At 69.3% G+C, this 56,520-nt stretch carries 54 protein-coding genes and 1 pseudogene (2 of these 55 cut by a window edge); 25 read left to right on the forward strand and 30 right to left on the reverse strand.

Annotated elements, in window-relative coordinates; all coding sequences use genetic code 11:
* From ACPCUW_RS16675 to ACPCUW_RS16685, 3 genes are all read left to right on the forward strand, one after another.
* Positions 1 to 622, forward strand: partial view of an enoyl-CoA hydratase gene (locus tag ACPCUW_RS16675; RefSeq protein WP_063011763.1) — the 3' portion only. It extends 167 nt beyond the left edge of the window; 622 of the gene's 789 nt are visible here — the last part of the coding sequence; the start codon falls outside the window, past its left edge; it ends in the stop codon at positions 620 to 622.
* 11 nt (positions 623 to 633) lie between these two features.
* Positions 634 to 1,152, forward strand: coding sequence for a hypothetical protein (locus ACPCUW_RS16680; protein WP_063011765.1), 519 nt, complete (start codon positions 634 to 636; stop codon positions 1,150 to 1,152).
* A 187-nt stretch (positions 1,153 to 1,339) separates the two neighbouring features.
* A complete protein-coding gene (locus ACPCUW_RS16685) occupies positions 1,340 to 2,059 on the forward strand; it encodes a 3'(2'),5'-bisphosphate nucleotidase CysQ (protein ID WP_030516349.1) in 720 nt (239 codons plus the stop codon).
* A 64-nt stretch (positions 2,060 to 2,123) separates the two neighbouring features.
* Here ACPCUW_RS16685 and ACPCUW_RS16690 read toward each other — a convergent pair whose 3' ends face one another.
* The 11 genes from ACPCUW_RS16690 to ACPCUW_RS16740 all read right to left on the reverse strand — a co-directional run bounded on the left by ACPCUW_RS16690 (position 2,124) and on the right by ACPCUW_RS16740 (position 12,867).
* Complete coding sequence (locus tag ACPCUW_RS16690; RefSeq protein WP_423425797.1) at positions 2,124 to 3,581, reverse strand: DUF4153 domain-containing protein; 1,458 nt, start codon at positions 3,579 to 3,581, stop codon at positions 2,124 to 2,126.
* Positions 3,582 to 4,011: 430 nt separating this feature from the next.
* Positions 4,012 to 5,034 (reverse strand): HAMP domain-containing sensor histidine kinase, encoded by a 1,023-nt coding sequence (locus ACPCUW_RS16695; RefSeq protein WP_219823557.1) that lies wholly within the window; start codon positions 5,032 to 5,034, stop codon positions 4,012 to 4,014.
* Positions 5,035 to 5,090: 56 nt separating this feature from the next.
* Positions 5,091 to 5,792, reverse strand: coding sequence for a response regulator transcription factor (locus ACPCUW_RS16700; RefSeq protein ID WP_218400826.1), 702 nt, complete (start codon positions 5,790 to 5,792; stop codon positions 5,091 to 5,093).
* A gap of 82 nt (positions 5,793 to 5,874) precedes the next feature.
* Complete coding sequence (locus ACPCUW_RS16705; RefSeq protein WP_423425799.1) at positions 5,875 to 6,678, reverse strand: inositol monophosphatase family protein; 804 nt, start codon at positions 6,676 to 6,678, stop codon at positions 5,875 to 5,877.
* A 176-nt stretch (positions 6,679 to 6,854) separates the two neighbouring features.
* Positions 6,855 to 7,832 carry an acyl-CoA dehydrogenase family protein gene (locus ACPCUW_RS16710; protein ID WP_423425801.1) on the reverse strand — a complete coding sequence of 326 codons (978 nt, stop codon included), beginning with the start codon at positions 7,830 to 7,832 and terminating at the stop codon, positions 6,855 to 6,857.
* Between the two features lie 135 nt (positions 7,833 to 7,967).
* Positions 7,968 to 9,065: an acyl-CoA dehydrogenase family protein gene (locus tag ACPCUW_RS16715; protein ID WP_064910578.1), complete on the reverse strand. Its 1,098-nt coding sequence runs from the start codon at positions 9,063 to 9,065 to the stop codon at positions 7,968 to 7,970.
* A gap of 54 nt (positions 9,066 to 9,119) precedes the next feature.
* Complete coding sequence (locus tag ACPCUW_RS16720; protein ID WP_305780375.1) at positions 9,120 to 9,536, reverse strand: nuclear transport factor 2 family protein; 417 nt, start codon at positions 9,534 to 9,536, stop codon at positions 9,120 to 9,122.
* Positions 9,523 to 10,734 (reverse strand): metal-dependent hydrolase family protein, encoded by a 1,212-nt coding sequence (locus ACPCUW_RS16725; RefSeq protein WP_423425804.1) that lies wholly within the window; start codon positions 10,732 to 10,734, stop codon positions 9,523 to 9,525. The genes ACPCUW_RS16720 and ACPCUW_RS16725 overlap by 14 nt, the downstream gene beginning before the upstream one ends.
* A gap of 4 nt (positions 10,735 to 10,738) precedes the next feature.
* Positions 10,739 to 11,080 (reverse strand): hypothetical protein, encoded by a 342-nt coding sequence (locus ACPCUW_RS16730; RefSeq protein ID WP_063011771.1) that lies wholly within the window; start codon positions 11,078 to 11,080, stop codon positions 10,739 to 10,741.
* Positions 11,067 to 12,332: an aromatic ring-hydroxylating oxygenase subunit alpha gene (locus tag ACPCUW_RS16735; RefSeq protein ID WP_030516359.1), complete on the reverse strand. Its 1,266-nt coding sequence runs from the start codon at positions 12,330 to 12,332 to the stop codon at positions 11,067 to 11,069. The genes ACPCUW_RS16730 and ACPCUW_RS16735 overlap by 14 nt, the downstream gene beginning before the upstream one ends.
* A gap of 4 nt (positions 12,333 to 12,336) precedes the next feature.
* Complete coding sequence (locus ACPCUW_RS16740) at positions 12,337 to 12,867, reverse strand: carboxymuconolactone decarboxylase family protein (protein WP_063011773.1); 531 nt, start codon at positions 12,865 to 12,867, stop codon at positions 12,337 to 12,339.
* 294 nt (positions 12,868 to 13,161) lie between these two features.
* On the opposite strand from ACPCUW_RS16740, the gene ACPCUW_RS16745 reads away from it, so the two are divergent.
* The 7 genes from ACPCUW_RS16745 to ACPCUW_RS16775 all read left to right on the forward strand — a co-directional run bounded on the left by ACPCUW_RS16745 (position 13,162) and on the right by ACPCUW_RS16775 (position 19,935).
* Positions 13,162 to 13,467, forward strand: a complete 306-nt coding sequence (locus ACPCUW_RS16745; RefSeq protein ID WP_423425808.1) for a hypothetical protein — start codon at positions 13,162 to 13,164, stop codon at positions 13,465 to 13,467.
* A 31-nt stretch (positions 13,468 to 13,498) separates the two neighbouring features.
* Entirely contained in the window at positions 13,499 to 14,677 is a 1,179-nt protein-coding gene (locus ACPCUW_RS16750) for an acyl-CoA dehydrogenase family protein (RefSeq protein ID WP_423425810.1), read from the forward strand.
* Positions 14,677 to 15,441: an SDR family NAD(P)-dependent oxidoreductase gene (locus ACPCUW_RS16755; protein ID WP_064905384.1), complete on the forward strand. Its 765-nt coding sequence runs from the start codon at positions 14,677 to 14,679 to the stop codon at positions 15,439 to 15,441. Before ACPCUW_RS16750 ends, ACPCUW_RS16755 begins: the two co-directional genes overlap by 1 nt.
* Positions 15,441 to 16,685 (forward strand): CaiB/BaiF CoA transferase family protein, encoded by a 1,245-nt coding sequence (locus tag ACPCUW_RS16760; protein WP_423425812.1) that lies wholly within the window; start codon positions 15,441 to 15,443, stop codon positions 16,683 to 16,685. The genes ACPCUW_RS16755 and ACPCUW_RS16760 overlap by 1 nt, the downstream gene beginning before the upstream one ends.
* Before the next feature lie 107 nt (positions 16,686 to 16,792).
* Positions 16,793 to 17,635: an enoyl-CoA hydratase/isomerase family protein gene (locus tag ACPCUW_RS16765; RefSeq protein WP_245922196.1), complete on the forward strand. Its 843-nt coding sequence runs from the start codon at positions 16,793 to 16,795 to the stop codon at positions 17,633 to 17,635.
* Entirely contained in the window at positions 17,628 to 18,773 is a 1,146-nt protein-coding gene (locus ACPCUW_RS16770) for a thiolase family protein (protein ID WP_423425815.1), read from the forward strand. The genes ACPCUW_RS16765 and ACPCUW_RS16770 overlap by 8 nt, the downstream gene beginning before the upstream one ends.
* Before the next feature lie 13 nt (positions 18,774 to 18,786).
* Entirely contained in the window at positions 18,787 to 19,935 is a 1,149-nt protein-coding gene (locus ACPCUW_RS16775) for an acyl-CoA dehydrogenase family protein (protein WP_305780383.1), read from the forward strand.
* 60 nt (positions 19,936 to 19,995) lie between these two features.
* On the opposite strand, the gene bfr is transcribed toward ACPCUW_RS16775, so the two are convergent.
* From bfr to ACPCUW_RS16790, 3 genes are all read right to left on the reverse strand, one after another.
* Positions 19,996 to 20,478: a bacterioferritin gene (gene bfr, locus ACPCUW_RS16780; protein ID WP_423425817.1), complete on the reverse strand. Its 483-nt coding sequence runs from the start codon at positions 20,476 to 20,478 to the stop codon at positions 19,996 to 19,998.
* 57 nt (positions 20,479 to 20,535) lie between these two features.
* Positions 20,536 to 20,727, reverse strand: a complete 192-nt coding sequence (locus ACPCUW_RS16785; RefSeq protein ID WP_063011840.1) for a (2Fe-2S)-binding protein — start codon at positions 20,725 to 20,727, stop codon at positions 20,536 to 20,538.
* Between the two features lie 156 nt (positions 20,728 to 20,883).
* Positions 20,884 to 21,879 (reverse strand): GlxA family transcriptional regulator, encoded by a 996-nt coding sequence (locus ACPCUW_RS16790; protein WP_064905375.1) that lies wholly within the window; start codon positions 21,877 to 21,879, stop codon positions 20,884 to 20,886.
* A 98-nt stretch (positions 21,880 to 21,977) separates the two neighbouring features.
* Here ACPCUW_RS16790 and ACPCUW_RS16795 point away from each other — a divergent pair, with 98 nt between their 5' ends.
* The 3 genes from ACPCUW_RS16795 to ACPCUW_RS16805 all read left to right on the forward strand — a co-directional run bounded on the left by ACPCUW_RS16795 (position 21,978) and on the right by ACPCUW_RS16805 (position 26,004).
* Positions 21,978 to 23,300: an MFS transporter gene (locus tag ACPCUW_RS16795; RefSeq protein ID WP_423425820.1), complete on the forward strand. Its 1,323-nt coding sequence runs from the start codon at positions 21,978 to 21,980 to the stop codon at positions 23,298 to 23,300.
* 45 nt (positions 23,301 to 23,345) lie between these two features.
* Positions 23,346 to 24,728: a serine hydrolase domain-containing protein gene (locus ACPCUW_RS16800; protein WP_423425822.1), complete on the forward strand. Its 1,383-nt coding sequence runs from the start codon at positions 23,346 to 23,348 to the stop codon at positions 24,726 to 24,728.
* Positions 24,729 to 24,897: 169 nt separating this feature from the next.
* Entirely contained in the window at positions 24,898 to 26,004 is a 1,107-nt protein-coding gene (locus ACPCUW_RS16805) for a hypothetical protein (protein WP_305780386.1), read from the forward strand.
* Positions 26,005 to 26,113: 109 nt separating this feature from the next.
* On the opposite strand, the gene ACPCUW_RS16810 is transcribed toward ACPCUW_RS16805, so the two are convergent.
* Positions 26,114 to 26,995, reverse strand: coding sequence for a GyrI-like domain-containing protein (locus ACPCUW_RS16810; protein ID WP_423425825.1), 882 nt, complete (start codon positions 26,993 to 26,995; stop codon positions 26,114 to 26,116).
* Positions 26,996 to 27,205: 210 nt separating this feature from the next.
* Between ACPCUW_RS16810 and ACPCUW_RS16815 the strand changes: the two genes are divergently transcribed.
* Positions 27,206 to 28,090 carry a universal stress protein gene (locus tag ACPCUW_RS16815; protein ID WP_423425827.1) on the forward strand — a complete coding sequence of 295 codons (885 nt, stop codon included), beginning with the start codon at positions 27,206 to 27,208 and terminating at the stop codon, positions 28,088 to 28,090.
* Positions 28,091 to 28,122: 32 nt separating this feature from the next.
* Here ACPCUW_RS16815 and mgtA read toward each other — a convergent pair whose 3' ends face one another.
* Entirely contained in the window at positions 28,123 to 30,855 is a 2,733-nt protein-coding gene (gene mgtA, locus ACPCUW_RS16820; protein ID WP_423425829.1) for a magnesium-translocating P-type ATPase, read from the reverse strand.
* Positions 30,856 to 31,020: 165 nt separating this feature from the next.
* Here mgtA and otsB point away from each other — a divergent pair, with 165 nt between their 5' ends.
* Positions 31,021 to 34,992: a trehalose-phosphatase gene (gene otsB, locus ACPCUW_RS16825; protein ID WP_423425831.1), complete on the forward strand. Its 3,972-nt coding sequence runs from the start codon at positions 31,021 to 31,023 to the stop codon at positions 34,990 to 34,992.
* A gap of 99 nt (positions 34,993 to 35,091) precedes the next feature.
* On the opposite strand, the gene ACPCUW_RS16830 is transcribed toward otsB, so the two are convergent.
* The 4 genes from ACPCUW_RS16830 to ACPCUW_RS16845 are packed head-to-tail and all read right to left on the reverse strand — an operon-like array spanning position 35,092 to position 37,741.
* A complete protein-coding gene (locus ACPCUW_RS16830) occupies positions 35,092 to 35,667 on the reverse strand; it encodes a hypothetical protein (protein ID WP_305780390.1) in 576 nt (191 codons plus the stop codon).
* A complete protein-coding gene (locus ACPCUW_RS16835) occupies positions 35,664 to 36,347 on the reverse strand; it encodes an SRPBCC family protein (RefSeq protein ID WP_305780391.1) in 684 nt (227 codons plus the stop codon). Before ACPCUW_RS16835 ends, ACPCUW_RS16830 begins: the two co-directional genes overlap by 4 nt.
* Complete coding sequence (locus ACPCUW_RS16840) at positions 36,334 to 37,284, reverse strand: universal stress protein (RefSeq protein WP_030516380.1); 951 nt, start codon at positions 37,282 to 37,284, stop codon at positions 36,334 to 36,336. Before ACPCUW_RS16840 ends, ACPCUW_RS16835 begins: the two co-directional genes overlap by 14 nt.
* A gap of 46 nt (positions 37,285 to 37,330) precedes the next feature.
* Positions 37,331 to 37,741 carry a hypothetical protein gene (locus ACPCUW_RS16845; protein WP_305780392.1) on the reverse strand — a complete coding sequence of 137 codons (411 nt, stop codon included), beginning with the start codon at positions 37,739 to 37,741 and terminating at the stop codon, positions 37,331 to 37,333.
* A gap of 256 nt (positions 37,742 to 37,997) precedes the next feature.
* Here ACPCUW_RS16845 and ACPCUW_RS16850 point away from each other — a divergent pair, with 256 nt between their 5' ends.
* The 4 genes from ACPCUW_RS16850 to ACPCUW_RS16865 are packed head-to-tail and all read left to right on the forward strand — an operon-like array spanning position 37,998 to position 41,292.
* Entirely contained in the window at positions 37,998 to 38,756 is a 759-nt protein-coding gene (locus ACPCUW_RS16850; RefSeq protein WP_064905365.1) for an SDR family NAD(P)-dependent oxidoreductase, read from the forward strand.
* 2 nt (positions 38,757 to 38,758) lie between these two features.
* Positions 38,759 to 39,724: an Acg family FMN-binding oxidoreductase gene (locus ACPCUW_RS16855; RefSeq protein WP_064905363.1), complete on the forward strand. Its 966-nt coding sequence runs from the start codon at positions 38,759 to 38,761 to the stop codon at positions 39,722 to 39,724.
* Positions 39,725 to 39,728: 4 nt separating this feature from the next.
* On the forward strand, positions 39,729 to 40,331 hold the full coding sequence (locus ACPCUW_RS16860; protein WP_064905361.1) for an Rv1733c family protein: 603 nt from the start codon (positions 39,729 to 39,731) through the stop codon (positions 40,329 to 40,331).
* 40 nt (positions 40,332 to 40,371) lie between these two features.
* Entirely contained in the window at positions 40,372 to 41,292 is a 921-nt protein-coding gene (locus tag ACPCUW_RS16865; protein WP_305780393.1) for a universal stress protein, read from the forward strand.
* Positions 41,293 to 41,322: 30 nt separating this feature from the next.
* Here ACPCUW_RS16865 and ACPCUW_RS16870 read toward each other — a convergent pair whose 3' ends face one another.
* Complete coding sequence (locus ACPCUW_RS16870; protein ID WP_423425836.1) at positions 41,323 to 43,044, reverse strand: GAF domain-containing sensor histidine kinase; 1,722 nt, start codon at positions 43,042 to 43,044, stop codon at positions 41,323 to 41,325.
* Between the two features lie 230 nt (positions 43,045 to 43,274).
* Here ACPCUW_RS16870 and ACPCUW_RS16875 point away from each other — a divergent pair, with 230 nt between their 5' ends.
* Entirely contained in the window at positions 43,275 to 45,782 is a 2,508-nt protein-coding gene (locus ACPCUW_RS16875; RefSeq protein ID WP_305780394.1) for a cation-translocating P-type ATPase, read from the forward strand.
* 2 nt (positions 45,783 to 45,784) lie between these two features.
* Here ACPCUW_RS16875 and ACPCUW_RS16880 read toward each other — a convergent pair whose 3' ends face one another.
* From ACPCUW_RS16880 to ACPCUW_RS16905, 6 genes are all read right to left on the reverse strand, one after another.
* Complete coding sequence (locus tag ACPCUW_RS16880) at positions 45,785 to 46,789, reverse strand: Acg family FMN-binding oxidoreductase (protein ID WP_305780395.1); 1,005 nt, start codon at positions 46,787 to 46,789, stop codon at positions 45,785 to 45,787.
* Between the two features lie 84 nt (positions 46,790 to 46,873).
* On the reverse strand, positions 46,874 to 47,518 hold the full coding sequence (locus tag ACPCUW_RS16885) for a response regulator (protein ID WP_030516389.1): 645 nt from the start codon (positions 47,516 to 47,518) through the stop codon (positions 46,874 to 46,876).
* 134 nt (positions 47,519 to 47,652) lie between these two features.
* Complete coding sequence (locus ACPCUW_RS16890; RefSeq protein ID WP_064905351.1) at positions 47,653 to 48,114, reverse strand: DUF2267 domain-containing protein; 462 nt, start codon at positions 48,112 to 48,114, stop codon at positions 47,653 to 47,655.
* Positions 48,098 to 48,607, reverse strand: a complete 510-nt coding sequence (locus tag ACPCUW_RS16895; RefSeq protein ID WP_064905349.1) for a pyridoxamine 5'-phosphate oxidase family protein — start codon at positions 48,605 to 48,607, stop codon at positions 48,098 to 48,100. The genes ACPCUW_RS16890 and ACPCUW_RS16895 overlap by 17 nt, the downstream gene beginning before the upstream one ends.
* 103 nt (positions 48,608 to 48,710) lie before the next feature.
* Positions 48,711 to 49,532 carry a sigma 54 modulation/S30EA ribosomal C-terminal domain-containing protein gene (locus tag ACPCUW_RS16900; RefSeq protein ID WP_305780396.1) on the reverse strand — a complete coding sequence of 274 codons (822 nt, stop codon included), beginning with the start codon at positions 49,530 to 49,532 and terminating at the stop codon, positions 48,711 to 48,713.
* Between the two features lie 92 nt (positions 49,533 to 49,624).
* Positions 49,625 to 50,242, reverse strand: coding sequence for a DsbA family protein (locus tag ACPCUW_RS16905; protein ID WP_305780397.1), 618 nt, complete (start codon positions 50,240 to 50,242; stop codon positions 49,625 to 49,627).
* 130 nt (positions 50,243 to 50,372) lie between these two features.
* Here ACPCUW_RS16905 and ACPCUW_RS16910 point away from each other — a divergent pair, with 130 nt between their 5' ends.
* The 4 genes from ACPCUW_RS16910 (at position 50,373) to ACPCUW_RS16925 (ending at position 53,587) form a co-directional block, all read left to right on the forward strand.
* Positions 50,373 to 52,526, forward strand: coding sequence for an MMPL family transporter (locus ACPCUW_RS16910; RefSeq protein ID WP_305780398.1), 2,154 nt, complete (start codon positions 50,373 to 50,375; stop codon positions 52,524 to 52,526).
* A gap of 67 nt (positions 52,527 to 52,593) precedes the next feature.
* Entirely contained in the window at positions 52,594 to 52,863 is a 270-nt protein-coding gene (locus tag ACPCUW_RS16915; protein ID WP_030516394.1) for a metal-sensitive transcriptional regulator, read from the forward strand.
* A gap of 36 nt (positions 52,864 to 52,899) precedes the next feature.
* Positions 52,900 to 53,142 (forward strand): YgaP family membrane protein, encoded by a 243-nt coding sequence (locus ACPCUW_RS16920; protein ID WP_030516395.1) that lies wholly within the window; start codon positions 52,900 to 52,902, stop codon positions 53,140 to 53,142.
* A gap of 40 nt (positions 53,143 to 53,182) precedes the next feature.
* Positions 53,183 to 53,587, forward strand: a complete 405-nt coding sequence (locus ACPCUW_RS16925; RefSeq protein WP_064905344.1) for a DUF302 domain-containing protein — start codon at positions 53,183 to 53,185, stop codon at positions 53,585 to 53,587.
* Positions 53,588 to 53,629: 42 nt separating this feature from the next.
* On the opposite strand, the gene ACPCUW_RS16930 is transcribed toward ACPCUW_RS16925, so the two are convergent.
* Together ACPCUW_RS16930 and ACPCUW_RS16935 are read right to left on the reverse strand one after the other, a co-directional pair.
* Positions 53,630 to 54,364: a GAF domain-containing protein gene (locus tag ACPCUW_RS16930; RefSeq protein WP_181068449.1), complete on the reverse strand. Its 735-nt coding sequence runs from the start codon at positions 54,362 to 54,364 to the stop codon at positions 53,630 to 53,632.
* Between the two features lie 44 nt (positions 54,365 to 54,408).
* On the reverse strand, positions 54,409 to 55,110 hold the full coding sequence (locus ACPCUW_RS16935) for a GAF and ANTAR domain-containing protein (protein ID WP_423425840.1): 702 nt from the start codon (positions 55,108 to 55,110) through the stop codon (positions 54,409 to 54,411).
* A 227-nt stretch (positions 55,111 to 55,337) separates the two neighbouring features.
* On the opposite strand from ACPCUW_RS16935, the pseudogene ACPCUW_RS16940 reads away from it, so the two are divergent.
* Positions 55,338 to 55,806 (forward strand): annotated as a pseudogene (locus ACPCUW_RS16940) (APC family permease); the annotation flags it as partial.
* A gap of 43 nt (positions 55,807 to 55,849) precedes the next feature.
* Here the strand turns inward: ACPCUW_RS16940 and ACPCUW_RS16945 are convergent.
* Positions 55,850 to 56,520 carry the 3' portion of an Acg family FMN-binding oxidoreductase gene (locus ACPCUW_RS16945; protein WP_064905340.1) on the reverse strand. It continues 319 nt past the right edge of the window, so the window shows 671 of its 990 coding nt (coding positions 320-990); the start codon falls outside the window, past its right edge; it ends in the stop codon at positions 55,850 to 55,852.

Consider the following 56,520-nt stretch of genomic DNA (forward strand, 5'->3'; position numbering starts at 1 on the left):
GAAACACTTCTCCGCCGGACACGATCTCAAGGACCGCTCGTGGCCGGACCCGTCGACGATCACCCTCGAACGCATCTACGCCATCGAATCGAGGAAGTACCTCGAATTCTCGCTGCGCTGGCGCAACATCCCGAAGCCGTCCATCGCCGCGGTGCAGGGCCGCTGCATCGCGGGTGGGCTGCTGCTGTGCTGGCCGTGCGATCTGATCGTCGCCGCCGAGGACGCACAGTTCTCCGATCCGGTGGTGATGATGGGCATCGGCGGCGTCGAATACCACGGGCACACGTGGGAATTGGGCCCGCGCAAGGCCAAGGAGATCCTGTTCACCGGGCGGGCGGTCACCGCGCGGGAGGCCGAACAGATCGGCATGGTCAACAGTGTCGTGCCGCGTGCCGACCTCGACGCCCGCACCCGGGCACTGGCCGAACGCATCGCCGCGATGCCGCCGTTCGGTCTGCGCCAGGCCAAGCGCGCGGTCAACCAGACCCTCGATGTGCAGGGCTTCTACGCGGCCATCCAGTCGGTGTTCGACGTGCACCAGACCGGGCACGGTAATGCGCTGAGCGTCAACGGTTATCCGATTCTGGTCAACCTGGACGAGATGAAACAGAAGATCGAGTGAAGGGCATATCCATGCGCAACAAGATGATTCGCGGCGCGGCGAGTCTGTGCGGCATCGCGGTGATCGCAGCGGCGACCGTCACCGGCTGTAGCGACGACAAGTCCGACAACAGCGCCTCGACCACCACGGCCGCGGCGGCGACCACCTCGGCGGCGGCGCCCGCCGCCGGATCGTCGGCGGCCGACCCAGCGACCACCAAGGCCGTCACCGACGCCTACGTGCTGTTCTTCGACGCCAAACAGCCCGCCGACAAACGCGCGGCCGCGGTGGAGAAGGGCGACGTGTTCGCGCCGGTGCTGGCCGCCCAGGCGAACAACCCGCAGGCGCAGGGCACCTCCGCCACCGTCTCGAAGGTCGTCACGGTCGACGCCGGCCATGCCGATGTCACCTACACGCTGCTCATGGGCGGCAATCCGGTGCTGCCGGATCAGTCCGGGCAGGCCGTGCAGGAGAACGGGCAGTGGAAGGTCGCCGCCTCCACCTTCTGCGCTCTGCTGAAGTTGCAGGGCGGCACCGCACCCGCCTGCTGAGCGGCTGCTCCGGCCCCCTGATCGACTCCGAGCGACAGGGGGCACGCCACCGCGGCCGCACCGGCTGGCACACTGCAAGGGTCCCGCCGATCACCGCGGGGCGATGCGAGCGCCGGCCGAACGCCGGCGCGCCAGGTGCGCCCGGTCGGCGCCGGTTCGCCGTCCGGCGGGAGAGTGAGAACCGAATATGGACGACCACGCGGTGGCCGCCGAGCTCGCCCGGGAAGCCGGTGAGCTCCTGCTCGAGATTCGTGACCAGGGTGGTGCGGTCGGGGACCGGCGTTCCGACGAACTGCTGCTGAAGCGGCTCGCGGAGCTGCGCCCCGACGACGCGGTCCTGTCGGAGGAGAGCACCGACGATCCGATTCGCCTGTCCCGCAGCCGGGTGTGGATCGTCGACCCGCTCGACGGCACCCGCGAATACGGACAGCCCCCGCGAGCGGATTGGGCCGTGCACGTGGCGCTGGCGGTGGACGGTCGCGCCGAGATCGGCGCCGTCGCGCTTCCGGTGCCCGGGCTGGTGCTGGAAACCGGTGCGCCGCCGGTACTCCCGCCCGCCCACGACGGCCCACCGCGCATCGTCGTCTCCCGCAGCCGCCCACCCGCCTGCGTGCACCATCTCACCGCCGCGCTCGGCGCCGACACCATTCCGATGGGTTCGGCCGGTGCCAAAGCCATGGCGGTCGTGCGCGGCGAAGCCGACATCTACGCCCACTCCGGCGGGCAGTACGAATGGGACTCCTGCGCCCCCGTCGCGGTGGCCGCCGCCGCGGGTCTGCACACCTCGCGCCTGGACGGCTCGCCGCTCATCTACAACCAGCCCGACCCCTACCTCCCGGATCTGCTCATCTGCCGTCCGGAACTGGCGGACGAAGTCCTGGAAGCCTTGCGGGACTTCGGGATCTGAGTGGTGGCGGCCCGGCGCCACATGCCGTCCGGCCGGGGCCGCCGGCACTGCGTGATGTTCGCGGTCATTCACCCGCGCGCATCCGGGCCAGGTTCCAGCTGTTCCAAGTCTCGTCGTCTTCTCGGTGCGTGAGCCGCTGCCTCAGGTCGAGGCGAATCGGTCCCGGGAGGCGGTCGAGGACGGGGACGATATCGGCCGACAGCCCGGACAGATAGTCCGCGTCGAGGTCTGCACCGCGCTGCCAGCGATCGATGTTCTCCGAAGCGACCAGCGCCTCGGGATTCGCGACGGCGAGCATCAGGAGCGCGGTCACCGCGGTCGCGAGGGTGGTGCGCGGCAGCCACGCCGTTTCCAGACGCAGGACCGCGACGACCACCAGCAGGTACACGACGCCGAGCCAGAGTTCGCAGGTTCCGACCAGCAGACGCAGCACGGTGAATCCGTATGCCTGCTGATAGGTCCACATGCGACCGAACGCGGAGGCGATGATCACCAGGGTGAGCCCGCTGATCGTGCAGAGCAGGCCGCGCAACCAGAGGCGGTCGGTCGCCGAATCCCTGGCGGCCCGGTGCAGGACGGGCAGGATGACGGCGAGTGTGAGCAGGGTGACCGCGGCCAGTTGCCAGAATCCACTGCGCGCGTAGTCGGCGTAGGTCAGCCCGGCGGTGCGCTGCACATAGTCGTCGCCACCGAACAGGGCCACCAGCTGCGCGCCGAGGAACGATGCGAACAACACGGTCAGCGCCCCGACCGGCAGCGCCCATTCCGGTCGTGCCAGCGTGCGTTTCGCGCGTGTGCTCCCCGCGTCGGCAGGAGCCGGGGGCCCGGCGAGCACGTACAGCGCGCCGAGAGTTGTCGTACCGGTGAGCAGGAACAGCACGATCCATCGAGTGGTGGTGGGGGCGTCCATGCGCGGCACCAGCCCCGTGACGATGGCGGCGAACGTGGCGTCGGCACCGGCGAGCAGCGGCACGAACACCGCCAGCAACGCCACCGTCGCGGCCACGGACGCACCGAGTCGCCAGTGCCGGGCTCCGGTGCTGCCGCGCAACCTTCCCTGCGCCGCGTACACCCAGGCGAGGGCGCCGGCCGATGCCAGCGGGACCGCGATCGCATCGTGGAACACGCCGCGCGCCGAGGGCCGGCCGACCACAGCGAGCGATCCGCAGACGGCCGCCGCGATCAGGCAGAGGACGAACAACCACCCCGCGGCCCGAAAGGTGCCCACCGCGAGCAGTGCGAGTGCGGCGGCCGCCCACCAGCGGCTCGGGCGGTGCCGGCGCTCGGTGGGTATTTCCGCGCGGTCCGCGGCGCGACGATGGACGGTACCGATCGCGACGGCGATGGCGAAACCCGCTAGCAGCCAGCCGATTCCGGGCCGATCCACCGGCACAGTGGCTGCCGCGACCAGACCTGCGACTCCCGCGGCGGGGAGCACGCCCGCCGGGTAGGCGACCCATCGCGCACGGGGCGCGACGGGAGGTGCGGACGGGGAGCCCCAGCGAGGCGGGTCGGCGACCACCGCTGTGGCGGTACCGGCATTCCGCGACCACACCGGCGCCTCGGTGTGCCCAGCTGGTGCCGAGCCGCCGGCGGTGGAGATATCGTGCGACGCGGCGCCCGGAGTTTCGCCGGAGCCGTTCGGGACCGAAGCGTCCGCGGCTGAACTCGTCTCCGGGGCAGCCTGTTTCGCTGAGGCCGGAGGAGATGCCGGTGCCGGTTTCAGCTGACGATCCGGCCCCGTGGTGTCGTCTCGGTCCGGTGGAATGTCCGGTCGATTCGGTTCCGAATGGGCGTCGGCGCACAGCGGACGATCGTGACCGGCGGAGTCGGCCGGTTCCGGTGATCGCGTGCGGCCGGGGGTGGATTCTTCGGGCACGGCCGGTCCTCCTGAGGGTGTGGGGTATCGGCCCGGGACCGAATCGGTCTGCCGGGCTGTGAGTTTCGGGCTGTCAGTGGTGGTGCGGCGCGGTGGCCGGGAGTATCACGCGGATCCGTGAGCCGGGTTCGGCGACCGCGATGGAGCCGTGGTGCAGGTCGACCACCCAGCGGGCGATGGCGAGACCGAGTCCGGTGCCGCCGCCGTCGGTGCTGCCGCCGCGGGTGAAGCGGTCGAAGATGCGCTCGCGTTGCGCGGGAGGAATGCCGGGCCCGTCGTCCTCGACATCGATGACCAGGTGCTCGCCCGCGATGTGGGCGAGCAGGCGGACTTCGCCGCCGGCGGGGCCGTGCCGGGCGGCGTTGTCCAGCAGGTTCAGCAACACCTGGTGCAGGCGGGCGCGGTCGGCGTACACGGTGGCAGTGGCGGGACCGATCGTGCTGCGGAAGTGGATACCGCGGCCCAGCGCCGCGGTCATGACCTCCGCCTCGGCGGTCACCGTCGCGAAAGTCGGTGCGATATCGAATTGTTCGCGATCGAGCGGGATCGCTCCGGCCTCGATGCTGGACAGATCGAGGAGCTCGGAGACGAGGCGCCCGAGCCGTTCGGTCTGTGCCAGTGCGGTTTCCAGTGTTTTCGGATCGGGCTCGGATACGCCGTCCACGAGGTTCTCCAGGACCGCGTGCAAGGCGGTGATCGGGGTGCGCAACTCGTGCGAGACATTGGCGATCAGTTCGCGGCGCTGCCGGTCGGCGGCGGCGAGGTCGGTCGCCATCCGATTGAACGCGTCGGCCAGTTGTCCCACCTCGTCGCGGGAGGACGCGCGCACCCGGCTGGTGTAGTCGCCGTGCGCCATGCGTTGCGCGGCGGCGGTCATCTCCCGGAGCGGCGTGGTGATGCCGTGCGCCAGGAATTGGGACGACACCAGGGCGATGAGCATCGCGGTCAGTGTGGTCATCGGCGGCAGCCAGCCGATCCGTTGACTGAACCAGGCGAAGGCGAGCCCACCCGAGAAGGTCATCAGGACGGCCAGTTTGAGTTTGATGGATCGGATTCGATCCAGCGGCCGCGGTAGCCGATCCGACAGCTGCGTCACCAGGCTCGCGGCCCGGAGATCGGCACGCTCGCCGGCGTCGAGGTCGGCGCGCGCGCTCATCGGGTCTCCAGGGCATAGCCGACGCCGTGGACGGTGCGGATCAGGTCGGCGCCGAGTTTGCGTCGCAACGCCTTGATGTGACTGTCGACGGCCCGGGTACCGGCCGCATCCGCCCAGTCCCAGACCTCTTCGAGGAGCCGCTCCCGGGCGAGCACCGCGCGGGGACGCCGGGCGAGACGGGCCAGCAGATCGAATTCCAGCGGAGTGAGCTGGGCTTCGACCCCGCCGCGCCAGACCCTGCGCTGATCGCTGTCGATGCGCAGATCGCCGACCACGGTGACCGCCCCGCGCTGATCACCGGCGCGTTCGACCCGCCGCAGCAGAGCATGCACGCGGGCGGTGAGCACCCGCAGCGAGAACGGTTTGGTCAGATAGTCGTCCGCGCCCACCCCGAGTCCGATCAGCTGGTCGGTTTCGTCCGTCCGCGCGGTGAGCATCAGCACCGGTATCGAGCGCTCGGCCTGGATCCGCCGGCACACCTCCAGCCCGTCGTAGCCGGGCAACATCACGTCGAGGACGACCAGGTCCGGCTCGAACGTCTCGGCGGCCGCCACCGCCGCGGGACCGTCCGGAGCCGTGGTGACCGTGAACCCTTCGGCCCGCAGCCGAGCCGCCACCGAGTCCGCGATCGTGGACTCGTCGTCCACGACCAGGATCCGCCGCGCTGTCGTGGCCTCCACCGGTGGGTTCTGCTCCATGCTCGGGAAGCCTAGCGAGCTCGTGTGGAGAGAACCGGTATCAGTTGTGGAGATTCTGTGTGGTCGGCGATGTCGAGGGGCGTCAGTCGCGCCGGCTTACGTACTTCAGTAACTCGTTGTGCAGCAATCCGTTCGAGGCCGCCGCATTCCCGCTGAGCGGGTTCGGGTTGCCGTCGAAGCCGGTGAAGGTGCCGCCGGCCTCGGTGACGATGATCGCGTTGGCGGCCATATCGCCCGGCGACAGGCGGGGATCGGCGCAGATGTCGATCGCGCCCTCGGCGAGCATCATGTACGACCAGAATTCGCCGTAGGCCCGGGTGCGCCACGCGTCGCGGGACAGGGTGAGGAAGCTGTCCAGGCGGCCGTCGTCCGCCCAGGCGGTGACGGTGGAGTAGGCGAACGAGGCGTCGGTCAGGTTCGAAACGCCGGAAACTCGCAGCCGCGACGCCGAGGTCAGGCTGCGCCCGGTGAAGGCGCCGTGGTCCTTCGCGGCCCACCAGCGGCGGGCGAGTGCGGGCGCGGAGACGACGCCGACGATGGGGCGATATCCGCCTTCGGCAACCTCCAGCAGGGAGATCTGCGTGGCCCACACCGGCACACCGCGCACATAGTTCTCGAGTCCGGTGATGGCGTCGACCACCCAGCAGCGCGGACCGCCGCCCTCCAGTCCGTCACCCGCGCCCAGGACCGCGTCGCGCGGGCGGGATCGGCGCAGCTGGCCCCGGACGAGTTTCTCCACGGCGTTCTCGGCGTCGCTCACCGTGGCCATATCCGGTCTCTCCCGGACCGCGAGGTCGAGGCCCTTGAACCGGTCCATATTCACCGCGTCGGCGGAATCGGCGAGGACATGGGCGAACCGGAGATCGTCGTCGAGGTGGTCGTGCACCACTGCAAGCTATCCGCAGCCGATGAACACTGCCACCGCCTCGGGTCGGCTCAGGCCGAACCAGGCGTGCAAACCTCGGGGCATTGCGCGGTTTTCCGCATTATTCGTCGAGGTTTGCACGATCTGTTCGGCCCCGGGCACCGCAAGCGCTGGCGAACGGCGCCGGCCGAAGACACTCACAGCTGCGCGAGCCGCGGAGCGGTGCCGCGCGTGCGCACCCAGACGCCCGCTTCGCGCGTCAGTTCCGCTGCGCTGCCGAGCAATCCGTCGAGGACCAACGCCCGGCGGACGTGCCGGTGAAAGTCGTGTTCGGCGGTGAACCCGATACCGCCCAGGACCTGCTGGCAGTGGCGGGCGGCGATCCGCGCGGCATGGCCGGCGGCGGCCTTGGCCAGCAGCGCGCCGAGATCGGTGTCGGCGGTGGCGAGGGTGGCCTCGGCGCCCTCGATGGCTACCAGGGTTTCGGCCAGGCGGTGCCGGACGGCCTGGTGGGCGGCCAGTGGGCGGCCGAACTGGACCCGGTCGAGGGCGTGGCGGCGCGCGAGATTCAGCATCGCGCGGCTCGTTCCCGCCAGCCACCAGGAGAGCGCGCGGCGGCCCTCGGCCAGCGGAAGCGTCTCGCCGGCGGAAACTCGGCGCAGCGGTAGCTCGGGGTCGAGCACCGGCGGTGCGGAAAAGTGTTGTGCAGCAATCGAATCAGGACCACTGCGCACGGCGCCGGAGTCGCGGTCGGCACCCGTGGCCGACCGGCCTGTCGGGTCCATCGCATCGGGCCGGGAACCGCCCGGCGTGCCGCCGACGATCGGATCGGCCCCGGGATCGACCGCGGTCCCGCTGGGCGCAGCCGGAGCGGATAGAGCTACGCCGGTTCGCTCCCACATGATCCAGCGCCCACCGGTAAAGGGAAGCGCGACCCGGGCAGGCAGGTCGCGGCCGGCGGCGTGCGCGATGACGTCGTTGAGAACGGGAGCATGGGCGCCGGTCTCACCGAGCAGCCGGAATACCAGAGGTATCGCCACTTTCGGAGTTTCGATCAGCAGGTCGACCCATCCGAAGTCGAGGAGCGCGTGATCCAGCGCGTCACCCGTGCTGCCGGTCATGGTGGCGCGCAGGCTGTCGGTCAGCAATGCGATCTCATCGGCGTCCATGGTCATCCGTTCGAAACTCGGTGCGGTGCGGTGCGACCGGGGCCGCTGTTCTGTGGCGGCAGGACCGGGACATGCCTTCGCGGCTTATAGGGAGTTGGGTCCGCACGCGGCAACAACGCGCGGCAGATGAACACCCGCGTCTCATTCCCGCCCCAAATCGAGCAGGCGGCGCGCGATGATATTGCGCTGGATCTCGGCGGTCCCGCCGTAGATCGTGGCCGCCCGAGAATACAGATATTCGGTACGCCATTCCTCGTCGTCGAATTCGACTGCGCCCGGGAGCATGTCGCGCGCGGTGTCGAACAGCTGCTGTTCTGCGGTGGCCAGCAGCACCTTGTCGATCGAGGTCTCCGGACCGAGCCGCTGTCCGTCCGCCAGCCGCCGCTGCGTGGCGTACGAGCGGCAGCGCACGGTGTGCAGCGCGAGATAGGCAGCGCCCAGGGCGGCGTCGTCGCGCAGGTCCGTGTCCGCGATCAGCGCGTCCAATCGCGTGAACAGGTAGGCGATCCGGTGCCAGAAGCAGGTGGACCGCTCGTGCGGCAGCAGATCCATCGCCACCCGCCAGCCGTCCCCGGGCTTGCCCAGCATGCGATCGCCGGGCACGACGACGTCGTCGAAATACACTTCGGCGAATTCGTCGACGCCGTGCATGGTCCGCAGTGGGCGCACGGTGATCCCGGGGGAGTCCATGTCGACGAAGAACGCGGTGATGCCCTCGTGGCCCGGCGCGGTGCGGGTCAGCAGGACACAGCGGGCGGAGTACTGGGCCAAGCTGGTCCAGACCTTCTGGCCGCTGATGATCCACTTGCCGCCGTCGGCAACGGCTTTGGTGCTCAGGGACGCCAGATCGCTACCGGAACCCGGTTCGGAGAACCCCTGGCACCACTGTTCGCGCCCCGACAGCAGCGCCGGCACCATCGCCGCGGCCAGTTCCGGCCGGGCGTAGGAGATCATCGTGGGCGCCAGCACTTCCACCATCGAGTAGATGCCGGGTTCGGCCAGGCCGCGGGTGGCGACTTCCTCACCGAGTACCGCTCGCAGCACCGCGGGCCCGCCGAGCCCGCCGACCTGTTCGGGCCAGCCGTGGCGCATCCAGCCGGCGTCGAAGAGGGCGCGCCGCACCCGGGCCAGCTGGGCCACCTGGCCGTCGAGACTGCGATCCGGGCCCGGCGTGAGATCGTGGTCCGCCAGCCATCGCCGCAGATCGTCCCGAAACGTCGCGATATCCGTGGTACCCATCTCTGCGATTCCCTCGATCACTGTGTGCGAACGTCACTTTCGGGCCGGGGCCGCTCACACGGCAGGGCGGTCGAATGCGTGCGGGATACCGGAATCGTGGTCGCCGCTGCGCCGGATGAAGGTCATTCTGCGGGTTTTGATCCGCCAGCCGTCGTCGGTGCGGGCATAGGTGTCGCTGTAGTAGCCGATCCGCATGTCGTGGGTGGAGTGCTCGACGAAGCACAACGTCTGCGTGCCTGAGGCGTCGTCGCCGTCGAGTTCGAGCACCGGTGTGCCGGTCAGGAACAGGCCCTTGGGCGCGGCCGCCACGAGCTCGGGGAACACGTCGAGGTTATAGGTGTCGCCGAAGGCACTGTAGGTGCCGTCGGGGGCGAAAACGCTCAACAGCCCCTCGATATCGCCCTTCGTGATGGTGACCGCGTAGCGCGCCAGCAGCTGCTGGATATCGAGCAGATCGTCATTTCTGGACATACACTTTTCCGCCTTTCATCACGAATCGCACATCCTGGGTCACGGTGATGTCGTCCACGGGATTGCCCGGCACACCGATGATGTCGGCCAGCAGGCCGGGCGCGATCCGGCCGCGGTCGTCGGCGTCGATGAGTTCGGCGGCGTTGATCGTGCCGGCGCGCAACACGTCGATCGGTGCCAGTCCGCGTTCGACCAGTGCCACGAGCTCGTCGGCGTTGCGGCCGTGCGGGATGGCGGGCGCGTCGGTGCCGACCGCGATGCGCACCCCGGCGTCGTAGGCGGCCTTGACCGAGAGGCGCGCCTTCGGGAACATCTCCGCGGCCTTGGCCTGCAGCGCAGGATCCGCCTTGGAGACGTCCATGGCGTCGGCCAGGCGGGTGGTCGGCACCAGCCAGGTGCGGGCGGCGACCATCTGCGCGATGGTTTCGTCGTCGATCAGGAAACCGTGTTCGATGCAGTCGATTCCGGCGGCGATGGCGTGCCGGACCGCCTCCGCGCCGTGCGTGTGCGCGGCCACCTTGAGTCCGCGCCGATGCGCCTCGTCCACGATCGCGCGCAGTTCCTCGTCCGAATAGTGTTGTGCGCCAGGTGCTCCGGTGAGCGACATGACGCCGCCGGAAACGCAGATCTTGATCAGCTGGGCGCCGTACTTGATCTGGTAGCGCACGGCCCTGCGCACCTCGTCCACGCCGTTGGCGATGCCCTCCTCGATGGTGAGGTGCAGGACGTCGGGCATGAACGCGGAGAACATGGTCGGATCCAGATGGCCGCCGGTGGGGGTGATGGCGTGCCCGGCCGGCACGATCCGCGGACCGTCCACCCACCCCTTGTCGATCGCCCTACCCAGCGCCACATCCAGCAGATAGCCACCGGTTTTGACGAACAGGCCCAGGTTGCGCACCGTGGTGAACCCCGCGCGCAGGGTGCGGCGGGCGTTACCCACCGCCCGCAGCACCCGGGTGGCCGGATCGTCGGTGACGCTGGAGGCCAGCCCGGATTCCCCGCGCCCGCCCATGAGCAGGTTGACTTCCATATCCATCAGACCGGGCAGGAGCACCAGATCGCCGAGATCGACGACCTCGCCCTCGGGTTCGCCGCCCACGCCGACGATGCGGTCGTCTGCCACCCGGACCACGCCGGGGCGGATGATCTCACCGGAATCGATGTCGAGGACACCGGCGGCCTTCAGCGTCAGCATCGGCTTACACCACCGTTTCGCGCACGAGATTCAGATAGGCCGCACCCGAATCGGGCACCCGCGGCTGCTTCCACACCTCGACCGGGAACGACACCATGATCAGCGACTGCATCAGATGTGTCAGATACCGTGCGTCGTCGGGCATTTCGTCGAGCGGGAACTGGTCCAGATAGTCGAGCGCCTCCTCGAGCCGGGGGAACGCGGCGTCGTAGAACGCTTGCATCTGCGCCATATCGGAGGCGAGCCGTTTGCGATAGCGTTCGGGCTCGGTGTCGATGATCCAGTCGGAGAACTTCTCCAGTTCGGCGAATTCCCCGGGCAGCTTCTTCGTCTCAGACGTTGGCATCGCGGTACTCCTGAACTTTGCGCTGCGCGACATGATGCAGATGCCGCAGCAGGACTTCCTGGTCGTTGAGCGGGAATTCCTTGACGACACTGGTTTCCAGCATCGTCTGGGTGGCCTCCAAGGTGTTGGCGTCCTGCAACGCGTATTCCTTGAACGTCACGCCGGTCAATTCCTGGCGCAGCCGTTCGCGGGCGTTCTTGGGGGGTGTGAAATACAGGTTCGCCTCGAAGATGTGCGTGCGCACCGAGGTCGGCCACCAGTTGTAGGTGAGGAACCAGCCCGGCGCCCACACCAGGATCGCGAAATTGGGGAACACATCGAATTCGTCCACGCCCCAGGCGCGATGGCCGGACGGATTGATCCCGGGGGGCATGGGATCCAGCCCCTCGATATCGGGCCGGTCCCACGGTCCGAACAGGCCCGAGCGGAGCACCCGCTCGATCGGCTTGACCATGTCGAGGTCCTTCGGCGGGGCCATGCCGCCCCACGAGGACACCATGGAATGGGGGGTGTCGATCTGGTAGTGCAGGGCCTCGAAGCCGACGTCGGCCAATTTGTCGGCCTCGTCCTTCACCGCCTGCTTCATATGCAGGATCGGCGCGTGATAGAACTCGGCGAACGCGTCGATGAACAGTTTCCAGTTGCTGCCCACCTCGGCCTTGTAGCTGTAGACCTCGGTGAATTCGTGGAAGGGAAATCCCTCCAGCCCCTTCACCATCGGGCCGAGGTAATCCTGCAGCGGCGGGGCGTCGGGGTCGACATTGACGAAGATGAACCCCTCCCACACCTCGCAGCGCACGTCGGCGAGGCCGTAGTCGGCCTTGTCCATGCCGAAGAATTCCTTCTCCTGCTGAACGAAGGTGCACGTACCGTCGAGGTTGTAGCGCCAGGCGTGGTACTTGCAGGTGAACTGCCGGCAGGTGCCGGAGGTCTCCTCGTTCGGGAAGTCGTCCCACACGAGTTTGTTGCCGCGGTGGCGGCAGATGTTGTGGAAGGCCCGGATCACGTCGTCGGTGCCGCGGACGATGATCAGCGAGGTGCCGATGCAGGCCAGTTCCTTGGTGAAGTAGCTGCCCTTGCGCGGCAGCAGCACATCGCGGCCGACGCACAGCCAGCTCTTGCGGAAGATGGCGTTGCGTTCGTCCTCGTAGAACTGCGGGTCGATCGAATCGGTGTAGTCGACGGTGCCGGTCCCCAGTTCGGGATAGTTCTCGGTCCAGCTTCCGGCGGCTGGTTTGCTGAAGTGCGGCAAGGGATTACCTCTCGTGATCGGGCTGGATGCCGAAGGTGTTGAAGGCCATCGCGACCATGGCGTAGCCGCCGACGGTGAAGACCAGATCCATGCGCTGGCGTTCGTCGAGGTAGTCGCTCAACGCGGCCCAGGTGGTGTCCGACAGCTGCGACTTCTCGTCGAGTTCGTCGACCGCCGCGAGCAGCAGCCGATCGAACTCGCCGGCGAGCCGTCCGTCGCGGATCCCGTCGATGTCGGCGTCGGACAGGCCGGTGGAATCGGCCATCGCGACATGGTGGGCCCATTCGTAGGCGCACTGACGGCGGTGCGCGATGCGCAGGATCGCGATCTCGCGCACGCGTGGCGGCAAGGTGGATCGGAACAGCAGGTAGACGCCGAAGCCGAGATACGCCTCGGCCAGGTCCGGATGTCTGGCAAGAGCCGACATCGCGGGTCCGGCGCCGTCGGGGTTGCGCCGAGCGCGTGGCAGCAGAGCGGCCAGGGCACCGCGGGTCCGATCGTCCCATTGGTCGGCCGGCAGGGGCGGCAGGCGCATCCTCTCCTCCTCTCATTCAGGAGAATGACATTCTCCTCAACGGATCAATAGATTTTCACGTGAGGGGCCGACTCGTCAATGTTCGGCACGAAGTGCGGGAAACTTCCTGCTCAGAAGTGGTCCGCGCGAGGTGTGCGGAGCGTCGGACGGTCGCTGCTGTCGGCGGCGCGGCCTGTTCGTTGGAGCGGCCGGCTGTGAGCGGGAGTCGATCCCGGCGCAGAAGTAGAATGTTGATTCTCCAAATATGAGAAGATAGTTTTCTAGTCGCACAGTCCAGGAAGAGGAGTCGAGAGCATGGCAGCCCTGCGTCCCGGTGAACAGCTCGCCAGCACCGTCTGCGGCACCAAGGTGGTGGTGGTGCGCGCGCCCGCCGATGCCAGTCCCGTATTGACCTGCGGCGGAAGCCCTCTGGTTCCGGCCGCGAGCGCGCCACCGGCCGCGCCCGCCGCGGCAGAACCGGTGACACTGATCGGCAAGCGCTACGTCGACGCGGCCGATTCGGTCGAATTGCTGTGTACGAGTTCGGGTTCCGGTGAACTGCGCTGCGACGGAACCCCGATGACGATCAAGGCGGCCAAGGCCCTGCCGGCCTCGGACTGAGGGGTGCGGTGACCGGAGAGCAGGAGTGCGCATGTCCGCCGGAATGACATTCGAACCGAGCGAGGATCAGCAGCTGATCCGCTCGGCGGTAGCCGAACTGTGCCGAAAATTCGACGACCGCTACTGGATGCGCAAGGACCAGGACCACGAATTCCCCACGGAGTTCTACCAGGCGATCGCCGCCGGTGGCTGGCTCGGCATCACCATCCCCGAGGAGTACGGCGGCCACGGCCTGGGACTGACCGAGGCGACCATTCTCGCCGAGGAGGTCGCCCGCTCGGGCGGCGGAATGAACGCCGCCACCGCGATTCATCTCTCGATCTTCGGCATGCAGCCGGTGGTCCGCCACGGCTCCGAGGAGCTCAAGCGGCGGACGCTGCCCCGGGTGGCGGCCGGAGATCTGCACGTCTGCTTCGGAGTCACCGAGCCGGGGGCGGGCCTGGACACCAGCCGGATCACGACCTTCGCCCGCCGCGACGGCGACCATTACATCGTCAACGGCCGCAAGGTGTGGATCTCCAAGGCGCTGGAATCGGAGAAGATCCTGCTGCTGACCCGGACCACCGCCTACGACGAGGTGAGGCGCAAAACCGACGGGATGACCCTGTTCCTCACCGATATCGACCGCGCCCACATCGATATCCGCCCGATCGCCAAGATGGGTCGCAACGCCGTCTCCTCCAACGAGGTGTTCATCGACGATCTGCGGGTTCCGGTCGAGGATCGCGTGGGCGAGGAGGGCGAAGGTTTTCGGTATCTGCTCGACGGGCTGAATCCGGAGCGAATGCTCATCGCCGCCGAGGCGCTCGGCATCGGCCGCGTGGCGCTGGACCGGGCGGTCAAATACGCCGGCGAGCGCGTGGTCTTCGACCGGCCGATCGGCATGAATCAGGGCATCCAGTTCCCGCTCGCCGATTCGCTGGCCCATCTGGATGCCGCGGAACTGGTGCTGCGCAAGGCGACCTGGCTCTACGACAACGGTAAACCCTGTGGCCGCGAGGCGAATACGGCCAAATATCTGTGTGCCGACGCCGGCTTCACCGCCGCCGACCGTGCCATGCAGACCCACGGCGGGATGGGATATGCCGAGGAGTACCACGTGGCCCGCTACTTCCGCGAGGCGCGCGTCATGCGCATCGCCCCCGTCAGCCAGGAAATGATCTTGAACTACCTGGGTTCGCACACATTGGGATTGCCGAGGAGCTACTGATGCCGGCACGAGGACTTTTCGATCTGACCGGCCGCGCGGCCATGGTCACCGGCGCCGCGGGCGGCATCGGATCGGCGGTGGCGCAGGCGCTGGCCACCGCCGGCGCCGCGGTACTGGTCACCGATATCGACGCCGCCGCAGCGGCGGCGGTCGCCGACAAGATCGTCGGCGCCGGGGGGCGGGCGGCGAGTTGCGCGCTGGACGTATCCGACCGCGGCGCCGCCGATTCCGCGGCCGAGCAGGGTGCGGCGCTGGCCGGCGGCACACTGCACATCGTGGTCAACAACGCCGGTGTCACGGCGCCCGCGATGTTCGGCGCCACCACCGTGGATTCGATGCGCCGCCTCTACGACATCCACGCGCTGGGCACCTTCAACTGCGCGCAGGCGGCGCTGCCGTATCTGCCCACCGACGGCACCGGGCGCATCATCAATGTCACCTCCTCGGCCGGGTTGACCGGAACCCTGGGGCAGGTGAACTATTCGGCCGCCAAGGCCGCGATCGTGGGCATCACCAAATCGCTGGCTCGCGAGCTGGCCCGCAAGAACATCCTGGTGAACGCGCTCGCCCCGCTGGCGGCCACGCCGATGACGACCACCATCCGCACCGACGAGAAATTCGCCGCGCAGATGCTGAACCGAATTCCGTTGCGGCGCTGGGCCGAACCGGACGAGGTGGCCGGAGCGTTCGTCTTCCTGGCCTCCGACGCCGCCTCCTTCGTCACCGGGCAGGTGCTGCCGGTGGACGGCGGCATGGTGATGTGATGATCATCGATCCGCAGGCGGCGGGCCCGCTCGCCGGGGTCACGGTGGTGGCGCTGGAACAGGCGGTGTCCGCGCCGATGTGCACGCGCACCCTCGCCGATTTCGGGGCGCGGGTGATCAAGGTGGAGAACCCGGACGGCGGTGACTTCGCCCGCTACTACGACGACGTGGTCGAGGGCCAGGCCGCGCATTTCGTGTGGGTCAACCGCGGGAAGGAATCGGTGACCCTCGACCTGAAATCGCCTGCGGGCGTGAAACTCCTGCATCGCCTGCTGGAGCGCGCCGACGTGCTGGTCGCCAATCTGGCACCCGGAGCCTTGGACCGGCTGGGATTGTCCCCGGCGGAGGTGGAGAGCCGGCACCCGGATCTGATCTCGCTGACCATCGACGGATTCGGCGCGGGCGGGCCGCTGTCGCACAAACGCGCCTACGACCTGCTGGTCCAGGCCGAGGCCGGGGTGTGCGCGGTGACCGGCACGGCCGGCGCGCCCGCCAAACCCGGTCCGCCGGTGGCGGATGTGACCACGGGCCTGTACGCGGCCCTGTCGATCGTGGCCTCGCTGTGCGGGCGGCTGCGGCGCGGGCCGGGCCCGGGCACGGCGATATCGGTGAGCCTGTTCGACACCATGGCCGAGATGATGGGCTATCACCTCACCTACGCCCGGCACAGCGGAATCGACCAGCAGCCGCTCGGCATGAGCTCACCGGCGGTGGCGCCGTACGGCGCCTACCCGACGGCCGACGGGCAGACCGTGGTGCTGGGCACGACGAACGACCGGGAATGGCAGCGCCTGGCCCGCGACATCCTCGAACGCCCGGATCTCGCCGCCGACGACCGCTTCCGCACCAATCCCGGCCGGGTCGCCCATCGCGCCGAGCTCGACGAGGCGATCGGAAGCTGGTGTGCGCGACACGATCTGGCCGACATCCAAGCGTCCGCCGACGCCGCCGGAATCGGCAACGCGCGCTACAATCGGCCCAGCGAGGTCCTGGCCCACCCGCAACTGTCCGAACGCGACCGCTGGCGCGGTATCGACACCCCGAACGGGCCGATCCCGTCCCTGCTGCCCCCGGCCGTGATCGAGGGTTACCAGCCGCCGATGGGCGCGGTGCCGGGCCTGGGGGAGCACACCGATGCGGTGCTGGCCGAAATCGGCTGCAGCGCAGACGAGATCGCTCGATGGCGAGCGGCGGGCGTGGTCGGCTCCCGCGACGCGGGGGTGGCTGCCGCTCATGTGCGCTGACACGATCGCCGACCGAAACGCCGGGTCCGCGCGTTCGACGCCGCGCACATCGTCGTGTCCGCGTCATGCCGGTGGCCGTGGCCGCCGCCCGGAACGGGAGCACCGTCATGGTCTCGCATGACCCGGTCCTGCACTGCGCCGATCACGCGGGTGTGCGGACGCTGACTTTGAATCGGCCGCATCGCAAGAACGCGATCGACGCCGAACTGTGGGCGGCGCTGCAGGACGTGCTGCGCGCCACCGCCACAGACCTGGATGTGCGCGTGGTGGTTCTCACCGGCGCGGGTGGTGAATTCTGTTCCGGCGCTGATATTTCCACGCCCGACAACACCCATCCGACCTATCGGATGCGGGCGCTGACCGAGGTGGCGCTGGCACTGCACGAACTACCCATGCCGACCGTGGCGAAGGTGCGCGGCGTGGCCGTCGGTGCCGGGTGGAATCTCGCCCTCGGCTGCGATTTCGTCGTGGCGACCCCGCGGGCCCGGTTCTCCCAGATCTTCGCCCCGCGCGGGCTGTCCCCGGATCTCGGCGGCACCTGGCTGCTGCCCAAGATCGCCGGACTGCAACAGGCGAAAAGGCTTGCGCTGCTGGGCGAGACGATCGACGGCGAACAGGCGCGCGAACTGAACCTCGTGACGTGGCTGTGCGAGGACGCCGAACTCGACGGTTTCGTCGACGACCTGGCGGCACGGCTGGCGGCGGGGCCGCCGGTGGCGCTGGCCCAGACCAAGGCCCTGCTCAACGAGGGCGCCGACCGCAGTCTGCGGGAGGCGCTGGCCGGGGAGGCGCGGGCGCAGGGCATCAATTTCGCCACCGCCGACGCACCGGAGGCGTTCGCGGCCTTCGCCGAGAAACGCCCGCCCCGGTTCACCGGCCGCTGGACGGTCACCAGACCGCCGATCCGCCGTGCGGATCGGCCCGACGACGAAGGTCGAACAGATGCGTGAGGTAGTCATCGCCGCGGCGGTCCGCACCCCGATCGGCAAACGCAACGGCGCTTTGGCCGATATCCACCCGGTGGACCTGTCCGCGCTGGTGCTGACCGCATTGGCCGAGCGCACCGGTCTGGATCCGGCACTTGTCGACGACGTGATCTGGGGATGCGTCTCGCAGGTCGGCGACCAGTCGTCGAATATCGGCCGCTATGCGGTCCTGGCCGCGGGCTGGCCGGAAGCGGTTCCCGGCACCACGATCAACCGCGCATGCGGATCCAGCCAGCAGGCAGTCGAGTTCGCCGCCGCCGTGGTCGGCTCGGGACAGCAGGACCTGGTGATCGCCGGCGGTGTGGAAGTGATGAGCCGGGTGCCGCTGGGCTCGGCCCGCGCCACCGGGATGCCGCACGGGCCGAAAGCCCGTGCGCGCTATCACGATTTCTCCTTCGACCAGGGGATCTCGGCCGAACTCATCGCCGAGAGGTGGGGCTTGTCTCGTACCCGCCTCGACGACTACGCCGCGCGCTCGCACGAACTGGCGGCCGCGGCCGTCGACCGCGGGGCCTTCGACGACCAGATCGTCGACGTGCCCGCCGGTTCGGCCACGGTCGGCGCCGACGAGGGCATTCGCCGCGGCACCTCCGCCGATACGCTGGCCCGGCTGAAACCGGCCTTTCGTGCGGACGGGGTGATCCACGCCGGCAACTCGTCGCAGATCTCCGACGGCGCGGCCGCGGTGCTGATCACCACCCCGGACAAGGCCCGAGACCTGGGCCTGACACCGCTGGTCCGCTATCGCGGCGGCGCGGTGACCGGCGCGGATCCGGTGCTGATGCTCACCGGCCCGATCCCGGCGACGGAGAAGGTGCTGCGCCGGTGCGGGCTGTCGCTCGCCGAGATCGGCGTGTTCGAAGTGAACGAGGCGTTCGCGCCGGTGCCGCTGGCCTGGCTGGCCGAAACCGGCGCCGACCTCGTCCGGATGAATCCGCTGGGCGGGGCCATCGCGCTCGGCCATCCACTCGGCGCCTCGGGCGCGGTATTGCTGACCCGCATGGTTCATCACATGCGCGACAACGGCATTCGCTACGGCCTGCAAACCATGTGCGAGGGCGGCGGCACCGCCAACGCCACCGTCGTCGAACTGCTGAACTGATCGGAGGACCGGCGTGCGCCGAGAACTGTTCACCGCCGACCACGAATCGTTTCGGGCACTGGCCCGCGAATTCATCGACAAGCATGTGGTCGAGAACTACCCGGACTGGGAACGCGCCGGCCGGATGCCGCGTGAAATCTTCACGCGGCTGGGCGAATCGGGCCTGCTCGGCATCGCGATTCCCGAGGAGTACGGGGGAGCGGGGCTGCGCGACTACCGCTACAACGTGGTGCTGCAGGAGGAGGCGGCGCGGGCGCTGGTCACGCTGTCGACCGTGCGCACCCAGTTGGACGTGATCCTGCCGTACTTCCTCGACTACGCCGACGCGGCCCAGCGCGAGCGCTGGTTTCCCGGCCTGGCGTCGGGCCGGCTGCTGACTGCCATCGCCATGACCGAACCCGGCACCGGATCCGATCTGGCCGGGGTGCGGACCACCGCCGTCTGCGACGGTGACCACTACGTTCTCAGCGGAGCCAAGACCTTCATCACCGGTGGGCTGCTGGCCGATCTGGTGATCGTGGTGTGCCGGACCTCGACCGATCCGGACAACCGCCGGCACGGGCTGACGTTGCTGGTCGTGGAGGACGGCATGCCCGGCTTCTCGCGTGGCCGGGTGCTGGAGAAGATGGGCTGCAAGGTGCAGGACACCGTCGAGCTCTCCTTCGACGAGGTGCGGGTGCCGGTGGCGAACCGGCTCGGTGCGGAGGGCGCGGCATTCGGCTACCTCGGCCACAATCTGCCTCAGGAACGGCTGACGGTCGCGGTCGGATCTGTGGCGCAATCGCGCGCCGCGCTCACCGCCACCGTCGATTACGTGAAGCAGCGCAAGGCATTCGGCACGCCGGTCGCCTCGTTCCAGAATACGAAGTTCGAACTGGCGGCCATGTCCGCCGAGATCGAGGCGGCCCAGACCATGCTGGACCGGGCGGTGGCCGACCTGGTCGACGGGGAACTGTCCGGGGCCGACGCCGCGCGCGTGAAGCTGTTCTGCACCGAGATGCAGGCCCGGGTGGTCGATCGCTGCCTGCAGCTGTTCGGTGGCTACGGCTACATGATGGAATATCCGATCGCGCGGCTCTACACCGATGCCCGGGTGGCCCGCATCTACGCCGGAACCAGTGAGGTGATGAAGACGATCATCGCCAAATCACTGGCGTTGTAAGCGCTTTCGGCGCACGAACACCCGGCCGCGATGCGGCGGCGGCCGGGTGCTGTGACGGCGTCAGTCCCCTTCGGGGGTATCGGTGTAGCGCTGCAGATAGAGCTGTTCGCCCAGCGTGCTCAGCAGTTCGAGCTCGGTTTCGAGGTAGTCGACGTGACTTTCCTCGTCCTCGAGGATCGACTCGAAGATGCGGGCGGAGATGACGTCACCGCGCGAGCGCATCAGCTCGATACCGCCGCGCAGCCGGGTCACGGCCTCCATCTCGATCTCGAGGTCGGCGCGCAGCTGTTCCGGGACGGTCTGGCCGATCCGCAGCGGGTTGAGCTTCTGGTAGTTCGGCAGACCTTCGAGGAACAGGATCCGATCGGTGAGGACTTCGGCGTGCTTCATCTCATCGAACGATTCGTGGCGCGTGTGCTTGGCCAGCTTGGGGTAGCCCCAGTTCTCCTGCATCTTGGCGTGCAGGAAGTACTGATTGATCGCCGTGAGTTCGGCCGTCAACTGCTCGTTGAGCAGCGCGATGATTTCCTTGTCGCCTTCCATGATGTGTGATCGTGGCACAGATCACAGATCAGGGGAATGAGCGGGGTGCGTGTCGGTTCAGGCAGCGGTCGACTCCGCCGGTGCGTCGGTGCGCGCCCGGCCTATCGCCTCGGCCAATCGGGCGGTGCACGAGCCGCAACCCGGCTTCCAGCCACAGGCCTTCTTGACTTGTCTGGTCGAACAGGCGCCGGCGGCGACGCAGGTGTGCACGTCCGCTTCGGAGACGGCATTGCAGATGCAGATGTACACGGTCGGCCTCGGATGCTCTGACGACAATTGCAGGGTCTTTTCGAGAGGTAAGCCTCGCCTAAACAGGTAACCCTTGCCTAAGGTAGCACCCGGGTAGCGGGGGTTGTCAATGGGTCGGCGCGCGCGTCGCGGCCATGCTCCGGGCCGGGGACGTGCTTACCGCGCGACCGGCTGCTCTCGCTGCGCCCTCGGCTGCCGGAAGGTCCTGCGATAGGCGATCGGCGCGACGCCGAGCTGAGTGCGCAGGTGGTGGCGCAGCGAGGCGGCGGTGCCCATACCGGCGGCCCGCGCGACCTCGTCGACGGTGAGTGCCGTGGTCTCCAGGAGATGGCGCGCGTGGCGCATCCGCTGGTGCAGGATCCAGGCGCCGGGTGCCGTGCCGGTCTCGGCCTTGAAGCGGCGGGTGAACGTGCGCACGCTCATCCGGGCGTGTGCGGCGAGGGTGGTGAGGTCCAGATCGTCGCTCAGTCGCGCGAGCGCCCATTCCCGGGTGGCGGCGGTGCTTTCCGCGCCCGGATCGGGGACCTGCTGTTCGATGAACTGAGACTGCCCGCCTTCACGCCACGGCGGCACCACGCAGTGGCGGGCGGCCCGGTTCGCGGCCGCGCTGCCGTGGTCGGAGCGGACCAGATGCAGGCACAGATCCACCCCGGCCGCCAGACCCGCTGCGGTGCAGACATTTCCGTCCTCGACGAACAGCAGATCCTCGTCGAGCCGCACGGCGGGAAACAGGGTGCGAAAGTCCGCCGCGTATTTCCAGTGGGTGGTGGCACGGCGGCCGTCGAGGATGCCCGCCGCGCCCAGCACGAACGCGCCGGTGCAGATCGAGACGATGCGCGCATCGGACCGGATCGATGCCAGCGCATCCGTCACCGCGGGCGGCAGGACGCCGTCGCGGCGCGGGCCCGGCATGGTCGTACCCGGCACGATCACGGTGTCGGCGTGGGCCAGCAGGTCGGCGCCGTACGCCGGCGTGACGGCGTAGCCGTTGGTGGACGGGATCGGGGACCGGTCCAGCCCGCAGATCCGCACGTCGTAGAGCGAGGAGCCGTCATCGTCGGTCGCTGCGCCCAGCACGGTCGGCGGAATCGTCATATCGAAGCCGACGATGGGCGCCAGGGCCAGGACTGCCACCAGATGTGGATCGGGCACGGTCGTCTCCTCGTCGCGGCGCAGGTATGGCTGAATCTTTACGCATTATGGCATTCAGGCCACTCGTCGGCGACCGCGCGATTCGGCACGCTCACTCGGTGACCGAAATTCGCCTCACCGACCACATCCCTTCGCGGCCACCGGAGCAGCCCACGCCCCGATTCGCGCGTCGTCCGCATCCGGCGTGGATTGTCGCCGCCGTCGGCTTCGTCGCCCTGCTGGGCGCGGCGGCGTTCCGCTCGGTGCCCAGCGTGCTGATGGATCCGCTGCACGAGGAATTCGGCTGGTCGCACGGCACCATCGGCGCCGCGGTCTCGGTGAATATGCTGCTGTACGGGGTGATTTCGCCGTTCGCGGCCGCGCTGATGGACCGGTTCGGCATTCGGCTGGTGGTGGCGTGTGCGTTGCTCCTCGTCGCCGCGGGCAGCGGGCTCACGGTCTTCATGACCCAGCCGTGGCAGTTGATGGCGACGTGGGGGCTGCTGGTCGGCGTCGGCGTGGGATCGATGTCGATGCCTTTCGTGGCCACCATCACCGGACGCTGGTTCGTCCGGCACCGCGGCCTGGTCACCGGTGTGCTCACCGCGGCCGGCGCCACCGGACAGCTGGTGTTCCTGCCGCTCGTCTCGATGCTGGCCCGCGACCACGGCTGGCGGGCCCCGGCGCTGGTCGTCGCCGCGACCGCCCTGGCCGTGGTGCCGCTGGTGGTGCTGTTCATCCGTGACTTCCCCGGCGATATCGGACGTACCGCCTACGGCGCCGGCCCCGGCAGCGACGTGGGCCTGCGCACCGTGGCGGCCGGCGGGGCCGCGCGGGCGCTGATCGTCCTGGCCGCGATCGTGCGCCGGCCCGTATTCTGGCTGCTGGCAGGGGGTTTCGCGATCTGTGGCGCCTCCACCAATGGATTGATCGGCACCCATTTCGTCAGTGCCGCACACGATCACGGCATGCCGCCCACCACCGCGGCCGGACTGCTGGCCACCGTCGGCATCTTCGACGTCGCGGGAACGATCGCCTCGGGCTGGCTCACCGACCGCATCGGCTCGCGGTACCTGCTGACGATGTACTACGCGCTGCGCGGCCTGTCGTTGCTGATTCTGCCGATGCTGTTCGCTCCCGATGTGCGGCCGAGCATGTGGGTGTTCGTCATCTTCTACGGTCTGGACTGGATCGCGACGGTGCCGCCGACGGTCGCGCTGTGCCGCGAACACTTCGGCGCCGACGGGCCGATCGCCTTCGGCTGGGTGTTCGCCTCACATCAGATCGGCGCCGCGATCGCCGCTTCCGGGGCCGGCGTCATCCGCGACGTGCAGGGCAGCTACCAGCCGGCCTGGTTCATCGCCGGAGGTCTGTGCGCGGTGGCGGCGGTGATGTCGCTGAGCATTCGCCAACCGCGTCCGCGAGAGGCGCTGGCGCAGTAGAGTTTCAATCCCGGCTCCACCGTTCCCGATGAGGGAGGTCGTGCAGTGCCCGTGGTTTCCGTGCCGTTCCGGCCCCGGCTGATCGCCGGGGCGTTGGCCGGCGTCGCAGTTCTGTTCGTCGCCTGCGGGTGCGGATCGTCGTCGAAACCGGCGCCCGCGAGCACCTCGTCCGCCGCGGCGACCACCTCGCCGGCCCCCGCCGTCCATCCGCTCGACGAGCCCACGCTGCGCGGCATCGTCGAGTCGGTGGCGCGTCCGGCGTCGGTGCCGGGCGTCGTGGCGTTCGTCCGCACCGCCGCCGGCGACGTCGGCACCTCCTACGGCACCCGCACCTTCGGCGGCGGCCCGGCGGTCACCGCGGCCGACCACGTGCGCATCGGATCGCTCACCAAGACCTGGACCGGCACGGTAATCCTGCAACAGGTGCAGGAACACAAGCTGGCCCTCGACGATCCGGTCTCGAAGTACCGCACCGATGTGCCCGGCGGCGCGGCCATCACCATCGCCCAGCTGCTCGACATGCGCAGTGGCCTCTACAACTACAGCGAGACCCGGGAACTCGCCGAGGCCATGGACGCCGATCCGGGCCGGGTGTGGCAACCCGACGAACTGCTCGCCATGGCATTCGCGCACCCGCCGTATTTCCCGCCGGGACAGGGCTATCACTACTCGAATACCAACACGATCCTGCTGGGGCTGATCGCCGAGCAGCTGGACGGCAAACCGCTCGAGCAGATCATGCGGGATCGGCTGTTCGGACCGCTCGGGCTGGCCCAGAGCTCGTTCCCGGCGCGCACGTCCGCGGCCATACCCGACCCGCATCCGCAGGGCTACATGTACGGCACCAACGTCTTGACCATGGGATCTCCACCGGCGTTGCCGCCCGAGATGCAGGCCGAGGCCAAGGCGGGCCGGCTGCTGCCCGGTGATCGGACCGCGGACAATCCCTCCTGGGGCTGGGCCGCGGGTGCCGGAATCTCCACGGTCGGGGACCTGGCGACCTGGGCCGAGGCGCTCACCGACGGCAAGGTCCTCGACGCCGACATGCAGGGCCGGCGCATGAGCAGCCTGCAGGCGACCGATCCGGCCAACCCGCCGGAGGCGCCGCAGTACGGTCTCGCCATCGCGAAATTCGGAGCGCTGTACGGACATACGGGCGAGCTGCCCGGCTTCAACACCTTCGCCGGATCCGATCCGGCGCACAAGGTGACCGTGGTGGTGTGGGCGAACCTGGAACCCACGGCGGACGGCAGCGCGGCCGCCACCGAGATCGCCAAGCACATCATCGAGCACCTCTACGGAACGGGCGCCGCGACGACCACCACCGCACCCGCCACGACGCCCCCGGCCACCGCCACGACGGCCGCCACGGCCCCGGGCAGGCAGGCCCCGCTGTCGCCGACCGCCACGCCCGCACCCGGCCGGTGAGTCGTCGAAACGAATGCAGCAACGTTTCGGCATCCGATACTCGGATGCGTACCGGCCCGTGCCGATGTCCAGTAGCGTCGATGTGGTTACGAATTGGCTAACGATACGGCCGGTATCCGGCACGGCCCGTGCACCCGTCGCGCAGTTCGGGCAACGAAGGAGGATCGAAGTGCTGCACACCGACATCCCGACCCGCCGCGAGATCGAAACCCTCGCCGAATGGACCGGCCCCTGGTCGGTGTCGATCTACCTGCCGACCGAAGCCGCCACCGCGAATCCGGAGGCGAACCGGATCGCGTTCGGCAATCAGGTCCGGGAGGCGGTCGAGCTGGTCACCGATGCCGACAGCCGCGCGGCTATCGCCGAACAGCTCGACGATCTGGCCGAGGACGTAGATTTCTGGCGCTTCCAGTCGCACACCCTGGTCGTGCACGTATCCCCGCAGCGCATGTGGACCTTCCGGATCCCGAACCGTCTGGGTGCGGCGGTCACCGTCTCCGACCGGTTCCTGCTCAAGCCGTTGCTACGAGCTGTCACATTCCCGCAGTCCGCATTCGTCCTGGCGCTGGCCGAGGGGTCGGCGCGGCTGGTCGAGGTGACTCCGGACCGACCGGCCGAGGATGTCCGGGTTCCCGAAATGCCTACCGGCGCCGTCGATTTCGCGGGCGAGCCCATGGACGATCGCGCGCCCAAGCGGCGGTTGACCGACAGCGAGAGGAAGAAGGTGCTGGCCCGGCAGTACGCGCGTGCCGTCGACCGGGCGCTGCGTGACATTCTCTCCGGGCGCGACACCCCGCTCATCCTGGCGGCGGCGGAGCCGATCGACGCGATCTACCGCTCGGTCGCCACCTACGCGGAACTGCTCGACGACGGAATTCCCGGCAACCCGGAACACCTGTCGGATCAGGACCTGGCCGACAAGGCCCGCCACATCCTCGACGGCCACTACGCGGCGCAACTCGCCGATCTGCGTCAGCTGTTCGACAAGCGCCGGAGCGAGGCCCGGGCCACCGCCGACCTCGCCGACATCGCCCGCGCGGCCACTTTCGGCATCGTGCAGACGCTGCTGGTCGATATCGACACCGCAGTGCCCGGCACGGTCGCCCCGGACACCGGCGCGATCGAATTCGGTCCCCCCTCCGAGACCGAGATACCGGGGATCCTCGACGAGATTGCCCGCCGCGCACTGCTTTCGGGCGCGCGGGTGCTGGCGGTGCGCAAGGCCGATATCCCGGACGAGGCGTCGGCCGCCGCCATCCTCCGCTATTCGATGTGACCGAATCCCCTGCCCGGCAACATCTTTCGTGATGAGCATCGGCTGCCGGGGTAGCGGTGGTGGCGTCGTCGCCGTAGGTGGGCCGTCCACTCACCGCTCGTGTGCGGGCCTAGCCGTCGGTCGCGGTCGCCGTCGCGGCGAGGGCGTCGATGGCCGTGATCAGGTGGCGGCGGCTGTCGGCGGCGAGGGTCAGGAGCTTCTCGTCGCCGAGTGCGCGGGCCCAGATCGTCGGGTCGAGGGCCTCGACGACGACGGTGTCGCAGCGCTCCCGGACGACCACCGGATGCGGCACGATCATGTCGGCCCGGTCGTCGCCGGCGAGTTCGGCCGCGAGCAGATTGCGGCGGCAGATCTCCAGGATGGTGTGGTGGGCCAGGCGCCTGGTGCGGCCGTCGTAACGCGCCGTGTTCAGGTCCACCTCGGCGAGGATGGTGAAACCGTTGGACCGCAACGCGTTCCGGGTCCGATCCAGGGCGGTGTCGAAGTCGGAGAGCACCCGGGTGACGATCGTCGGCGAGGGGGCCACGGGCAACCGGATCTCGGTGACGAGTTGACGCGGGTCGCTCACCTCGTCGGGACCGACGAGATAGACCTCGGTCGGCGGGCCCGTGACCCGATAGGCGTTGCGATCCACCCATTCGGCCAGGCTGCGGTAGGCGGCGCCGAGATCGCGGTAGCCGCCGTGGTGGCAGGCGCGCGCCACCGTCGTCCCGGGTGTGACGAGCACTTCCGCACCCGAGGCCAGACTCAGTTCGGCGGCGGGCTCGACCGGCACGCGAAAGTCGACGCTCGTCGCGATCGCCGATCGTTCGGTGTCGGTGTAGGTGATCGCGGTCGGGCCGCTGGCGGTGAGGCCGGATCGTGCGACGGTCGCGAACAATTCGCGCATACCCGCGGTGATGTCCTCGCCGGGCCGATCGGCCCGGATCGCGCGAGGTAGTCGCAACAGGGCTTGTGGCGGCACTTCGCACACGTCCACCCGGTAGTCCATGGCGTCCTCTTTCTCGGTGTCTGTCTCGACAATGCCCGCGGCCACGCGCGTGCGCGAGGGACCAAGGACCTGTCCTGGCGGGACGTCCGCGCCGATTTCGCCCAGGTGGACGACCGCGGACGAAGTCGGCCTGCGGTGGCGACTTTCGGCCCTAGATCGACGGTCGGCGTGGCCGGACGATCGGAACAGGTCCGGCAGCAGGAGGCGGCGATGAGCAGTGACAACGGGACCGAGCGGACGATCGTCGCGGCGGTCGACGGATCCGGTACGGCGCTGCAGGCGGTGCGGTGGGCGGCGGCCGAAGCGGGCGTGCGCCGCTGGGGTTTGCGGATCCTGCTCTCCTCGGCCTCGGCGCCGCGGACCGGACTCAGCGCGATGGAGATCGTCGGCGGCCGGGAGTGGTTGTACTGGAACGGCGAAGGCGTGCTGTCGGAGGCCGCGGCGATGGCCCGGCATGTGGCCGACGGCGTGGACGTCACGACCGAACTGACCGCGGATCCGGTGATCGACACGCTCGTGGAGCGCTCGGCGAGCACGCCGATGATCGTGGTCGGCAGCCACGGCCGGGGCGCGGTCCGGCGCGCGCTGCTGGGTTCGGTCAGTTCGGCGGTGACGCGACAGGCTCGGTGCCCGGTCGCGGTCGTCCACCGCGAAAGCCTGTTCACCGTGGGCGAGGACGCGCGACCGGTGGTGGTCGGCGTCGACGAGGAGGGGACCGCGGTCGGCTGCGCGTTCGAGGAGGCGGCGCTGCGTGGGGTCGCTCTGGAGGCCGTCCGGTGCTGCGACGACGAGGTCGGGGGTTTCGTCCTGGACGGAGAACTTCAGCAGTTCCGCGCGGACGAGACGCGGGCGCTGAACCGGCAGTTGGATCCATGGCACCGCAAGTATCCGGACGTCCCGCTGGAAACCGAGGTGATGTTCGGCGGGCCCGCGCAGGTCCTGCTGGAACGAGCGCGTGACGCGCAACTGCTGGTGGTGGGCCGGCACCGCTGGACCGGCCTGGTCGGAACCGCGATGCGGTCCACCCGCGCGGCGGTCCTGCATCGCGCCCACTGCCCGACGCTCGTGGTGCCCGAGCACGTGGAGCCGGAGTAGATCCTCGGCCGCTGCGCTGCACCGACACCGAATCAGCTGGGTGACAGCAACATTCGGATCCGGTGACGCCGGTTCGCGCGATGCGTCCGAGGCGGCGTCGCGTCGATCGGCGAGCGCACCCCCCGGACGCTGAAGCGCGACGCTCGCCGCTGTACCCGGCGACCGGACCGCGGCGGGTGGGCCGGCGTCGGTGCCGGCGTGCGGAAGAACCACCGCTTGGCGGCCTCGGCGAGAACCAGATAGACCAGCACCGTCGCGGCCAACGCGGCGAAGAACGCGGCGGGCAGCGGGGTGAGGCCGAGATCGGGCGCCACCGGCGTGTACGGCAGCACCACACCCACACCGACCGCGGCGAGCACGGCGAGAAGCAGCGGAATACTCGGCCGGCTGCGGTAGCTGGGACTGCGGCGGGTGCGAATCACGAACAACACCAGCGTCTGCGTGCACAGCGATTCGACGAACCAGCCGGTGTGGAACAGCTCCGCGCCGGCATGGAACACACCGAGCATCAGCGCGAAGGTCGCGAAGTCGAACACCGAACTGATCGGGCCGAAGACGAGCATGAAACGCCGGATCAGGCCGATATCCCAGCGTGCCGGGCGGGCGAGTTGTTCCGGGTCGACCGTATCGGTCGGGATGGCGAGCTGGCTGGTGTCGTACAGCAGATTGTTGAGCAGGATCTGTCCCGGCAGCATCGGCAGGAACGGCAGGAACGCCGAGGCGCCGGCCGCGCTGAACATATTGCCGAAATTGCTGGACGTGCCCATCAGCACGTATTTCATGGTGTTGGCGAAGATCCGGCGCCCCGCCATGACGCCGTCGGCGAGGACCTGCAGATCCTTTTCCAGCAGCACGATATCCGCGGCATCCTTGGCGATATCGGTCGCCGAGTCGACGGAGACGCCGACGTCGGCGACATGCAGGGCGAGCGCATCGTTGACCCCGTCGCCGAGGAAGGCGACATCGCGTCCGGCATGTCGTTGCAGGCGGACGATCCGCGCCTTCTGTTCGGGGTCGACGCGGGCGAATATTGTTGTGGTGTGCAATAATTCGGTCAACGCGTCGTCGTCGAGACGATCGAGGTCCGTGCCGGTCAGCGGCCTGCCGGGGTCCAGGCCGAGGTCGGCGCACACCCGGACCGCGACCGCGGGATTGTCGCCGGTGACCACCTTCACGGTGATGCCCAGGCCGGCCAGACGCCGCAACGCGTCGCGCGCACTCGCTTTCGGAGGATCGAGGAAGACCAGGAAGCCGCGCAGTGTCAGCTCGCGCTCGTCGTCGGTGGTGAGGCGATCGGCGCGGACCGCTGTCCGAGTCGCGACGGCGACGATGCGGTGACCGGCCGCGAACTCGGCGTCGAGGGCGGTGCGAGCGGCCTGCGGGACGTCGCGGCAGCGCGCGAGCACGGCCTCCGGGGCGCCCTTGGCGATGATCGTGGGGGTGCGGTCCGGGCCGGCGACGAGAACCGACACCATGCGGCGGTTGTGGTCGAAGGGCAGGACCGCGCGGCGGACGAAACCCGCTGCGGCAGCGTGTTCGGCCGCGCACGCGCTCCACAGTGCCGCGTCCAGCGCATCGGCGCCGGCCTGGCGTCCGTCGTGGACGGTCGCGTCGGTGCAGGCCAGACCGTAGACCACCGGCTCGTCGCCGGGAGAACCGTCGGCCGCCAGCGCGCGCAGATATTCGATGCGCCCTTCGGTGAGGGTGCCGGTCTTGTCGGTGAACAGGACCTCGATATCGCCGAGGTCCTCGATGCAGACCATCCGCTTGACCAGTACCTTGCACCGCGCGAGCTGCCGTGATCCGGCAGCGAGGCTGGTGGATACCACGGCGGGCAGCAATTGGGGTGAGATGCCGACGGCGATCGCCAGCGAGAACAGCAGGGCATCGAGGATCGGGCGGTGCAGGGCCAGGTTGATCGCGAAGATGCCGGCGGTGAGGGCGGCGGCCACCCACACCAGTAGCATCGAGAACTGACGGAGCCCGATCTGAAATTCGGTGTCGGGCTGTCGTTTTCCCAGGCCGAGGGCGATCCGGCCGAACTCCGTCGCGCCTCCGGTGGCGACGACGACCCCGCGCCCGTGGCCCGCGGCGACGACCGTGCCCATCAGGGCGCAGCACGACAGCTCGGCGACGCCCGACTCCGGTGGCACCGGGCCGGTCGATTTCTCGACGCTGTCCGATTCGCCGGTGAGCACCGATTCGTCGCACTGCAGCCCGGTCGCCGACAGCAGCCGCACATCCGCCGGGACCAGCTGCCCGGCCCGCATCTCCACTACATCGCCGGGGACAAGATCGACCACGTCGACCGATGCGGGCCGGCCGTCGCGAATCACCGTGGCGCCGTGGCGGATCCGCTCGTGCAGCGCGTCGGCGGCGCGTTCGGCGCGAAACTCGTTCACCGCCCCCAGCCCGACCGACACCAGCAGGATGACCCCGATGACGACCGCGTCGGAACGTTGACCGACGAAGAACGACACCACCGCCGCGACCCCGAGCAGTAGCAGGAGCGGCGAACGCAACTGCCGCGCGACCACGGCGAGCAGCCGGGCACGATGCGTGCGAACAGCGTTGGGGCCGAGCAGGTGACGTCGGCGCGCGGCTTCCGTGCTCGTCAGGCCGGTGTCGGTAGTGGTCACCGCGGCCAGCACCTGTGCCGGCGTCGAGGTGGCGGCCGATGTCGCCGGCAGCGGGCCGATCGACGGGGCGGCATCGGTCGGGGACGTGGCCGTCGAGACGACCGCTCGCACGGCGGCACGATTCATACCTCGATGGTTGTCGGAGCCACCGGGATTCGCCAGGGACCAAAGACTCTGCCGGATTGCTACGGCGGTCACCGCCGCTGCCGCTCGGCGGCCGGGGACCGGTGGCCGTGCGGATGAGGACTTGTGTACCTTGCCGGGGCCCGCGCACGGGCGGAGGCTGGGGGAGTGCACCCTGACAAACCGGTGGTCGGGCCGGTGATCGACGCGCGTCGCTACGACGCGGTGATCTTCGATATGGACGGCGTGGTCACCGACACGGCCTCCATCCACGCCGCGGCGTGGACGCAGGTGTTCGACGGATTCCTCGCCGCCCGCAAGCCCGGGCCCGGCGAGAACTGCGCCCCGTTCACCGCCTCGGACTACCAGGACTACGTCGACGGCAAGCCGCGGTACGACGGTGTCGCGGATTTCCTTGCCTCCCGGGCGATCTCACTGCCGCGAGGCGAGCCGTCGGATACGGCGGCCGACGCCACGATCTGCGGACTCGGAAACGGCAAGGACGAGGTGTTCCTCGCCAGGATCGCCGAATCGGGCGTACCGGTGTTCGCCACCACGGTGGCCCTGGTGCGCCGCCTGCGCGCCGCCGGGGTGCGGACCGCGGTGTTCTCGGCCAGCCGCAACGCGGCCCAGGTGCTCGACGCCGCGGGGCTGGGGGATCTGTTCGCCGTGCGGGTGGACGGTGTCGTGGCCGAAGAACTCGCGCTGCCGGGCAAACCGGACCCGGCCACCATGGTGCTGGCCACGCAGCGGCTGGGCGCCGAACCCGAGCGGACGGTCGTCGTCGAGGATGCCGAGGCCGGGGTGAGCGCCGGGAGGCGCGGCGGCTTCGGACTGGTAATCGGCATCGAACGCGGCGCGGATCCGGACCGGCTGCTGTGCACCGGAGCCGATGTGGTGGTCGCCGACGCCGACGAGATCCGGGTGCGCAGTGGTTTCCGCCGCCTGTCGGAGATCGCGGACGCGCTGGCGTGGTGGCCCTCGATCGCCGACGCCGTCGAGGACGAGCATGTCGCGGTGCTGCTGGATTTCGACGGCACGATCTCGGAGATCGTGCCCGATCCCGATGCGGCGATCCCGATCGAGGGGGTGCGCGCCACTTTGGCCGCACTGGCCGCGCGGTGTCCGGTCGCCGTGATCAGCGGTCGCGGACTCGAGGATCTGCGCACGCGCGTGGGCGTCGAGGGAATCTGGTACGCCGGTAGCCACGGCTTCGAACTGGTGGCGCCCGACGGCACCGAACACGTGCACGAAGGCGGCCCGAAGGCGGAGCGGGCGCTGGTGCAGGCGGCGGCCGAACTCGCCGAGCGGCTGAGCCGGATTCCCGGAGTGCTGATCGAGCCGAAGCGATTCGCGGTCGCCGTCCATCACCGCAAGGTCGCCGCCGATGCCGTGGCGACGGTGGTGGCCACCGTGCACGACATCGCCCGCGGGCAGGGATTGCGCGTGACCGCGGGCCGCAAGGTCACCGAACTGCGTCCGGATGTGGACTGGGACAAGGGCCGAGCCCTGCACTGGGTCCTGGATCTGGTGGGCCGGCCGGTGATGCCGGTGTACCTCGGTGACGATCTCACCGACGAGGACGCGTTCGACGCGATCCAGGTCACCGGCATGCCGCTCGTGGTCCGCCACGACGATACCGGCGACCGGCGCACCGCGGCGCGGTTCGCCCTCGACAGTCCCGCGCGCGCCGGCGAATTCCTGGAGCGGATCGCCGAATTGCTCACCGGGGAGAGCGACTGGGCGGTGGGACGGTCGTGGCTGCTCACCTACGACGGCTACGAGCCCGATGCCGAGCGGCTGCGCGAAGCGCTGTGCGCGGTGGGCAACGGCTACCTCGTCACCCGCGCGGCCGCACCGGAGACGCGTGCCGGAGCCCACCACTATCCCGGCACCTATGTCGCGGGAATCTACAACCGGCTCGGCGACGATATCGCCGGGCGGCACGTCGAGAACGAGAGCCTGGTAAATCTGCCGAACTGGCTTCCGTTGACCTGGCGCGTCGCCGACGAGGAATGGTTCGATGTCGATGGTGTCGAATTGCTGGACTACACACAGCAATTCGATATGCGCCAGGGGCTGCTCACCCGCCGGCTGCGCTGTCGCGACACCGCGGGCCGGATCACCGCGGTGGTTCAGCAGCGTTTCGCGTCGATGGACTCCCCGCACACGTGTGCGATGCGAACCACCCTGACGCCGGAGAACTGGAGCGGGCCGCTCACGGTCCGCTCGTCGATCGACACCTCGGTTCGCAACACCGGAGTCGACCGGTACCGCGAGCTGTCCGGAACGCATCTGAGCGAACTGCGAATCGACACCCCGGACGCCCACACCGTCTGCGCGCTGATGCGGACCACACAGTCACTGGTCACCGTAGCGGTGGCCACCCGGACCACCGTGACCTCGGAGGCGCAGGAGACGGCCGGCTCCGCACTCGCCGACGGCGTGGCCGGCCACGATTTCGTCGTGCCCGCCGAATCCGGTCGCGACATCGTCGTCGACAAGACGGCAGCGGTGTTCACCGGCCGCGACCGCGCCATCTCCGCACCCGACGAGGCCGCCGTGCGCCTGCTCGACGAGGCGCCGGCCTACGACGCGCTCTGCACCGCGCACGCCGATGCCTGGGAGCATGTGTGGCGGCGCCTGCGCATCGATCTGGATGCCAGTGAGGAATCGGTGCGAGCGCTGCGACTGCATGTCCTGCAGGTGGCGCAGACGCTGTCGCGCCACACCGCCGACCTCGATGCCGGGGTGCCGGCGCGGGGCCTGCACGGCGAGGCCTACCGCGGTCACGTGTTCTGGGACGAGCTGTTCGTCCTGCCGGTGGTGAGCCTGCGCGACCCGGCGCTGACGCGAGAACTGTTGCGGTACCGCTATCGCCGGCTGCCGCAGGCGCGTGCCGCGGCCCGCGCCCAGGGCTGTCGCGGCGCCCTCTTTCCGTGGCAATCCGGCAGTGACGGCCGGGAGGAGAGTCAGCGCCTGCACCTGAATCCTCGTTCGGGACATTGGAATACGGATGCCAGTGCTCGCGCGCAGCATGCCGGTCCGGCGGTGGCCTACAACGTGTGGCACTACTATCAGGCGACCGGAGACCGGGCGTTCCTCGCCGAGTTCGGCGCAGAACTGCTGGTGGAGATCGCCCGATTCTGGTCCGACCGCGCCACCTACGATCCCGCCGACGACCGGTATCACATCCGCGGCGTCATCGGACCCGACGAATTTCATTCCGGCTATCCCGGGCGGCCCTATCAGGGGATCGACGACAACGCCTACACCAATGTCATGGCGGTGTGGGTCATCCGGCGCGCGCTGGACGCGGTCGAACTGCTGCCGCCGCGCGTGCGGTCGGAATTGCTGGACCGCCTCGCGGTGCCGGCCGTCGAATCGGAGCGCTGGGCCGAGGTCGCCGATCGGATGTTCGTACCGTTCCACGACGGGGTGATCAGCCAGTTCGCCGGCTACGACCGGCTGGCGGAACTGGACTGGGACGACTACCGGCGCCGCTACGGCGATACGAGCCGGCTCGACCGCATCCTCGAGGCCGAAGGTGACGATGTCGACCGGTATCGGGTGGCGAAACAGGCCGACGTCCTGATGCTGTTCTATCTGTTCTCCGCCGACGAGCTGGGGCGGTTGTTCGCCGGGCTCGGTTACGATTTCGGCGGTGCGGACATCCCGCGCACCGTCGACTACTACCTGGCCCGCACCTCGCACGGGTCGACGCTGAGTGCCGTCGTCCACGCCTGGGTGCTGGCCCGGGCGAACCGGGACCGCGCGATGGAATTCTTCGCCAGCGTCCTGGAATCCGATATCGCCGATATTCAGGGCGGCACCACGGCCGAGGGCATTCATCTGGGCGCCATGGCGGGCAGTATCGATCTGGTGCAGCGCTGCTTCACCGGACTGGAGACCCGTGACGACCGCCTGATCTTCGCCCCGTCGTGGCCGCCGGAACTGGGCACGCTGACCTTCGCGATCATCTACCACGGCCATCGCCTGACCGTACGCATCGACGCCCGGCGGATCGAGATCAGCTCCGATACGGACGGGGCGCGTTCGATCACGGTCGAATGTCGCGGCCGCACCGTCGTGCTGGCGACCGGCGAGAGTGTCACGCTGCCGGCGACGGACGAACACTGACAGCGCGAACACTGATAGCGCGAACACCGGCAGCGCGAACACCGACAGCATGGGAGCGCCGGACCGTCCGGGCGGAGGTTCGGCGCGTCGTGTTTCGAATTACGCTGCGGTCGAACGGAATTCGGTGACCCGCCACCATTCCCCGCCGCCTGCGATGTGACCGGTGGCCGCCACCGGCAGATCGCGGCGACGCAGGCCGGGCAGCACTCGATAATCGATCGAGCCCGGGACACTGACCAGGGCGAGCACCCGCCACAGCGCGCGGGCGTAGGCGTCGGCGGACGCCGCCCCGTCCCATTCGTAGAGCCCCCGGTACACGCCGCGTTGATCGTGCGCCAGCCACAATTTGCTGATCATGCCCGGGAATCCGGCGAAGAGCACGGTGTTGAGGATGCTCTCGTGACGGAACCACGCATGCCCGCGTCCGCGCACGCCTCGCAGCTCGAAACGCACCAGCAGCACACACGGTTCGGGCGAGGGGATTCGATCGATCACGGTTTCCTGGTAGACGTAGGCCGACGTTCCGTCGCCGAAACTCAGCCACGTCCCGACGTTGCGGGCCGGGCAGTGGATGCGGTGGCGTGCCAGCAGCCCGACGGTCGTGATCATGCACCGGCCGACCGCGAGGAAGGCCGGCGCGATCGGCAGTGGCGTCGGTGTGCCGGTGGTGGTCACGGTGTTTTGCTCCCGATGCGGGCGGGTTCGGCGACGGGGTGCGCTTCGGCACGTTCCTTGATGCCGCGCAACATCTTCTGCTCCATCACCAGACTGCCCGGTTCGAGGAAGAACGTGTCGAACAGTCGCAGCGCGGTCGAGGCGCCGGGCGTCGCGATCCGATTGCGGCTGACCAGGCGGGTGCCCTCCGGGCGCGGATACAGCCCGAATTCCCAGATCCAGTTCCCGTCGTCGGTGCGGAAGACGAGCGTTCGCTCGGGCTCGAGCATCGCCACCCGGGACGGGGTGTTGTCGGAATTCGCCGTGACGACGTCACCGACGGCGAGGTCCTGGAACTGCGGCAGGATCGACCGGGCGCTGTGCACGTCGACACCCAGGAGCCGGTCGATCCAGTCGTAGCTGTAGATTCCGCCGCGTCCCGGCCCGAACTGCACGAGCCAGGGCCAGACCGCGGACGGATCGGCCTCGATCGTGATCGCCCGGGTCGAGAGCATGTCGGGAAGCAGGAGCAGGTCGTCGCCGGGCATGCGGCGGCGCACCTCCTCCTCGGTCGCGCCCCAGCTCAGACACCACCGGCGGGCGAAGAGCCGGTAGCCGGTGGCCAGCCCGCCCAGAAACGATGCGACGCCGACCGCGGCCGCGGCACCGCGACGGGCCGCCGAATGGTCAGTCCTTGTCATGCGCCTGCTTCTCCTCGGGCGAACGCACGACCATGACGGGGCATTTCGCATGCTGGACAAGAGAATTCGACACCGAACCCAGCAGCAGCCCGCGGAAGCTGCCGCGGCCGTGGCTGCCGACCACGATGAGCTGCGCGGATTCGCTCCACCGCTGCAGATGGGCAGCGGGCTCGGCCATGCTGATGTGCCGGCGCACCGAGACGTCCGGATACTTCTCCTGCCAGCCGGCCAGTCGTTCGGCGAGGATCGCTTCCTCGTTGACCTCGATATCCGACATCGGGAACCAGGTGTACGGGTCGCCGACGAACGAGCCGAAGGTCAGATCGCTCCACGCGTGCACGGCGACCAGTTCGGCGCCGCGCTCGGCGGCTTCCTCGAACGCCGCCGCCACCGCGCCCTCGCTGAGCGGGCTGCCGTCGACGCCGACGACCACCGGGCCGGTCTCGCGTGGCCGTGACTGCTGCTCGGACTCGGTGCGTACCACCACGACCGGGCCCTCGGCGTGGCTGGTGACCGACAGCAGAATCGAACCGATGTGGGTGCCGAAACCGCCGGCGCCCTGTGCGCCCAGGGCTACCAGATAACCGGTGGCGCTGTGCCGCAACAGCATTCGCGCCGGATGCTCGGAGGAGACCTCTGTGCTGACCTGGACCTCGGGCAGGGTGTCGCGGACGGCGAGCGCCTCGCGGGCGACCAGGGCTGCGCCGTGGGCGCGCAGGCGTTCCAGCACCGCCGGCTCGGAAATGTCGTAGTTGTTGAAAACCCGGCTCGCGCTCGGCAGGTCGAGTCCGTAGGCGATGCGCAGGTCACGTCCTCGGTCGCGGGCGACCTCGGCCGCCCACAGCAGCGCGGTGCGGGCACCGGCCGACCCGTCGACACCGACCACGATCGGCGCGGAGACGAGGTGGTGCGCGTCGTCCGCATACTGAGAGCTCATCGGTATTTCCTTTCACCCTGATCGATCCGCCGCGCGCATATGCCGGTCATGATTCGATCTCCTCGGTTTTGATATGCAGTCCCAGCCCGGCGACGACGATGCCGAGGACGAGATACAGCGGCTGCGCCCAGTCCAGCGTGCGGAGCGCGGTCATCTCGGCGAGCAACCAGCAGATCAGCAGTAGGCCGCTGATCACCGCGGCCGTGGCGACGCGCCGAGCACCGGTGAGGGCGCCGCCCGCGGTGACCGCCATCGGTATCCCGACGACGAGCGCGAAGGCCACCGCGCCGGCGGCTACGCCGTGCCCGGCCGGAGTGCTGTCCAGCGGCGCGCTCGGATGCAGGCCGATGCCCAGCGCGACCGCGAGCGCGAAGACACTCGCCGCGACCGCACCCGCGGACGCGGCCAGCAACATGTGCCAGCGTCCGACGCCGTCGCCGAGAGTGATTCCTGCCATACCCCGACCTTTCCCGACGCCGGGGAAGGGCCGCCAGGGCCTTTGGTCCCGCACTGCCGCCCCGAGGGTCCACCGGAGCCGGCCGATGTGGCGACCACCCGCCGCTCACGGCGCCGGATCCGATCGGCGCGACGACTGCCCGGCGGTCACGACTGTCCGAAGACTCGGCGTTCCGGTGACTTTCGGCCGTGCCCCGCCCACCGCCCGGGGCGCGATGCTGAGTGCGACAACGCACCAGTGAAAGGGGCGACAGACAATGGGCACGTTCAGTGGTCGCAGTGCGATCGTCACCGGGGGCGCACGGGGCATCGGTGCCGCCGTGGCGGCCGAGCTCGCCAAGGAGGGGCTCGGCGTGGTGATCGCCGATCTCCTCGAACGCGACGGCACCGCCACAGCGACGGCCTTGGGCGCCGGCGCGATCTTCCGCCGCCTCGACGTCGCCGACGAGGATGCCTGGCAGCGGGTGATCGCCGACGCCGAAGCCACGTTCGGCCCGCTGGCCGTCCTGGTGAACAACGCCGGCATCGTCGATTTCGGCGGCGTGGACACCGAGCCACCCACGATGTTCCGCCACGTCCTGGATGTGAACCTGTACGGCTCGTGGCTCGGCATGCACCTGGCCGGTCCGCGCCTGCGCGCGGCCGGCGGCGGAGTGGTGGTCAACATCTCCTCGACCGCCGGCCTGATGGGGTACGCGGGCATCGGCGCCTACGTCGCCAGCAAATGGGGATTGCGCGGACTGACCAAGGCGGCGGCGCTCGAATGGGGACCGTCGAATATCCGGGTCTGCTCGGTGCATCCCGGCCCGATCCGCACCGCGATGACCGCCGGTATGGACGAATCCGTCACGGCCGCACAACCGTTGGCCCGTTTCGGGGAACCCGAAGAAGTCGCCGCCATGGTCCGGTTCATCGTCACCGAGGCGACGTTCTCCACCGGATCGGAATTCGTGGTGGACGGCGGCGCGACGACCGGCCAGGTGCTGGATCTGCCCGCCGCGGTAGGAGACCGATGATCATGACGAGACATCCGGACTACGACACTCTGATGACGGCGGTGGACCTGGCGGTGCGCGCACCGTCGGTGCACAACAGCCAGCCGTGGCTGTGGCGCATCGGGGACGACACCGTCCAGCTGTACGCCGACACCAGCCGGCAGCTGCGGCAGACCGACCCCGACCAGCGCGATCTGATCGTGAGTTGCGGTGCGGCACTGCATCATCTGCGGGTCGCGGCCGCGGCGCTGGGCTGGGCGACGGTGGTGCACCGATTGCCGAACCCGGCGGTGCCGGAACACCTGGCGGCCGTGGAATTCCGGCCCGCCCCCGCGACGGCCGAAGCGGTCGGCCTTTCCCGTGCGATCCCGCTGCGCCACAGCGACCGCCGCCACTACACCTCCTGGGAGGTGCCCGACATTCACATCGGCTCCTTGACGGCCGCCGCGGCGGCGAACGGCGTGCTGGTCCGCGATGTGGTCGCCGACGGCGAGCGGGTGCGGCTGCTGCACGCCTTCGAACGTGCCGCCGCCGCACACAACGCCGACGCCGCCTACCGCGCCGAATTGGCGCGCTGGAGCGGACATCACGCGGCACCCGACGGTGTTCCGGCCCGCAGTGCGGTCGCCGCGACCGACGCCTCGGCCCGGCCGTTCGCCGATCCCCGGCTGCCGGAGGCGGTGGTTCGCGATATCGCCGACGCCGATCACATGCTCATGCTCTACACCGCCGGCGACGACACGGTGAGCCGGCTGCGCGCGGGGGAGGCGACCAGCGCAATCCTGCTGGCCGCGACCACATTCGGGCTGGCAACCTGCCCGCTGAGCGAACCGCTCGAAATCCCGGAGGTGCGCGCGGAACTGCGCACCGACCTCCTCGACGACAGCGGATATCCGCAGATGATCATCCGAACCGGCTGGGCCGCAACCAGTTCCCCGCTGTCACCGACACCACGACGACCGCTCGACGACGTCGTGACCCGGCTGTGAGGAGATGACCGACATGACGCGGTATCCGTCGTTGGCACTGCGCGCGTGGCGCACGGGTCCGTGGGCGGCGAACCGGCTGATGCGGCCGTCGGACCGGATCGAGGCCGTCATCCGGATCCTGGCCGTGGTGGTGGTTCTCGGCGCGGTGCCGGTCTGCGCGGCGATGGGCACCGCCCGCTACACCGATGCCGCCGTACAGATTCGCGACGAGAACGCGGCGAAGACGGCGGTCGCCGCCACGATCGTCGCCGATCCGGTTCGCACGACGGCGACATCGATGGACGTCTCCGCCGATCGATACGAGGCCACGGTTCGGTGGACCCGCGACGGGCATTCCGCCGAAGCCACGACGCCCGTGGCGGCGACCGCGCACCCCGGGCAGCAACTGACCATGTGGCTGGCGCCCGACGGCCGCCCGACCGCAGCACCGCTGCCCGCCGACACCGCCGCGATGCGCGGGGTCGGGCTGGGAATGGCTACATTCGTCGAAATCTGCTTCGCTACAGCGGCACTGGTATGGCTGACGGCCTGGGCCTTCGGTATCCGGCATCGTGCCGGCTGGGCCCGGGAATGGCGAAACATCAGCCGCCCCATCGGAACTCCGTGAACACCCGATCCACAACCACCCGATCCACGAGGAGAACATCATGACCGAGCACCACGCGGTACCGCAGCGGCACACCGATTCGCCGATCGTCGCCGCGGTCGACGGCTCGGCCGTCGGCTACCACGCGGCCGCCTGGGCCGCCGCCGACGCCGCACTGCGCGACTGCCGCCTGCATCTGGTCACGTCGATCTCGGTCGCGGGCGGGCTGGGTCCCGCACCGATCCTCACCGAGGACGATATGAGCTGGCTGCGCGTGGACGCCGAACGGATCCTCGTCGAAGCCGCCCGCATCGCCCGCGCCGCGACACCGGACCGTACGCCGGTGATCACCACCGAGATCACCACCGACGCGATCATCGGCCATCTGATCGCAGAGTCCGATCAGGCGCAGGGGATCGTCGTGGGCAGCCGTGGCCTCGGCGCCATCCGGCGCGGCCTGCTGGGGTCGGTGTCCTCCGCGATCATCCGGCACGCGAATTGCCCGGTGACCGTGGTGCATTCGATCTCGGCGACGGATGCCGTCACGGCGGTGAAGCCGGTTCTCGTCGGCGTCGACGGCACGGCGAACAGTGTGCCGGCGCTCGAACTCGCCTTCGCGGAGGCGTCGCGGCGCAATGTGGGGCTGGTGGTGCTGCACGCGTGGAGCGACCGCAGCAGCGGCCTCGATCCGGCGATCGTCGGCTGGGACGCGATCCGGGAATCCGAGGACGCGGTGCTGGCCGAAACCCTGGCCGGATACTCCGAACGGTATCCGGAAGTGAAGGTGCGTCGCGAAATGGTGCTGGATCGGCCGGTGCGCTCCCTGCTCGATGCGTCGGAGAACGCGCAGCTGGTGGTCGTCGGCAGCCACGGCCGCGGCGGATTCACCGGAATGCTGCTCGGCTCCACCAGCGCGGCACTGGCGCAATCGGTGGAATGCCCCATCACCGTGGTCCGCCAACCGGCCGGACAGACCGCGTAACAGCAGGTTCGGTAGCAGTCGGCGGGGTGGTCAGCTCAACGGAGCCGACCACTCCAGCCGCGTACCCGGCCGCTGCGAGCCCGCCGGGCCGGGCACGGTGCGGAACGTGCCGCCCAGTGAACGCGCGCGCTCGGCGAGATTGGTCAGCCCGCTGGGGGTGATGTTGTCGCCGATACCGCACCCGTCGTCGGTGACGGTGATCGTCAGGTCGTCCCCGACACCGATCACGACCTCCAGCGTCGTGGCGCCGGCGTAGCGGACGGTGTTGCTGACCGCTTCGCGCACAACGGCTTCCGCGTGGTCGGCCAGCTGCGAACTCACCACCGAGAGCGGTCCGGCCACCCGCAGCGAGTTGCGAATCGGGGTGTCGCCGCACTGCTGGCGGATCGCCTCGTCGAGGCGCTGACGCAAGCGCGTGCTGGTGCCGCCGTGCAGATCGAAGATGGAGGTGCGGATCTCCTGGACCACATCCTGCAGACCGTCGATCGCTTCGGTGAGCCGGGCCTTGACCTCGGGAACGCGGGTGCGGGGTACCGCTCCCTGCAGCGACAGCCCGATCGCGAACAACCGCTGGATGACATGATCGTGCAGATCCCGGGCGATCCGGTCGCGGTCGGTGAGCACGTCGAGTTCGCGCAATCGCTGCTGCGTGGCGGCCAGCTGCATGGCCAGCGCCGCCTGATCGGCGAAGGCGGCGGTCAATTCCAGCATCTCGTCGTCGTAGGGCGCGGTGTCCTTCGCGCGGACCGCGATGAGGATCCCCTGCGGGGCGTCGCGAGTGTGCAGCGGGACCAGCAGTACCGGGCCGCCGGTGGGGAACAGCGCGGCGAAGTCGAGGTCGCCCACATCGTCGAAACGCAGCGGCTTACGGTCCGCGAAGGCCGTCCCGATGGTGCCGGTGACATCGAGCGAGTGTCCGGCGTCGGCCCCCTCGCCCGCGGCCTGGTCGACGACCAGTTCGGTGATCTCCTCGGCCGGCACATCCGGGTCGGTCACCGTGGCGAGCAGCACCCACTCCGATCCGGTGAGGACCCGCACGTGGTCGACCAGATGTGCCAGCACCCGGCCGGGCTCGTCGGCGGCGAGGAATTCCGTGGTCAGATCGCGGGTGGCCTCGATCCATGCTTGCCGGTTGCGGGCGGCCTCGTACAGCCGGGCATTCTCGATGGCGATACCCGCGGCGGCGGCGAGTGCCTGCACGATCAGCTCGTCGTCCTCGGTGAATTGCTGCCCGCCGGCCTTCTCGGTGAGATACAGATTGCCGAAGATCTCGTTGCGGATGTGCACCGGAACACCGAGGAACGTGCGCATCGGCGGGTGGTGGGCGGGGAATCCGACCGACGACGGGTGGTGTGCCAGGTTCTCGAGCCGGATCGGTTTGGGCTGGGTGAAGAGCATGCCCAGTACGCCGTGGCCCTCCGGCAGGTCGCCGATGAGCTTGCGGGTCGGTTCGTCGATGCCCTCGTAGATGAACTGCTGCAGGTGTTCGTCGTGGCCGCGGACGCCCAGCGCCCCGTATCGGGCATCGACCAGGTTGATCGCGGCGTGGACGATGGTGCGCAGCGTCTCGGCCAGGTCGAGGCCGGCGGTCACCGACAGCATCGCCTCGACCAGCCCGTCCATCCGGTCGCGGGAGTCCATGATTTCGTCGACGCGGTCGCGCACTTCGGCGAGCAGCTCGCGCAGCCGTAGCTGCGAGAGGGTGTCGCGCACCGAGTAGCTACCGGCTCGCTGATCGTCGGGCATTGTCATCGTCCTGTAATCCACTGTCCGAGTAACGCGAAACATCGGCGTTTACGCTTGCGAAAAGCCTACCGCTCTCCTGTGCGCCGCGACAGATAACGGCAAGTCGGACGGTGGATGCCGCTGCGACGAAGGTCGTTTCGAAGGCCGCCGAAAGGCCCTGGCTTCGACAGACCCGAGGTAGACGGTCGGATAATGAGGATCTGTTACGGCACATCCCGTCGGAAAGGTGTCGCGCGATGACCCGTTCCAGCGCCACTCCGACCCTGCCGGAGGGGCTTTCGTCGGCCGAAGCGGCGCGACGGCTGGCTCGCGACGGCACCAACACCGTCCCGCGACGGCCGCCGCCGCCGTGGTGGCGGCGGGTGCTGCGCCAGTTGCGCGACCCGTTGATCCTGGTGCTGCTCGTCGCCGTGGTCCTCACGGTGGCGACCGGGGACTGGACCGATATGGCGGTCATCCTGCTGGTCATCGTGGTCAACACGGCCGTCGGCGTCGGCCAGGAGATTCGCGCGCAGCAGGCCATCTCGGCGCTGGAAGAACTGACCGCCCCCACGGCGCGGGTGCTCCGCGATCGCGAGCAGCGGCAGATCCCGGCCGCCGATGTGGTCGTGGGCGATGTCGTGGTTCTCGGGGAAGGCGATATCGTCGCCGCGGATGCGAGGGTCGTCGAGGCGGCCGCGCTGATGCTGGACGAGTCGGCGTTGACCGGTGAATCGCTGCCCGTCGACAAGTCGGTCGACGACGACGCGGAACTGTCGGCCGGCACCGTCGTCGTCAAGGGCCGGGGCACCGCGGTGGTCACCGCGATCGGCGCTGCCAGTGCCACCGGCCGCATCGCCGGACTGCTGGACCGCCGGACCGGTCCGACACCGCTGCAGCGACGTCTGGTCGACATCGGGCGCCTGCTGGCCGCGGTCACGGTCGTGCTCTGCGTGGTGGTGTTCGCGCTGGGAATGGTCCGGCATCAACCGCTGGAACTGATGCTGGTGACCGCGATCAGCCTCGCCGTGGCGGCGGTTCCGGAATCGCTGCCGGCGGTGGTCACCCTCGGGCTGGCGCTGGGCGCGCGCCGCATGGCGGCCCACCGTGCTCTGGTCCGCACGCTGCCCGCGGTCGAGACGCTGGGGTCGGTCACCGTACTGGCGACCGACAAGACGGGAACGCTCACCGAGGGCCGGATGGTCGTCGGAGATATCTGGACGGTGGCGCAGCGGTCGTCGGAGGACGATCCGGCGGTCGTCGAACTGCTGGCGGCCGCCGTGTTGTGCAACGACGCGCAGTTCGTCGCAGCCACCTCCGAGACGGACGAGACGGCGGTGCTGGGCGATCCCACCGAAGCCGCACTGCTCTGTGCCGCAATGGATGCCGGCATCGACGAACGGGAGTTGCGGAGCCGGCTGCCGCGCGTGGCGGAACTGCCGTTCGACAGCGACCGCAAGCGTATGACGACCGTGCACCGGCTACCTGACGGGACCTACCGCACCGTGTGCAAAGGCGCGCCCGAGGCCGTTGTCCGTGAGGGGCTGGTCGATGCAGGCATGTCGCTGCGCGCCGAGGCGCTGGAACACGCGGCCGCCTTCGCCGGCCAGGGGTACCGGGTGCTGGCGGTCGCCGCGGCGGATCGTCCGGAGGACCCCGGCGAGGATCCGGAGGACGGCCTGCACCTGCTGGGACTGGTGGCGATTCTGGATCCTCCCCGGGAGGAGGCCGCCGCGACGGTGGCGGCCTGTCGCCGCGCCGGGATCCGGCCCATCCTGATCACCGGCGATCATCCCGGCACCGCCGCCGCCGTGGCCACCGACCTGGGCATTCTGGCCGGCGGCGACGCCGTCGTCGACGCCCGGAGCGCGAGCGACACCGAACTGGGCAGCGCCGCGGTTTTCGCGCGGGCGACACCGGACCGCAAACTCGACATCATCAACACCTTGCAGGCCGGCGGCCAGATCGTCGCCATGACCGGGGACGGGGTCAACGACGGGCCCGCGCTGCGGCGCGCCGATATCGGCGTGGCGATGGGGCGGCGGGGCACCGAGGTGGCACGGCAGGCCGCGGACCTCGTCTTGGCCGACGACAATCTCGACACCCTGGTGGTCGCCGTCGAGGAGGGCCGCCGCGTCTACGCGAACATCCGGCGTTTCCTGATCTACGGCCTTTCCGGTGGGGCGACGGAAATCGCGGTCATGCTATTCGGCCCGTTGTTCGGACTCGCGCTGCCGCTGCTGGCCGCCCAGATCCTGTGGGTCAACCTGCTCACCCACGGTCTCACCGGAGTCGCGCTGGGCGGTGAACCGGCCGATCCGGCGATCATGCGGCGTTCGCCGCGCCCGCCCGCGCAGAGCATCCTCGGCGCGGGCCTGTGGCAGCGGATTCCGCGCATCGCGTTCGTGCTCACGGTGGTGACCCTCGCGGTGGCGGTGTGGGCACACCACACCGACCGGCCCTGGCAGACGATGGCGTTCTTCACCCTGGGGGTCACCCAGCTCGGCGTGGCGCTGGGGTCGCGCACGCGCCCGTGGTCGACGGCCAATCCGCTGCTGCCGGTGGCGATCGCGGTCTCGTTCGCGCTGCAAGTCGCCGCGGTGTATCTGCCGCTGCTGCAGCGGCTGCTGGAAACCGAGGCACTGAGCTTCACCGACCTGCTGGTGGTGAGCGGCCTCTCGGTATTCGGGTACGCCGCCGTCCGGATGGATCGGTTCCTGCATCCGGGATCGGAGCGTGAAGCCGGCGTCGGTTCGACGGAGTAGCCTCACCGCTCGGTGAAGGTCAGCACCTCGTCGATATCGCGGCGCGGGGTCGACGGCGGAGTCGGCTCGTCCGGCGGCGAGCTGCCGATGCGGACCAGGACCTGCGGATAATCGTGATGCGGGAGCAGCGCGGCCAAGGCTCGACGACCCGCCGGCACCTCCGTGAGGTGGGTGACCGGGCAGGTGCCCAGTCCCGCCGCGGTGCATTCGAGCAGTACCGCGGACAGCGCCTCGCCGGTGCGGAGCCAGTACTCGCGCGAATCCTCCGGAGAGCTGATCGCGACGAGCCGGGCGTGATCGAGGCGACCGGGCCGGCGCTCCGAATGCGGGGCGGCGGGGAACGGCCGGGCGACGTCGACGCGCGCGAGTTCGGCGGCGGAGATCAGACCGCTGCCCGGAATCCCCTCGGTTTCCTCGAAATTCCCTGCCCACCACAGCAATTCGTCCTGATACATCCAGTCGTCCCGGCGAGCCGCGGAGGCGGCGCGCGAGATCGCGGCGACCCGGGCGCGGACGTCGCCGGCGAGTTCGTCGAAATCGAGCCCGTGCGGCGTGACGAGAGCAGACAGCGTGGGCGCCACTTGCTCCCAGTGCCTCGGCGCGTCCATCGGCAGCCGGTCGGTGTATCGGTGGGTGATGGCCGCCGCGCGATGCGGGATTCCGTTCGGAGGGTCACCCCAGGGCCGGAATTCCAGGACCGCCATCAGGCCGGGCCGCTGCGGATCGGGCATCCGCACGATATCGGTATGCCAGTCGCGGGCGGCGAACGCGGTGCGAGCGTGGTGCAGCACCGTGCCGCAGCTGATCACCTGTTCGCGGCCGTGCGGGTCGGCGCCGGACAGGACGCGATCGGGATCGGTGTACAGGAGCAGCCGATGGCGGTCGAATATCCAGCGCCAGGGCTGCGTGTTGTGGACCGAGGGTGCTCGCTGCGCCAGCTCGACCACTGCCGCGACCGTCCGGTCGTCGGGCCTGTCGACGATTGTCGAGTGCTTTGCCGTGGTCATGGTGTCCAGTCTCACAATCGTGAGGCGGCCCGAATACGGGCGTTGATCCCGCCGAGTGGGGCCGATGGTCACCGGCGCGCCGGGCTACTCCGCCGGAGTCCTCGAATGCAGTTTGGTGGCGTAGACCGCTGCCTGGGTGCGGCGCTGCATACCCAGTTTGGCCAGCAGCCGCGAGACGTAGTTCTTGACGGTCTTCTCGGCGAGGAACATGCGGTCGGCGATCTCGCGATTGGTGAGGCCCTCGCCGAGCAGATCGAGCAGTTTGCGTTCCTGCTCGGTCAGCGTCGCCAGCGGGCCGTCGGGCTCGGTGCCGTGGCGCAGCTGCTCCATCAGTGCGGCGGCGGCGCGGTTGTCCAGCAGCGATTTACCGGCGCCGACGTCCTTCACCGCGCGGGCCAGTTCCATGCCCTTGATGTCCTTGACCACATAACCGCTGGCACCGGCCAGAATCGCGTCGAGCATGGCGTGCTCGTCGGTGAAGGAGGTGAGGATCAGGCAGCGCAGCCCGTCGACCTTGGACAGCAGCTCCCGGCACAGTTCGATGCCGTTGCCGTCGGGAAGGCGGACATCGAGCACCGCGACATCGGGGCGCAGCGCGGGAATGCGGGCGAGGGCCTGGGACACCGATCCCGCCTCGCCGACGACCGACAACTCCGGGTCGCCGTCGAGCAGGTCACTCAGCCCGCGACGGACGATTTCGTGGTCGTCGACCAGGAACACCTTGATCATGGCGAGTGCGTCCAATCGAAGTAGCGATGAATGTACTCACCATAATCGCCTGATCAGTGCCTCAGCATGGACGAAAGTCCCTTTCCTGGTTGCTGAGACCGTTGCGAGGCCGTTGCCGAGACCTGAGCGTCGACCTACGCCTCGCCGGGCACGGTCGCGGCCGTCCCGTTGAGCTCGCTGCCGAGCAGCACCGCGCGCAGCGGCTCGGGCACCACGGCGAGTACATGGTCGAGATGCCCGGGGGAGAACACATCGGACAGCGCGATCGTCACCGCACCGATCAGCGCCACCGCCTCGTCGGGGGATACGCCCGCCTCTTGGGCGAACGCGTCGACGAAGGTCGTGACGTCGTGGTGCACCGGCACATGGGCGGGCACCCAGCCCTCGTAGAAGATGCCGCGGAGCAATTCGGGCAGCTGGGCGCTGAAATGCGCGGCGACGGGAACGTCGAGGCGATCACGCACGGTGTGCAGCCAGGCGCGCAGCGCACGCAGCGCGAAGGTGCGGTCCTCGGTGGCCAGCCGGTCGGCGACGGTTCGCAACCACGTGTGGGCGGTGTTCAGGGCCGGCGCGAACGGATCATCGTGGTAGGTCATGAGTATCGGCTTTCGACGAGAGGGTCGGTGGCGCCGGCGTACCGGATGGTTCCGGTGCGCCGAGGAGACGGATACCGGTCACGATGGTGGGTTCGATCTCGACGACCGCATCCATGGTCGCCGCTATCCATGGTCGCAGCAGCCGCTCGTATCGCGCCACGCGGTACGGATCGGCGACCGGCCGCGCCAGGCCGGTCACCACGACCGACCAGCCGGTGCGGGTGCCGGGGTCGATCTCGTCGGCCTCGTAGGCGACGACCACTCCGGGATCGGCCCGGATCGCCGAGGTGAGCCGGGACGTGAGCCGGGTGCGCACGACCACGCGCCCGTCGTCTTCGACGAAATGGTTGACCGGGCGAATGGCCGGCAGTGCGTCGCGCGTGAAAACAACTCGGCCGTAAGCGATTCCGGCCAGCAGCCGCATCGCCTCGGCGCGGTCGAGGGCGACTGTGGAGTTGGGTGCGCCGTCGTCGGTGCGGTCGGGCGGAATCACGATGCGGTACCTCTCGAGAGCTGAGCGTCCGGTCTGTCCATGCCACCACCGCGCGGGCGGTGCTGGTAGGGGCGAAGGTCCACCACTGAGAGGCCTTCGCGGATCATCGCCGCGAGGTGATGAATCCGTAGTGACCGTCGTAGCGGTGATAGAACACGCAGCCGCGGTCGAGTTCGCGATCGCGGTAGAAGAGGAACGGCGAACCGCTCAACTGCAGCCGGGCCAGGGCCTCCGCCCGGTCGAGAACCGGGGCCGGCGCATCGGCGACGGTGAGCGGCAGATTCGCCGAATCGGCGGTCGCCGCGCGCTCGTCGAGCCGAGTCAGCCGATAGTGCCCGCCGGTGGTGCGCGCGAGCACGCTTTCGGTCTCCGCGCCGGACTCGGCGAACAACCAGAAGTCGTAATCCATCAGCGCCATATCGGCCGCGGCCTCCGCCGCCGTGCGGTCGAGCAGATGAAAACACTTGGTGCGCACGATCTTCCGCTGCGTGACCGGGCGGAGATAGAGTAGTGTGGCGGCCGGTGGTTCACACCGCTGTCGCTGTGTCGCGCCACCGCCGATCGGCATGCGCAGCCGGGCGCGCGTCCGTGTCTGCAGCAGATCCACCGCGTCGCGCGCCGTTGCCCCCGTCACCTGCACTCGCAGCGCTCGCTCCGCGACGATGTCCGCCTGTGCCACGAACGGATTCGCCAGCGCCGACTCGCGATGGTCGGCCAGGCGGACCCGGATCGACGCCACCGGCGACGGTGCACAGCGCGCGGCGTCGCCGATGCGCCGTCGCGCATACTCACCGAACATGCTGGGGACTCGGTCACCGAGCCGGATGTCGACGGTGGGCAGGTCGTACCCGGGGCCCTGGACGTCGGATTCGGCGCGGCGGACGGTGCCGCGCCGAGCGCCCGGCGCGGTGCTCGCGAAGTTCATGGTCACGCTCCTTCGCGTCGATACCACCGCATTCCCGGTGCTGCCGGACAGGGCCGAAGGTCACCGGCCGCCGGGCGTTGTGCTGCGGCGCATCAGGCGTCGACGGCGGGTTCGGTGGTGTCCGGCGGCCCGGAATAGGGGCTCTGCATCGCGGCGAAGCCGGGCGTGGAGGCCACGGTGACGAGTGCGTCGAACAGCTGTTTCCCTTCCCGGGGCCCGGGAATCTCCGTCAGTACCGGACCGGAGAAGCCGCGGCCGTCGATCACGACGATGGGGCTCCCGCTCCGGTCTCCGAAGGCCTGCTGGCTGTGTCGGTGCGCGTCGGCGACGGACTCGTCCAGAGTCATATCCTCCGCGTCGTCGGCCAGGGCGGGGTCCATCCCGGCGCGGGTGAGCAAGGTTCGCATCGTCTCGTCGCTGATCGGTTCCCGGCGCGTGTGGGCCACGGTGCCGAACTCGTGATACAGCCGGGTGAATCCCTCGACGCCGTACAGTCGCGTCGCGGCGGCGAAGACCCGCCCGATCCGGCGGGATCGCTCGAGCATCGGGCGGTGATCGGCGTCCACCTCGTGCCCCTCGTTGAGGACGGCGAGACTCATCTGCCGCAGGGTGACGCGAGCGCCGGCATCCGCGGCCGCCGTTTGCAGCCAGCGGGCGGTCACCCAGCTGAACGGGCAGACCGGGTCCACGTACAGGGCGATATCCGTCATGTCGTCTCCTTTCGCATCCATGGCCGGTGTACCCGCCTGTGGGCAAGCGCACCTTTGCGTCCTGTATACCCCCTGGGGTATGTTGTCCGCTATACAAAATATACCCCCTGGGGTATCGAAGGGAGGCGTGATGACCGAATCGCAGGTCGTGTCACCGCCGGCGGCCACCACGCGTGGCTCCGGCGGGATGCTGGGCCGGTTGGGGGCCGCCATGGCCGGCCACACCCGGATAGTGTTCGGGGTCTGGCTGCTCGTGCTGGTCGCGCTCGGAGCCGCGGCGCCGAGCGTGTTCAATTCCCTCGCGGGCGCCGGCTGGCAGGCCAACGGGTCGGATTCGGTGCGGGTGCGCGAGTTGGCGCAGCAGCACTTCGGCGGCAATTCGTCGGCCGCGGTGCAGGTCGTGGTGCACTCCGACACCCGGACCGTCGAGAGTCCGGAAGTGCAGTCGGTGCTCGGCCGGATGACCGCGATCTTCGCCGGTGATTCCCGATTCGGCGAGGTGGTGGCGCCCCAGCCGGGGATGTCGATCAGCCCCGACGGGCATACGGGAATCCTCATCGCCGGCGCCGCGGCCTCGACCGATGACATGGTGAAGGCGGTCGATGCGCACAAGGACGCGCTGACGGCGTTGTCGGGCAACGGAGTCGAGGTCTATCCCACCGGCGCGTCGGCGTTGTGGAGCGACTTCAACAAGGCCAATCACGATGCGATGTTGAAGGCCGAGATGTTCTCCTGGCCGGTGACTCTCGCTATCATGGTGGTCGCCTTCGGCTCGCTGGTGGCGGCCGGACTGCCGTTGCTGCTCACTCTGGCCGGCTTGATCGCCTCGGCCGGTGGGCTGGTGCTGCTCAACCACGTGACGCCGATTTCGGTGTGGGCCATGAACTTCGCGATGATGTTCGCCCTGGCGCTGGGCATCGACTACGCCCTGTTCATCGTCGCCCGCTTCCGCGGCGCGCTCGCGGCGAGTTCCGATCCACGCGCGGCGGTGGCCGAGACCATGAGCACGGCGGGTAAGGCCGTGGTGCTGTCCGGGCTGACGGTGCTGGTGAGCCTGTCGGCGGTGCTGATCGTGCCGGCTCCGGCGGTGCGGACGATGGCCGTCGGAATCATGTTCGCGGTGGCGTTCGTGCTGCTGGCGACGCTGACCCTGTTGCCGGCCGCGCTGGGCGCGCTGGGTGGCCGGATCAATGCCGGGTCGCTGCCTCGCATCGGCCGCCAGCATCACCGCTCACCGCGGTTCGCGGCCTGGGGCCGGATCCTGCACGACCGGCCGTGGCCGTTCGCGATCGCCGCACTGCTGGTCCTGACCGCGCTCGCGATCCCGGTGACCGGATTGAAGGTCGCGATGCCGTCGATCCAGGTCGTGCCCTCGGACGCGCCGGTTCGTCAGGGCTACGAACTGGTGCAGGCACAGATGGGCGAAGGCGCTCCCGGAATGTTGCAGATCATCGCGCCCGCAACGGAATCCGGTGCGGTGGCGAACGCCGCCTCGGCGGTCGACGGCATCGCGATGGTCACCCCGCCGCAACTGTCCCGCGACGGAAGCGGACTGGCCATGATGCAGGCGCTGCCGAACGTCGACCCCTCCGACGGGCGGATGACAACGATCCTCGATCATCTGCGAGACCGGCTGCCGGCCGGAGCGCTGGTGGGCGGTGCGCCCGCGGAGAATCTGGATCTGCAGCACGCTCTGAACCACTACTTCCCGATCATCGTGGGAATCATCCTGGTGCTGGGCTTCGCCCTGCTGCTGGTGGCATTGCAGGCTCCGCTGATCGCGGCGCTGGGCACGGTGGTGAGTCTGCTGTCGACGGCCGCGGCGTTCGGAGTGGCGAAACTGATCTTCCAGGACGGGCACGGGGCCGGCCTGCTCGGTTTCACCCCGCAGGGATTCCTCGACGGCTGGGGTCCGGTGTTCTTCTTCGCGATGATCTTCGCCATCGCGATGGACTACACGGTCTTCCTGCTGGCGACGGCGAAGGAGCATTACGAGCGCTCCGGCGATCCGAGTCACGCCCTGGTGGACGGACTGGCCCATTCCGGCCGGGTGATCTTCGCGGCCGCGGCGGTCATGGTGGCGGTGTTCTTCACCTTCTCGCTCGCCGATCCGCTGCCGCCCAAGGAGATGGGCATCATCCTCGGCGTGGCTGTGTTGCTGGACGCCGTCGCGGTGCGACTGGTGCTGCTGCCGGTCCTGCTGCGGCTGACCGGGCATCGTGCCTGGGCATCGCCGCGGTGGTTGCGCCGGATGCTGCCGTCGATCAGCTTCGCGCATGACTGACGCCACAACCCTCCGGCATACCCCCAGGGGTATGCTGGAGGGGTAGGCGACGAGAGGACGGACAGCCATGGTCGGCAACGAGGAAACGATCGCACAGGTACTCAACCGGTTGCGCCGCGCCCAGGGGCAACTGGGCGGTGTCATCGCCATGATCGAGCAGGGACGCGACTGCAAGGACGTCGTCACCCAGCTCGCGGCCGTGTCGCGGGCCCTGGACCGGGCCGGATTCAAGATCGTCGCGACCGGCCTGCGTGAATGCCTCACCGGCGAGAGCGCCGACGGCGCCGAACCGATGAGCGAAGCCGAACTCGAGAAACTGTTTCTCGCCCTCGCCTGAAAAGCGAAGGCGCCCAACCTATCCGGAAGTGAACGCATGCCGAACCTACCTCGCCACCAAGGCTGGTCCATCGCCCGCGTCGTCCCGCTGCTGGCCGGCACCATCGTGCTGATCAGTGTGGTCGCGGCTGCGGCATGGTCGGGTTGGTGGCTCGTTCTCACCGGGTTCGTCGGCGCGAATCTGCTGCTGTACGGCGTTGCGGGCTGGTGCCCGGCGACCCTGCTGCTACGGCGGCTGGGCCTGCCGGCCACGGCCGGTTGCGCCGTTTCGCGGACCTGACCCGGTTCACCACCCCCCATCGAAAGGAAAGCGGGCGATCATGAATCTGGCGATTTCCACCACGCTGCACACCGACCGGTTCGACGAGGCCGTGGAACGGACGCGGGCCGCACTGGCCGAGCAGGGTTTCGGAGTGCTGACCGAGATCGATATGGCTGCGACCCTCAAGGCCAAACTCGGCGAAGACATGGAGGACTACCGCATCCTCGGAGCGTGCAACCCGCCGCTGGCGCATCGCGCGGTCGGCGTCGACCGCCGCATCGGATTGCTGTTGCCCTGCAATGTGATCGTGCGGCGCGACCCCGACGATGCGGGCGTCGTCATCGTCGAGGCGATGGATCCCGAGGTCATGGTGCAGGTCACCGGCGATTCGGACCTGGAACCGATCGCGACCGAGGCCGCCGCGAAACTCCGCGGCGCCATCGACGCTCTCACCCGGGCCTGACGGCCTCTGCCCGGCGCCCGCGGACCGGCCGGATCCGAAGCGTCAAATCGACCGGTCCAGCGCGGACCAATCGAAGGTCCCGTCCGTGATGCTGCGCGACAGCGTCGTCAGGGCCATCCCGTGCTCGCGGGCGTGTGCCTGGAGCAGAGCGGCGGCCCGGTCGGTATCGGTATCCAGCCGTCCGGCCGCCATGCCGACGGCGTGCTCGTACCGGACGCGTTCGTCGAAGGCGGCGAGGACGCGCCCGGCCAGCATGTCCGACCGGGCCTCGTCGCTGTCCTGGCACAGCGACAGCGTCGTCAGATCGGCCACCGTCTGCACCACGGCACGGTGGTCCTCGCCGAATTCGGTCGGCTCGCGGTAGAACAGGGCCAGACTGCCGACCGGCCGGGTCCCCAAGATCATGGGCGCCGCGCAGATAGCCCGGTATCCGACGGCCGGCGCATCCTGCGACAGGGCCGGCCACCTGTCGTCGTCGCCGACGTTCTCGACGCCGACCATCCGCAGGGACGCCATACTGCGGCTCCACGGGCCGTCGTCGGCGTGATTCTCCAGCAGCCGGACCAGATCTCGGTGCTCGTCGGGCGCCGTGAGCACCCGTACGACACCGCGAGGGTCGAGGACGACCACAGCCGTGGCGGCCGCGTTCAACACGTCGGAGCACAGGCGGGTGACCATCGGAAGCGTGTCCGCGAACCGGGCGTCGCGAACGAGGTCGGCGGTGATCCGCGCCAGCGGGCGGGCCAACCGTTGCCGCACGGCGCTCTGCTCGGTCACAGGGGTAAGCTTACGATCCTGTCGCGGGGGTCGGGAGTCACCGGTCATTCGCTCGCTCCGTCGAGATCGACGCGTCGTTCCAGGACACTTCGCGCCACGTCGAGCAGCGGACTGTTCGTAGCGAAGGCGAACGCACGCAGGCGCAGAAATGCCTCGTCCAGAGGAATGCCCATTCGAGCGGCGACCACTCCTGTCGCCATATTGACGTCCCGATGTGTGGTCGCGATCGGCACGGCTCCCGGCGCGCGCGCGACGAGACCCTCCAGCAGGGTGTAACTGATCAGATCGGCGAGCAGCGTCGCATCGATCTCGGCGCGAGCCGGTACGTCGCCGGGCTCGCATCGATACAGGTCCAGGGCGCCGATCCGGATACCGCCGACCCGCAGAGGTAACGCGACGACCGCGCACAACCCGAGCCGCGCCACCTCGTTCGCATACATCGGCCACCGCTCGAAATCTCTCGTCCCGGCACGCGCCCGCACGGTGTCACCGGTGGTGAACGCCGTGAAACCGGGACCTTCCCCGAGCACCATCTCGACGTCCTCGATCTGTTCGGCGACCGAATCGCTGGAGCCGATGACCTCGACGACCGCACCGGCGGAATGCAATGCGACCGCGACGGAATCGACCCCCGTCAGCACGTCGCGACATGCCACACAGACTTGATATCCCCAATCGTCGGCGCGGCGCGGGCGGCCGATCGCGGCCACCGCCGCCTCCAGTCGGCCCCCAGATCGCTCGTCCACCGGTACTTCCTGGCTCCCCACCATACTGTTCGCGCTGACGAATCGACGTTTCCGGGCTCGGGGTGCGCCGACCGTGCCTGTGCACCCGAGACTAGTCACCCGGCGCCGCGGTGCCGACCGTTCTCCGGCACCGGTTCCCTTTCGGTGACCCAAGGCTCCATGTCGACGACGGCCGCCCGGGACCAAGGACTCTTCTTCGGCGGTGACGTCCGTTATCTTTCGAGCTCATGAATCTCGAGACGCCGGCCGACCTGCGCCGCCGGCTCGGTCTCGGCGACGCGGTGGTGATCGGGCTCGGTTCGATGATCAGGGCGGGTATCTTCGCCGCGCTCGGCCCGGCCGCCGCCGCGGCCGGATCGGGATTGCTGATCGGCCTGGCGATCGCGGCCGTCGTCGCCTACTGCAACGCCACCTCCTCGGCGCGGCTGGCCGCGCGCTATCCCGCCTCCGGCGGAACCTACGTCTACGGCCGGGAACGCCTGGGGGAGTTCTGGGGTTACCTCGCCGGCTGGGGCTTCGTCGTCGGTAAGACCGCCTCGTGCGCGGGGATGCCACTCACGGTCGGTGCCTACGCCTGGCCCGATCATGCGCACGCGGTGGCCGTCGCGTCGGTGGTCGCGGGTGGTCGCGCTGACGGCGGTGAACTATCGGGGCGTGCAGAAGTCGGCGCTGCTGACCCGGATCGTCGTCGCGCTGGGCGATCTACCTCGCGCGCCGGTCTCGCGCGCGGTAGCGCCGGTCAGCCCGCGCCGTCGGTGACGCGCAGGATCTCGTGCAGCGGAAGCCGCGGCGTCGGCTCCGGGTGCGGTTGGTTCTCCGGAGCCCGCCCGACGCGAATCAGTACCTGCGGGAACGCATTCCGGCCGATCAGCCGCGTGACGACGCTGCGACTGCGCGGAACCTCCGTGAGATGGGTGAGCGGACAGGTGGCGTAGCCGGCGAGGGTGCATTCGAGCAGGACGGTGGACAGCACCCGCCCGCAGGCCAGCCATTCGGCGGGGCTGTCGCCGTAGGTCGACAGCACGAGGATCTTCGACCGGTCGGCGCGCACCTCGGTGCGGCGTGGTTCGCCGGTGACCGTGGGCAACCTCCGCCCGACGTCGACGCGCCCGCGTTCCTCCTCGCTCACCAGCGCGTCGCGGGGGACGCCCGTATCTGCCACCACATGCCCTGTCCACCAATGCAATTCGGCGTGATAGTCGGCGTCGTAGCGGCGCACCGAAGCGGTCAGCTCCGAGGCCCGGGCCAGTTCGGCGCGGCTGTCGTCGGGCAGGACGTCGACGATGGCGTCCTCGGGGTCGAACACCGTGCGCAGGACGGTCTCGAACGGCTCCCAGCCCTCCGGTTCGTCGAACGGGAGCCGGTCGGTGTACCGGCGCGCCATGGCGTCGACGCGTTCGCGGTCACCGT

It is taken from the genome of Nocardia sp. AB354, from assembly GCF_049538315.1.
Classification (GTDB): Bacteria; Actinomycetota; Actinomycetes; order Mycobacteriales; family Mycobacteriaceae; genus Nocardia; species Nocardia nova.

Bases quoted from the DNA above. Each gene is read 5' to 3' on its own strand.
- mgtA (WP_423425829.1), bottom strand. From the start codon at position 30,855: ATGAATCGTGCCGCCGTGCGAGCGGTCGTCTCGACGGCCACGTCCCCG.
- ACPCUW_RS16925 (WP_064905344.1), top strand. From the start codon at position 53,183: ATGAATCTGGCGATTTCCACCACGCTGCACACCGACCGGTTCGACGAG.
- ACPCUW_RS16740 (WP_063011773.1), bottom strand. From the start codon at position 12,867: ATGCGCCTGCCGCCCCTGCCGGCCGACCAATGGGACGATCGGACCCGC.
- ACPCUW_RS16720 (WP_305780375.1), bottom strand. From the start codon at position 9,536: ATGTCCAGAAATGACGATCTGCTCGATATCCAGCAGCTGCTGGCGCGC.
- ACPCUW_RS16875 (WP_305780394.1), top strand. From the start codon at position 43,275: ATGACCCGTTCCAGCGCCACTCCGACCCTGCCGGAGGGGCTTTCGTCG.
- ACPCUW_RS16760 (WP_423425812.1), top strand. From the start codon at position 15,441: ATGATCATCGATCCGCAGGCGGCGGGCCCGCTCGCCGGGGTCACGGTG.
- ACPCUW_RS16840 (WP_030516380.1), bottom strand. From the start codon at position 37,284: ATGAGCTCTCAGTATGCGGACGACGCGCACCACCTCGTCTCCGCGCCG.
- ACPCUW_RS16870 (WP_423425836.1), bottom strand. From the start codon at position 43,044: ATGACAATGCCCGACGATCAGCGAGCCGGTAGCTACTCGGTGCGCGAC.
- ACPCUW_RS16755 (WP_064905384.1), top strand. From the start codon at position 14,677: ATGCCGGCACGAGGACTTTTCGATCTGACCGGCCGCGCGGCCATGGTC.
- ACPCUW_RS16860 (WP_064905361.1), top strand. From the start codon at position 39,729: ATGACCGACATGACGCGGTATCCGTCGTTGGCACTGCGCGCGTGGCGC.
- ACPCUW_RS16770 (WP_423425815.1), top strand. From the start codon at position 17,628: ATGCGTGAGGTAGTCATCGCCGCGGCGGTCCGCACCCCGATCGGCAAA.
- bfr (WP_423425817.1), bottom strand. From the start codon at position 20,478: ATGGAAGGCGACAAGGAAATCATCGCGCTGCTCAACGAGCAGTTGACG.
- ACPCUW_RS16915 (WP_030516394.1), top strand. From the start codon at position 52,594: ATGGTCGGCAACGAGGAAACGATCGCACAGGTACTCAACCGGTTGCGC.
- ACPCUW_RS16765 (WP_245922196.1), top strand. From the start codon at position 16,793: ATGGTCTCGCATGACCCGGTCCTGCACTGCGCCGATCACGCGGGTGTG.
- ACPCUW_RS16685 (WP_030516349.1), top strand. From the start codon at position 1,340: ATGGACGACCACGCGGTGGCCGCCGAGCTCGCCCGGGAAGCCGGTGAG.
- ACPCUW_RS16700 (WP_218400826.1), bottom strand. From the start codon at position 5,792: ATGGAGCAGAACCCACCGGTGGAGGCCACGACAGCGCGGCGGATCCTG.
- ACPCUW_RS16745 (WP_423425808.1), top strand. From the start codon at position 13,162: ATGGCAGCCCTGCGTCCCGGTGAACAGCTCGCCAGCACCGTCTGCGGC.
- ACPCUW_RS16725 (WP_423425804.1), bottom strand. From the start codon at position 10,734: ATGCTGACGCTGAAGGCCGCCGGTGTCCTCGACATCGATTCCGGTGAG.
- ACPCUW_RS16885 (WP_030516389.1), bottom strand. From the start codon at position 47,518: ATGATCAAGGTGTTCCTGGTCGACGACCACGAAATCGTCCGTCGCGGG.
- ACPCUW_RS16845 (WP_305780392.1), bottom strand. From the start codon at position 37,741: ATGGCAGGAATCACTCTCGGCGACGGCGTCGGACGCTGGCACATGTTG.
- ACPCUW_RS16710 (WP_423425801.1), bottom strand. From the start codon at position 7,832: ATGACCATGGACGCCGATGAGATCGCATTGCTGACCGACAGCCTGCGC.
- ACPCUW_RS16905 (WP_305780397.1), bottom strand. From the start codon at position 50,242: ATGACGGATATCGCCCTGTACGTGGACCCGGTCTGCCCGTTCAGCTGG.
- ACPCUW_RS16910 (WP_305780398.1), top strand. From the start codon at position 50,373: ATGACCGAATCGCAGGTCGTGTCACCGCCGGCGGCCACCACGCGTGGC.
- ACPCUW_RS16920 (WP_030516395.1), top strand. From the start codon at position 52,900: ATGCCGAACCTACCTCGCCACCAAGGCTGGTCCATCGCCCGCGTCGTC.
- ACPCUW_RS16850 (WP_064905365.1), top strand. From the start codon at position 37,998: ATGGGCACGTTCAGTGGTCGCAGTGCGATCGTCACCGGGGGCGCACGG.
- ACPCUW_RS16810 (WP_423425825.1), bottom strand. From the start codon at position 26,995: ATGGACTACCGGGTGGACGTGTGCGAAGTGCCGCCACAAGCCCTGTTG.
- ACPCUW_RS16680 (WP_063011765.1), top strand. From the start codon at position 634: ATGCGCAACAAGATGATTCGCGGCGCGGCGAGTCTGTGCGGCATCGCG.
- ACPCUW_RS16900 (WP_305780396.1), bottom strand. From the start codon at position 49,532: ATGAACTTCGCGAGCACCGCGCCGGGCGCTCGGCGCGGCACCGTCCGC.
- ACPCUW_RS16815 (WP_423425827.1), top strand. From the start codon at position 27,206: ATGAGCAGTGACAACGGGACCGAGCGGACGATCGTCGCGGCGGTCGAC.
- ACPCUW_RS16855 (WP_064905363.1), top strand. From the start codon at position 38,759: ATGACGAGACATCCGGACTACGACACTCTGATGACGGCGGTGGACCTG.
- ACPCUW_RS16865 (WP_305780393.1), top strand. From the start codon at position 40,372: ATGACCGAGCACCACGCGGTACCGCAGCGGCACACCGATTCGCCGATC.
- ACPCUW_RS16835 (WP_305780391.1), bottom strand. From the start codon at position 36,347: ATGACAAGGACTGACCATTCGGCGGCCCGTCGCGGTGCCGCGGCCGCG.
- ACPCUW_RS16750 (WP_423425810.1), top strand. From the start codon at position 13,499: ATGTCCGCCGGAATGACATTCGAACCGAGCGAGGATCAGCAGCTGATC.
- ACPCUW_RS16730 (WP_063011771.1), bottom strand. From the start codon at position 11,080: ATGCCAACGTCTGAGACGAAGAAGCTGCCCGGGGAATTCGCCGAACTG.
- ACPCUW_RS16890 (WP_064905351.1), bottom strand. From the start codon at position 48,114: ATGACCTACCACGATGATCCGTTCGCGCCGGCCCTGAACACCGCCCAC.
- ACPCUW_RS16715 (WP_064910578.1), bottom strand. From the start codon at position 9,065: ATGGGTACCACGGATATCGCGACGTTTCGGGACGATCTGCGGCGATGG.
- ACPCUW_RS16880 (WP_305780395.1), bottom strand. From the start codon at position 46,789: ATGACCACGGCAAAGCACTCGACAATCGTCGACAGGCCCGACGACCGG.